The organism is Citreimonas salinaria, from assembly GCF_900107235.1.
GTDB lineage: Bacteria > Pseudomonadota > Alphaproteobacteria > Rhodobacterales > Rhodobacteraceae > Citreimonas > Citreimonas salinaria.
The window spans coordinates 1-56929 of sequence record NZ_FNPF01000013.1 but is presented as its reverse complement, the minus strand read 5'-3'; the positions used below and the strand labels follow the sequence as shown (position 1 = coordinate 56929).

Annotated in this window: 52 protein-coding genes and 2 pseudogenes (1 of these 54 cut by a window edge); 13 read left to right on the top strand and 41 right to left on the bottom strand. The window is 67.5% G+C overall.

What is annotated here, in order from left to right; all coding sequences use genetic code 11:
- From BLW27_RS14820 to BLW27_RS14775, 10 genes are all read right to left on the bottom strand, one after another.
- Positions 1 to 184, bottom strand: partial view of a TRAP transporter large permease gene (locus BLW27_RS14820; protein WP_089884313.1) — the 5' end (the start) only. The gene continues 1112 nt to the left of window position 1, outside the view; only the first 184 of its 1296 coding nucleotides appear in the window; the start codon lies at positions 182 to 184; its stop codon lies off the left edge, out of view.
- Between the two features lie 106 nt (positions 185 to 290).
- A complete protein-coding gene (locus BLW27_RS14815; protein WP_089884311.1) occupies positions 291 to 1481 on the bottom strand; it encodes a CaiB/BaiF CoA transferase family protein in 1191 nt (396 codons plus the stop codon).
- Between the two features lie 147 nt (positions 1482 to 1628).
- Positions 1629 to 2090, bottom strand: a complete 462-nt coding sequence (locus tag BLW27_RS14810; protein WP_089884309.1) for an SRPBCC family protein — start codon at positions 2088 to 2090, stop codon at positions 1629 to 1631.
- A gap of 102 nt (positions 2091 to 2192) precedes the next feature.
- On the bottom strand, positions 2193 to 3023 hold the full coding sequence (locus BLW27_RS14805; protein WP_245710893.1) for an XdhC family protein: 831 nt from the start codon (positions 3021 to 3023) through the stop codon (positions 2193 to 2195).
- A gap of 5 nt (positions 3024 to 3028) precedes the next feature.
- Positions 3029 to 4210 (bottom strand): vWA domain-containing protein, encoded by a 1182-nt coding sequence (locus BLW27_RS14800; RefSeq protein WP_089884307.1) that lies wholly within the window; start codon positions 4208 to 4210, stop codon positions 3029 to 3031.
- Positions 4207 to 5085, bottom strand: a complete 879-nt coding sequence (locus BLW27_RS14795; RefSeq protein WP_089884305.1) for an AAA family ATPase — start codon at positions 5083 to 5085, stop codon at positions 4207 to 4209. Before BLW27_RS14795 ends, BLW27_RS14800 begins: the two co-directional genes overlap by 4 nt.
- Positions 5086 to 5132: 47 nt before the next feature.
- Positions 5133 to 7547 carry an aerobic carbon-monoxide dehydrogenase large subunit gene (locus BLW27_RS14790; RefSeq protein WP_089884303.1) on the bottom strand — a complete coding sequence of 805 codons (2415 nt, stop codon included), beginning with the start codon at positions 7545 to 7547 and terminating at the stop codon, positions 5133 to 5135.
- Positions 7544 to 8035 carry a (2Fe-2S)-binding protein gene (locus BLW27_RS14785; RefSeq protein ID WP_089884301.1) on the bottom strand — a complete coding sequence of 164 codons (492 nt, stop codon included), beginning with the start codon at positions 8033 to 8035 and terminating at the stop codon, positions 7544 to 7546. The genes BLW27_RS14790 and BLW27_RS14785 overlap by 4 nt, the downstream gene beginning before the upstream one ends.
- A gap of 12 nt (positions 8036 to 8047) precedes the next feature.
- Positions 8048 to 8902, bottom strand: coding sequence for an FAD binding domain-containing protein (locus BLW27_RS14780; RefSeq protein ID WP_089884300.1), 855 nt, complete (start codon positions 8900 to 8902; stop codon positions 8048 to 8050).
- Positions 8903 to 9098: 196 nt separating this feature from the next.
- Positions 9099 to 10262: an MHYT domain-containing protein gene (locus tag BLW27_RS14775; RefSeq protein ID WP_089884298.1), complete on the bottom strand. Its 1164-nt coding sequence runs from the start codon at positions 10260 to 10262 to the stop codon at positions 9099 to 9101.
- A 262-nt stretch (positions 10263 to 10524) separates the two neighbouring features.
- Between BLW27_RS14775 and BLW27_RS14770 the strand changes: the two genes are divergently transcribed.
- From BLW27_RS14770 to BLW27_RS14745, 6 genes are all read left to right on the top strand, one after another.
- Positions 10525 to 11250, top strand: coding sequence for a DUF1428 domain-containing protein (locus BLW27_RS14770; RefSeq protein WP_089884296.1), 726 nt, complete (start codon positions 10525 to 10527; stop codon positions 11248 to 11250).
- Between the two features lie 371 nt (positions 11251 to 11621).
- Positions 11622 to 13109, top strand: a complete 1488-nt coding sequence (locus BLW27_RS14765; protein WP_089884293.1) for an aldehyde dehydrogenase family protein — start codon at positions 11622 to 11624, stop codon at positions 13107 to 13109.
- A complete protein-coding gene (locus BLW27_RS14760; RefSeq protein WP_483862383.1) occupies positions 13106 to 14035 on the top strand; it encodes an NAD(P)-dependent oxidoreductase in 930 nt (309 codons plus the stop codon). The genes BLW27_RS14765 and BLW27_RS14760 overlap by 4 nt, the downstream gene beginning before the upstream one ends.
- An 89-nt stretch (positions 14036 to 14124) precedes the next feature.
- On the top strand, positions 14125 to 15105 hold the full coding sequence (locus tag BLW27_RS14755; protein ID WP_089884289.1) for a TRAP transporter substrate-binding protein: 981 nt from the start codon (positions 14125 to 14127) through the stop codon (positions 15103 to 15105).
- A gap of 52 nt (positions 15106 to 15157) precedes the next feature.
- On the top strand, positions 15158 to 15685 hold the full coding sequence (locus BLW27_RS14750) for a TRAP transporter small permease (RefSeq protein ID WP_089884287.1): 528 nt from the start codon (positions 15158 to 15160) through the stop codon (positions 15683 to 15685).
- On the top strand, positions 15678 to 16961 hold the full coding sequence (locus BLW27_RS14745) for a TRAP transporter large permease (RefSeq protein ID WP_089884284.1): 1284 nt from the start codon (positions 15678 to 15680) through the stop codon (positions 16959 to 16961). The genes BLW27_RS14750 and BLW27_RS14745 overlap by 8 nt, the downstream gene beginning before the upstream one ends.
- A gap of 34 nt (positions 16962 to 16995) precedes the next feature.
- Here BLW27_RS14745 and BLW27_RS14740 read toward each other — a convergent pair whose 3' ends face one another.
- The gene (locus BLW27_RS14740) at positions 16996 to 18192 is read right to left on the bottom strand and encodes an MFS transporter (RefSeq protein ID WP_089884282.1); all 1197 of its coding nucleotides are present in this window, start codon (positions 18190 to 18192) and stop codon (positions 16996 to 16998) included.
- 206 nt (positions 18193 to 18398) lie between these two features.
- On the opposite strand from BLW27_RS14740, the gene BLW27_RS14735 reads away from it, so the two are divergent.
- Positions 18399 to 19154 (top strand): SDR family NAD(P)-dependent oxidoreductase, encoded by a 756-nt coding sequence (locus BLW27_RS14735; protein ID WP_089884280.1) that lies wholly within the window; start codon positions 18399 to 18401, stop codon positions 19152 to 19154.
- A gap of 116 nt (positions 19155 to 19270) precedes the next feature.
- Here the strand turns inward: BLW27_RS14735 and BLW27_RS14730 are convergent, their stop codons facing one another.
- From BLW27_RS14730 to BLW27_RS21245, 3 genes are all read right to left on the bottom strand, one after another.
- Positions 19271 to 21946: a cation-translocating P-type ATPase gene (locus BLW27_RS14730; RefSeq protein ID WP_089884278.1), complete on the bottom strand. Its 2676-nt coding sequence runs from the start codon at positions 21944 to 21946 to the stop codon at positions 19271 to 19273.
- Positions 21947 to 22292: 346 nt separating this feature from the next.
- Positions 22293 to 23501 carry a TonB family protein gene (locus tag BLW27_RS14725; protein WP_089884276.1) on the bottom strand — a complete coding sequence of 403 codons (1209 nt, stop codon included), beginning with the start codon at positions 23499 to 23501 and terminating at the stop codon, positions 22293 to 22295.
- Positions 23498 to 23668 carry a hypothetical protein gene (locus tag BLW27_RS21245; RefSeq protein ID WP_177177924.1) on the bottom strand — a complete coding sequence of 57 codons (171 nt, stop codon included), beginning with the start codon at positions 23666 to 23668 and terminating at the stop codon, positions 23498 to 23500. The genes BLW27_RS14725 and BLW27_RS21245 overlap by 4 nt, the downstream gene beginning before the upstream one ends.
- A 225-nt stretch (positions 23669 to 23893) precedes the next feature.
- On the opposite strand from BLW27_RS21245, the gene BLW27_RS14720 reads away from it, so the two are divergent.
- The 3 genes from BLW27_RS14720 to BLW27_RS14710 all read left to right on the top strand — a co-directional run bounded on the left by BLW27_RS14720 (position 23894) and on the right by BLW27_RS14710 (position 27042).
- Positions 23894 to 24082, top strand: a complete 189-nt coding sequence (locus tag BLW27_RS14720) for a hypothetical protein (RefSeq protein WP_089884275.1) — start codon at positions 23894 to 23896, stop codon at positions 24080 to 24082.
- Between the two features lie 41 nt (positions 24083 to 24123).
- Complete coding sequence (locus BLW27_RS14715) at positions 24124 to 24822, top strand: helix-turn-helix domain-containing protein (protein ID WP_143042282.1); 699 nt, start codon at positions 24124 to 24126, stop codon at positions 24820 to 24822.
- Between the two features lie 87 nt (positions 24823 to 24909).
- The gene (locus BLW27_RS14710) at positions 24910 to 27042 is read left to right on the top strand and encodes a TonB-dependent siderophore receptor (protein ID WP_177177923.1); all 2133 of its coding nucleotides are present in this window, start codon (positions 24910 to 24912) and stop codon (positions 27040 to 27042) included.
- 66 nt (positions 27043 to 27108) lie between these two features.
- On the opposite strand, the gene BLW27_RS14705 is transcribed toward BLW27_RS14710, so the two are convergent.
- From BLW27_RS14705 to BLW27_RS14645, 13 genes are all read right to left on the bottom strand, one after another.
- Positions 27109 to 27393 carry a hypothetical protein gene (locus BLW27_RS14705; protein ID WP_089884269.1) on the bottom strand — a complete coding sequence of 95 codons (285 nt, stop codon included), beginning with the start codon at positions 27391 to 27393 and terminating at the stop codon, positions 27109 to 27111.
- Positions 27394 to 27688: 295 nt separating this feature from the next.
- Entirely contained in the window at positions 27689 to 28642 is a 954-nt protein-coding gene (locus BLW27_RS14700) for an iron-siderophore ABC transporter substrate-binding protein (protein ID WP_089884267.1), read from the bottom strand.
- On the bottom strand, positions 28639 to 29685 hold the full coding sequence (locus BLW27_RS14695; RefSeq protein WP_089884266.1) for a FecCD family ABC transporter permease: 1047 nt from the start codon (positions 29683 to 29685) through the stop codon (positions 28639 to 28641). Before BLW27_RS14695 ends, BLW27_RS14700 begins: the two co-directional genes overlap by 4 nt.
- Positions 29682 to 30665, bottom strand: coding sequence for a FecCD family ABC transporter permease (locus BLW27_RS14690; protein WP_089884264.1), 984 nt, complete (start codon positions 30663 to 30665; stop codon positions 29682 to 29684). Before BLW27_RS14690 ends, BLW27_RS14695 begins: the two co-directional genes overlap by 4 nt.
- Complete coding sequence (locus BLW27_RS14685; RefSeq protein ID WP_089884262.1) at positions 30662 to 31465, bottom strand: ABC transporter ATP-binding protein; 804 nt, start codon at positions 31463 to 31465, stop codon at positions 30662 to 30664. The genes BLW27_RS14690 and BLW27_RS14685 overlap by 4 nt, the downstream gene beginning before the upstream one ends.
- Before the next feature lie 75 nt (positions 31466 to 31540).
- Positions 31541 to 33244 carry an ABC transporter ATP-binding protein gene (locus BLW27_RS14680; RefSeq protein ID WP_089884258.1) on the bottom strand — a complete coding sequence of 568 codons (1704 nt, stop codon included), beginning with the start codon at positions 33242 to 33244 and terminating at the stop codon, positions 31541 to 31543.
- Between the two features lie 145 nt (positions 33245 to 33389).
- Complete coding sequence (locus tag BLW27_RS14675) at positions 33390 to 34778, bottom strand: FGGY-family carbohydrate kinase (protein WP_089884257.1); 1389 nt, start codon at positions 34776 to 34778, stop codon at positions 33390 to 33392.
- Complete coding sequence (gene rhaM, locus BLW27_RS14670; RefSeq protein ID WP_089884255.1) at positions 34775 to 35089, bottom strand: L-rhamnose mutarotase; 315 nt, start codon at positions 35087 to 35089, stop codon at positions 34775 to 34777. Before rhaM ends, BLW27_RS14675 begins: the two co-directional genes overlap by 4 nt.
- A complete protein-coding gene (locus BLW27_RS14665; RefSeq protein WP_089884252.1) occupies positions 35089 to 36087 on the bottom strand; it encodes an ABC transporter permease in 999 nt (332 codons plus the stop codon). Before BLW27_RS14665 ends, rhaM begins: the two co-directional genes overlap by 1 nt.
- A complete protein-coding gene (locus BLW27_RS14660) occupies positions 36084 to 37067 on the bottom strand; it encodes an ABC transporter permease (protein ID WP_089884249.1) in 984 nt (327 codons plus the stop codon). Before BLW27_RS14660 ends, BLW27_RS14665 begins: the two co-directional genes overlap by 4 nt.
- Before the next feature lie 76 nt (positions 37068 to 37143).
- The gene (locus BLW27_RS14655) at positions 37144 to 38688 is read right to left on the bottom strand and encodes a sugar ABC transporter ATP-binding protein (RefSeq protein WP_089884248.1); all 1545 of its coding nucleotides are present in this window, start codon (positions 38686 to 38688) and stop codon (positions 37144 to 37146) included.
- A gap of 69 nt (positions 38689 to 38757) precedes the next feature.
- On the bottom strand, positions 38758 to 39753 hold the full coding sequence (gene rhaS, locus BLW27_RS14650) for a rhamnose ABC transporter substrate-binding protein (RefSeq protein WP_089884246.1): 996 nt from the start codon (positions 39751 to 39753) through the stop codon (positions 38758 to 38760).
- Positions 39754 to 39796: 43 nt separating this feature from the next.
- Entirely contained in the window at positions 39797 to 40600 is an 804-nt protein-coding gene (locus BLW27_RS14645; protein ID WP_089884244.1) for a DeoR/GlpR family DNA-binding transcription regulator, read from the bottom strand.
- A 191-nt stretch (positions 40601 to 40791) separates the two neighbouring features.
- On the opposite strand from BLW27_RS14645, the gene BLW27_RS14640 reads away from it, so the two are divergent.
- Together BLW27_RS14640 and rhaI are read left to right on the top strand one after the other, a co-directional pair.
- Entirely contained in the window at positions 40792 to 42894 is a 2103-nt protein-coding gene (locus BLW27_RS14640; RefSeq protein ID WP_089884397.1) for a bifunctional rhamnulose-1-phosphate aldolase/short-chain dehydrogenase, read from the top strand.
- 49 nt (positions 42895 to 42943) lie between these two features.
- Positions 42944 to 44218, top strand: coding sequence for an L-rhamnose catabolism isomerase (gene rhaI, locus BLW27_RS14635; protein WP_089884242.1), 1275 nt, complete (start codon positions 42944 to 42946; stop codon positions 44216 to 44218).
- A gap of 220 nt (positions 44219 to 44438) precedes the next feature.
- On the opposite strand, the gene BLW27_RS14630 is transcribed toward rhaI, so the two are convergent.
- The 13 genes and pseudogenes from BLW27_RS14630 to BLW27_RS14575 form a co-directional block, all read right to left on the bottom strand.
- Positions 44439 to 44660, bottom strand: a complete 222-nt coding sequence (locus tag BLW27_RS14630) for a DUF3072 domain-containing protein (RefSeq protein ID WP_089884241.1) — start codon at positions 44658 to 44660, stop codon at positions 44439 to 44441.
- A 262-nt stretch (positions 44661 to 44922) separates the two neighbouring features.
- Positions 44923 to 45081 carry a hypothetical protein gene (locus BLW27_RS21240; protein WP_177177922.1) on the bottom strand — a complete coding sequence of 53 codons (159 nt, stop codon included), beginning with the start codon at positions 45079 to 45081 and terminating at the stop codon, positions 44923 to 44925.
- Positions 45082 to 45136: 55 nt separating this feature from the next.
- Positions 45137 to 45345, bottom strand: a pseudogene (locus BLW27_RS14625) (IS256 family transposase); the annotation flags it as partial.
- 195 nt (positions 45346 to 45540) lie between these two features.
- Positions 45541 to 47004, bottom strand: coding sequence for an L-lactate permease (locus tag BLW27_RS14620; RefSeq protein WP_089884239.1), 1464 nt, complete (start codon positions 47002 to 47004; stop codon positions 45541 to 45543).
- Between the two features lie 3 nt (positions 47005 to 47007).
- Entirely contained in the window at positions 47008 to 48009 is a 1002-nt protein-coding gene (locus tag BLW27_RS14615) for a 2-hydroxyacid dehydrogenase (protein WP_089884237.1), read from the bottom strand.
- Between the two features lie 354 nt (positions 48010 to 48363).
- Positions 48364 to 48793: pseudogene (locus tag BLW27_RS14610) on the bottom strand (integrase core domain-containing protein); the annotation flags it as partial.
- 247 nt (positions 48794 to 49040) lie between these two features.
- On the bottom strand, positions 49041 to 49793 hold the full coding sequence (locus tag BLW27_RS14605) for an ABC transporter ATP-binding protein (protein WP_089884233.1): 753 nt from the start codon (positions 49791 to 49793) through the stop codon (positions 49041 to 49043).
- On the bottom strand, positions 49790 to 50656 hold the full coding sequence (locus BLW27_RS14600; RefSeq protein WP_089884231.1) for an ABC transporter ATP-binding protein: 867 nt from the start codon (positions 50654 to 50656) through the stop codon (positions 49790 to 49792). Before BLW27_RS14600 ends, BLW27_RS14605 begins: the two co-directional genes overlap by 4 nt.
- Positions 50653 to 51567: an ABC transporter permease gene (locus BLW27_RS14595; protein WP_089884229.1), complete on the bottom strand. Its 915-nt coding sequence runs from the start codon at positions 51565 to 51567 to the stop codon at positions 50653 to 50655. The genes BLW27_RS14600 and BLW27_RS14595 overlap by 4 nt, the downstream gene beginning before the upstream one ends.
- A complete protein-coding gene (locus BLW27_RS14590) occupies positions 51564 to 52625 on the bottom strand; it encodes an ABC transporter permease (RefSeq protein ID WP_089884227.1) in 1062 nt (353 codons plus the stop codon). Before BLW27_RS14590 ends, BLW27_RS14595 begins: the two co-directional genes overlap by 4 nt.
- Positions 52626 to 54221, bottom strand: a complete 1596-nt coding sequence (locus BLW27_RS14585) for an ABC transporter substrate-binding protein (protein ID WP_089884226.1) — start codon at positions 54219 to 54221, stop codon at positions 52626 to 52628.
- Positions 54222 to 54245: 24 nt separating this feature from the next.
- Positions 54246 to 55295 carry a dipeptidase gene (locus BLW27_RS14580; RefSeq protein WP_089884224.1) on the bottom strand — a complete coding sequence of 350 codons (1050 nt, stop codon included), beginning with the start codon at positions 55293 to 55295 and terminating at the stop codon, positions 54246 to 54248.
- Positions 55292 to 55777, bottom strand: coding sequence for a GNAT family N-acetyltransferase (locus tag BLW27_RS14575; RefSeq protein WP_245710892.1), 486 nt, complete (start codon positions 55775 to 55777; stop codon positions 55292 to 55294). The genes BLW27_RS14580 and BLW27_RS14575 overlap by 4 nt, the downstream gene beginning before the upstream one ends.
- A gap of 274 nt (positions 55778 to 56051) precedes the next feature.
- On the opposite strand from BLW27_RS14575, the gene BLW27_RS14570 reads away from it, so the two are divergent.
- Entirely contained in the window at positions 56052 to 56372 is a 321-nt protein-coding gene (locus BLW27_RS14570; RefSeq protein WP_218141126.1) for a DUF1330 domain-containing protein, read from the top strand.
- A gap of 169 nt (positions 56373 to 56541) precedes the next feature.
- On the opposite strand, the gene BLW27_RS14565 is transcribed toward BLW27_RS14570, so the two are convergent.
- Positions 56542 to 56929: transposase (locus tag BLW27_RS14565; RefSeq protein ID WP_143042250.1), on the bottom strand; the 388-nt coding region annotated here is incomplete at its 5' end.

The following is a 56929-nucleotide window of genomic DNA, read 5'->3' as shown; positions in this document are numbered from 1 at the left end:
GCAGCGCGATCAGCTCGAAGCTGTTGAGCTGCCCGAAGAACGATGTCGGCGCGAAGAAGAACGCCAGCGATCCCCGCGCCATGTAGAGGCCCAGCAGGCCGGACGCGCCCAGCGCCAGGAAGATCGGCGCCCCCGCGCCGATCAGTCCCAGCAGCACGACCACGACGAGTATGGGCTCGATCATCGCGTGCGGCCCTTCGCTGGAATACTCATGTCGTCTTCTCCCCCCTGCCCCGGCCTTTCCGGCCGGGCTGTCCCCGTGTCCGGCGCCTTGGCCGGATTGCCTGAATTCAGATCACGCCGCGCTCGCGCAGGCCGGCGATCCGGTCCGTGTCGTAACCCAGCCGCCGCGACAGCACGTCGTCGGTGTCGGCGCCCAGTTCCGGCCCAAGCGCTCGCACGGCCCCGGGACTGTCCGACAGGCGCGGAAACACGTTCTGCATCGCCAGCGTGCCGCGCTTGGGGTCAGGCACCCGCACCACGCTTTGCCGCGCCTCGAAATGCGCGTCCTCCAGCATGTCCGCCGCCGTGTAGGCCAGCCCCACGGGCACGCCCGCCTCGGCCAGCCGGTCGACGATCTCCTGAGCGGGCACCGTGCGCGTCCATTCGCCCACCAGCACGTCCAGCACCTGCTGGTTGCGGCCGCGCGCCTGGTGGTCGGCAAAGCGGTCGTCCCGCGCCAGCTCGGGCCGCCCCATCACCTCGCACAGGCGGGCGAAGACACCGTCCCCGTTGGCGCCGATGATCACCTCGCGCCCGTCGGCGGCGGCATAGGCGTTGGACGGCGCGATCCCCGGCAGGGCCGAGCCGAAGCGCTCGCGGATATGTCCGCCCGCGTCGTATTCCGCGACCATCGACTCCGTGTAGCCCAGCACCGCCTCGAAGATGGCGCTGTCCACCACCTGGCCCCGCCCGGTCGCGTGCCGGTGCTGCAGCGCCAGAAGGATGCCCATCGCGGCGTTGAAGCCCGCCATCGTGTCGCCCAGGCTCAGCCCAACGCGCACCGGCGGCCGGTCGGGATAGCCCGAGATGTAGCGCAGGCCCCCCGCCGCCTCGCAGACCGAGGCGAAGCCCGCCCGCTTCGAATACGGGCCGTCTTGGCCATAGCCCGACACCCGCGCCATGATCAGGCGCGGGTTGATCGCCGAGAGCGCGTCATAGCCCAGTCCCCAGCGCTCCATCGTGCCTGGGCGGAAATTCTCGATCAGCACGTCGGCGTCGCGCACCAGGTCGCGCAGCACCTGCTGGCCGTCGGGATCGCGCAGGTTCAGCGTCACCGACCGCTTGCCGCGCGCGATGACCGAGAACCAGACCGGGTCGCCGTCCCTGTCGGTCCGGCCCCACTGGCGCATCGGATCGCCCGCCCCCGGCGGCTCGATCTTGATCACCTCGGCGCCGAAATCGGCCATGACCTGGCCGCAATAGGGCCCCGCGATCAGCTGCCCCAGCTCGATGACCTTGATGCCGTCCAGCGGTCCCATCTGCGATCGCCCCCCGTAACCCAGCGTCAGGCAACACTATTGCGCGGAGCGGACGTTGCAACCCATCCATGAGGCGTAGGCGTGAAGAACATCGTCCAATGATTGCCTCGCCGTGAAGGGGGCGGGACGGTCCCGCCCCCGCCCCAGTCAGGCAGCGGGCGCTGCCTCTCCTTCGGATACCTTCTCGGCCAGACAGGCGAAAAACTTGGCCGACAGCTTCTTGGCCGTGCCCTGCACGAGGCGCGAACCCAGCTGCGCGAGCTTGCCGCCGATATCGGCCTTCGCCTCGTAGGTCAGCCGCGTACCGCCCTCGACCTCTTCCAGCACCACGTCCGCCCCGCCCTTGGCGAAGCCCGCAGCCCCGCCGTTGCCCTCGCCCGTCAGCGAGAAGGCGCGCGGCGGATCGTACGGGTTCAGCGTCACCTTGCCGGCGAAGCGCGCCTTCACGGGTCCCACCTTCAGCACGACCTTTGCCTCCAGTTCCGTGTCGGAATGGCGGATCAGCTCCTCGCAGCCGGGGATGCAGGCCTTCAGCATCTCGGTGTCGTTGAGCGCGGCGTAGACCGTTTCACGCGACGCGGGGATAAAGATTTCTTCCTTGAGTTCCATGCTTCCTCCTCTTTCAGCAACAGGGAAACTTGACATCGGACAAGATGCGCGTGGCCTCGTCCGAGGGGGTCAGCCGCTCCAGCGCGCGGCGCAGGCGGGCGATCATGCGGTGGCCCCGGCGCGGTCGGCGTCGCGGCGCGCGGCTATCACCTGCGCCAGGATCGACAGGGCGATCTCCTCGGGCGTGATCGCCTTGATATCGAGACCGGCGGGCGCGTGGACCCGGTCCAGCCAGTCGCGCCGCACGCCTTCCTCGGCCAGCTTTGCGGCCAGCGTGGCGAACTTGCGGCGCGACCCGACGAAGGCGACGTAAGCGGCCTGCGACCGCGCGGCGGCGCGCAGCGCGTCCATGTCGCCCTTGCCCTGCGTCGCGATCACCAGGAACCCGGCCTCGGGCGCATCGAAGGCGTCGCGGTGCAGGTCGACCTCGGGCATGACCTCGGGCGTGGTGTCGGGCGTGCACAGCGTCCGGTGGAAATCGAACCGGCCGGACAATTCCGCCAGCGCCTGCGCCACCGGGCTTGCGCCGCAGATCGCCAGCCGCGCGCGCGGCAGGACCGGCTCGACGAAGATGTCCATCGAGCCCTTGCTCGGGCAGCCGTTGCGCGCGAAGCGCACGCCCTGCCGTTCCTCGCCCGCCGCGACGCCACTGGCGGCCAGCAATTCTTCGGGTTGAAGCGAGATCAGGCGCGGCTGGCCGCTTTCGATCGCCTCGCGCACCGCGCGGGCCACGGCCGAACGCGCGCAGCCGCCACCGATCCATCCGGCGAGGATCGCACCGGATGCGTCCAGCAGCGCCCGCGCGCCGGGCTTGGCGGCGGTGGCGTCCAGCGTGCGGATCACGGTGGCCACGGCGAATGGCCTCTCGGCGCGCATCAGCCGGTCGATGGCCGATTGCACCTTGCGGTCGACGGGAAAGGGCATCGCGGACATCACGGTCATATCCTTGCAAGCTCAGGTTCGAGGGCGGCGAGGTCGGCCAGCGTGCCGGCCGGCGCGAAAAGGTCGAGATGCGGCAGGGCAGCGGCCATGCCGCGCGCCACCGGCGCGTAGCCGTCCCAGCCCTTCAGCGGGTTCAGCCAGACGATCCGGCAGCCGCGCTTGCGCAGCCGGGCCAGCGCCGCGCCGATCAACTCCGGGTCGGCGCTGTCGTAGCCGTCGGACAGGATCAGCACGACGGTGCGCCCGTCGACCGAGCGGCGCGCGTGGGTGCGGGCGAAAAGATCAAGCGCCTCGCCGATCTTCGAGCCGCCGCCGAACCCGTCCGACAGCAGCGTCAGGCGGTTGAGCGCGCGCAGCGGGTCGGGGTCGCGCAGCGCATCGGTGATGCGCACCAGCCGCGTGTGGAACAGGTAGGCGTCGGTGTCGCCGTCCGCGCGCATGAGGCCGGACAGGAACGCGAGGAAGGGCCGCGCATAGAGCGTCATCGACCCCGACACGTCCGCCAGCGCGGTGATCTTCACCGGCCGGTCCGGGCGCGTGCGCCGCGCCAGCGCCAAGGGCTCGCCGCCGGAGGCAAGGCTGCGGCGGATCGTGCGGCGAAAGTCGATGCCCGCGCCCTTGCGCGCGGCCCTGCGCCGGCGCGAGCGGCGGTCGCGCAGCGCCTGCCCAAGCTGGCGCGCGACGATTTCCGCCTGCGCCACGTCGGCGGGGGACACCACGTCGCGCAGGTCCTTCTTCATCAGGTTGCGCAACCCGGACGCAATCAGCTTGCCCGTGCCCTCGGCCGCGGTGTCGCCGGCGCCGTCTTCGCCCTCGGGGCTGTCGGCGCGTCCGGTGGCGGAACTGCGCGCCGTCGCGTCCTCGCGAGTGCTGCGCGTGGTCTTGTCGGCGCGCGCCGATGGCGTCACGCGTTCGCGCACACGGCCCGCGTTCAGCCAGAAGGCGTCGAACAGCGCGTCGAAGCGGCCGACATCCTCGGCCCGGCCGGCGCAGACCGCCCGCAGCGCCCGGCGCGTCATGTCGGGGTCGGCGACGCGGACGTGTTCGAGCGCGCGCAGCGCCGTCTCGGCCTCGCCGATCCCCAAGGCAAACCCGTGCCCGCGAAGATGCGCCAGGAACCCGGTCAGACGCGCCGCGATGCCGGGATCGCGCGCGGCAAAGCGGGTCACGCGGCTCATGCCGCCTTCCCCGCCAGCCGCGCGGCGACCTCGGGCGGCAGCGCCGCGCGGTCGCCTTGCGTCTTCAGCAGCGTCGCCAACGCCACGTGCAGCACCGCCGGATCGTCGGCCAGGTCCGCGACGCCCAGCCCCGCGATGGCGGCGGCGAAATCCAGCATCTCGGCCACGCCCGGGACCTTCTCGAGGTCTTCCTTCCGCACCGCCTGCACGAAGCCGACGATCTGTTCGCCCAGCCGCGCCTCGACCTGCGGCGCCCGGGCGCGCAGGATCGCCAGCTCGGTCTCGCGGTCGGGATAATCCACGTGCGCGTAAAGGCACCGCCGCCGCAGCGCATCCGACAGGTCGCGCGTGCCGTTCGACGTCAGGATCACGTGCGGACGGGTCACCGCCTCGATCGTCCCCAGCTCGGGAACGGTGATGGCGAAATCCGACAGCACTTCCAGCAGGTAGGCCTCGAATTCCTCGTCGGCGCGGTCGATCTCGTCGATCAGCAGCACCGGCGCCACCTTCTGCCGGATCGCCGCCAGCAGCGGCCGCTCCAGCAGGAACTCCTCCGAGAAGATGCGCGCCTCGGCCGCGCGCGCGCCCTCGCCGTCCTCGGCCGCGGCGCGGATCGACAGAAGCTGCTTCTGGTAGTTCCATTCATAGATCGCCTGCGCGGCGTCCAGCCCTTCGTAGCATTGCAGCCGGATCAGCCGCGTGTCGCGTGCTTGGGCCAGCGCACGGGCGATTTCCGTCTTGCCGACGCCCGCCGCGCCTTCCAGCAGCAGCGGGCGGCCCAGTGCAATGGCCAGATGCAGCGCCATCGCGAGGTCGGGAGAGGCGACGTAGCCCTCGCGGGCCAACTCGTCCTGAAGTGTCTTCCACTCGTCCATGTCGCCCCTCCCTGTGCCGCGCCCCGCTTGCGCCGGACGCCGACTCCTTACCCGTGCAGACCCAGATCGTGCGCGATCTTCCAGACGCGCCAGTGATCGTGCGGCATGTGCGACTGCCGCAGACCGAAGGCGCGGAAGGCGTCGTGCACCGCGTTCGAGAAGGCCGGCACCCCGCCCACGTTGGGGCTTTCGCCCACGCCCTTGGCGCCGATCGGGTGATGCGGGCTGGGCGTTTCGGTGTGGTCGGTGGTGTAGTGCGGCGTCTCGACGGCCGTGGGCAGGAAGAAGTCCATCAGCGTGCCGGTCTTGCAGTTGCCCAGATCGTCGTAGGCGATCTCCTGTCCCATCGCGATGGCCAGCGCCTCGGTCAGGCCGCCATGCACCTGCCCCTCGATCACCATCGGGTTGATCCGCGTGCCGCAATCGTCAAGCGCGTAGAACTGGCGGATCTTGTGTTCGCCGGTGTCCACGTCGATCTCCATCACGCAGATATAGGCGCCGAACGGGTAGGTCATGTTCGGCGGGTCGTAGTAGCTGACCGCCTCGAGCCCCGGCTCCAGGCCCGGGATGGCCTGGTTGTAGGCGGCGTAGGCGATCTCGGTCATGGTCTTGAACCGGTCGGGCGCGCCCTTGACGACGAACCGGTCGATGTCCCATTCCAGATCGCCGTCGTGGACCTCGAGCAGGTAGGCCGCGATCATCTGCGCCTTGGCGCGGATCTTGCGCCCCGCCATGGCCGCCGCCGCCCCCGCCACCGGGGTCGAGCGTGAGCCGTAGGTGCCAAGGCCATAAGGAGCGGTGTCGGTGTCGCCTTCCTCGATCGTGATGTTGTCCGACGAGATGCCGATTTCCGAGGCAAGGATCTGCCCGAAGGTCGTGGCGTGGCCCTGTCCCTGGCTGATCGTGCCCAGCCGCGCGGTGGCCGAGCCCGTCGGGTGGATGCGGATCTCGCAGCTGTCGAACATGCCCATGCCAAGGATGTCGCAGTTCTTCACCGGCCCGGCGCCGACGATCTCGGTGAAGTGCGTGAGGCCAATGCCCAGCAGCGTGCGCGTCTCGCCGCGCTTGAAGGCTTCGACCCGCTCGGCCTGTTCCTTGCGCAGGCCCTCGTAATCGACGGCGGCCAGCGCCTTGTCCCAGGCGGTGTGGTAGTCGCCGCTGTCGTATTCCCAGCCCAGCGCCGAGTGGTAGGGAAACTGGTCCGCGCGGATGAAGTTGATGCGCCGCAGCTCGGCCGCGTCCATGTTCAGCTCGATCGCCAGGACCTCGATCATCCGCTCGATGAAATAGGCGGCCTCGGTCACGCGGAACGAACAGCGATAGGCCACGCCGCCCGGCGCCTTGTTGGTATAGACCCCGTCGACGCCCACATAGGCAACCGGGATGTCATACGACCCCGTGCAGATGTGGAAGAAACCAGCCGGGAACTTGGTCGGGTCGGCGCAGGCGTCGAATGCGCCGTGGTCGGCGGTCACGTGGCAGTGCAGCCCGGTAATCTTGCCCTCTTTCGTGGCGCTGATCCGGCCCTTCATCCAGTAGTCGCGGGCGAAGGCGGTGGCCATCAGGTTGTCCATCCGGTCCTCGATCCACTTGACCGGCTTACCGGTGACGATCGACGCGACGATGGCGCAGACATAGCCCGGGTAGACCCCGACCTTGTTGCCGAAGCCGCCGCCGATGTCCGGGCTGATCACCCGGATGTCGTGTTCCGCGATGCCGGACAGAAGCGAGGCGACCGTGCGCACCACGTGCGGCGCCTGGAACGTGCCCCACAGGGTCAGCTTTCCGTTGACCTTGTCCATCGACGCGACGCAGCCGCAGGTCTCCAGCGGACAGGGATGGGTGCGGTGGTAGTACACCATCTCCTCGGCCACGACCTCGGATGACTCGATGGCCTGCTCGGTGGCGGTCTTGTCGCCTTCCTCCCACAGGAAGATGTGATTGTGATGCTTGCGGGGGCCGTGCGCGCCGGGCTCCGAGGTGTCGAGATCCTCGCGCAGGACCACGTCGGTGGTCAGCGCCTCGAACGGGTCGACGATCACCGGCAGGTCCTCGTAATCGACCTCGACCAGCTCGATCGCGTCGGCGGCGATGTAGCGGTCCTCGGCCACGACGAAGGCGACCTCCTGGCCCTGGAACAGCACCTTGCCGTCGGCCAGAACCATCTGCTTGTCGCCGGCCAGCGTGGGCATCCAGTGCAGGTTCAGCGGCTTGAGATCCTCGGCCGTCAGCACCGCGATCACGCCCGGCAGTTCAAGTGCGGCGGTCGCGTCGATCGACTTGATGCGCGCATGGGCGTAGGGCGAGCGGACGAAGTCGCCGAACAGCATGCCCGGCAGTTTCACGTCGTCGACGTAGTTGCCCTTGCCTTGCGTGAACCGCGCGTCCTCCACCCGCTTGCGCGCGCAGCCGAGGCCCTTCAGCTTGCCGACGCGCTCTTCGCGATCATCGAAATCCTTCATTGCGCTGCCTCCTTGGCCGAGTTCATTTCCGCCGCGGCGGCGAGGATGGCCTTCACGATGTTCTGGTAGCCGGTGCAGCGGCACAGGTTGCCCGCCATGCCGAAGCGCACCTCTTCCTCGGTCGGGTTCGGGTTCTCCTGCAGCAGCCGGTGCGCGCGGGTGATCATCCCCGGCGTGCAGAAGCCGCATTGCAGCCCGTGATGCTCCTTGAACATCTCCTGCAGCACGTGCAGCCCGTCCGGGTTGCCCAGCCCCTCGATGGTCGTGACCTCGGCGCCGTCGGCCTGTGCCGCGAAGACGGTGCAGGACTTCACCGACTTGCCGTTCATCTCGACCGTGCAGGCGCCGCAATGGGACGTCTCGCAGCCGATATGCGGACCGGTGAGGCCCAGCTCCTCGCGCAGCACGTGGATCAGCAGCTGGCGCGGCTCGGACAGAAGCTCCTTCTTCTGGCCGTTGACCGTCATCTTGATGTGCATCTTGCTCATGGGTTCCCTCCCTCAGGCGCGCTGGAACGCGCGGGCGATGGCGCGTTGCAGGATCACGCCAGCCAGGTGGCGCTTGAATTCGATCGGTCCGCGGTTGTCCTCCTGCGGGTCGATGTCGGCCAGCATGGCGTCGACCGCGGCCTGCAGCGCGGCATCGTCGCAGGTCGTGCCGGTGAGCGCGTCCGCGGCGGCCTCGGACCACACCGGCGTGTCGCTGACGTTGGTCATCGCGATCGAGGCGCGCGTCACCGTCCCGCCCTCGGCCTCGATCAGCACGGCGGCGGCGGCGGTGGCATAGTCGCCGATCTTGCGCTTCTGCTTTTCGTAGGCGTAGCCGCCCGTCGTCGCCGCGAACCGCACCTGCACCAGGATCTCGTCATCCGCGCGGTCGGTCATGTAGGCCGCCTCGTAGAAGTCGCGCGCCGCGACCTCGCGCCGGCCCTCGGGCCCCTCCAGCACGTAGGTCGCGCCTAGGCACTGCATCAGGCCGGGCATGTCGTTGCCCGGATCGCCGTTGGCGACGTTGCCGCCGATCGTGCCCATGTAGCGCACCTGCGGGTCGGCGATCTGCAGCGCGGTCTCGCGCAGGATGGGGGCTGCGCGGAACAGCTCCTCGCTGTCGATCAGGTCGTGCTGGGTGACCATCGCGCCAAGGCTGACGGTGCCGTCCTCGACCGAGATCGCCTTCAGCTCGGCCACGGCCTGCAGGTCCACCAGGTGCTCCAGCTCTGCCATGCGCAGCTTCATCATCGGGATCAGGCTGTGCCCCCCGGCCAGCACGCGCGCGTCGTCCCCGAGCTCGGCAAGCAGTTTGACCGCCGACGCGACATCCGCGGGCCGGTGGTATTCGAACGCTGACGGTATCATGTGTCCTCCCCTCGTGCCGTTGGTCCGGCACCGGGAGTGTTCAGCGGCGTCCGGCATGCCGCGATATGCCGTGCACTACCGGCGCGGGCCGCTGCACGAACGGCGAACGGGTCTTCACGAACGGCGTATGCAGGTGCAGCAACGGCGCATCACGGCCTCGCGGGCGGTGCGACTCGGGTCCTCCGGGCCCGCGCGGTCAAAGCCCCAGGTGGTCGCGCACCGCGTTCAGGCGCGCCCTGCTGACCGGCGCCTTGCCGATCGCGCCGACGCCCTCGAAGAACACCACGCCGGTGTCCTTCTTGCGCTCGAACCCGCTGACGTGGCGGCGGTTGACGATGTAGCTGCGATGCGTGCGGATCATGTCGCCCTCGGGCAGGCGCCGCGCGCTTTCCGAGATCGACCACGGGCACAGCACCTTGCTGTCGCCGAAATACAGCACCGTGTAATGCCCCTCGGCGCGGATCGCGGCGACCTCGTCGATGCCGACGAAGCGGATGCGGCCCTCGCGCTCGTAGGGGATGCGCTGCGCGGTGTCCGAAGGCGGGTCCGCCGGTCCGGCCTCGACCGCCGGCCCCGGCACCGCGGCGGGCGGCGCCGTTTCTACCGCGGGCGCAGGCGCGGGCGCGGGCGCGGGTGCCGGGACCGCCGACAACGCCACCTCGTTGAAGGTCACGCCGGTCATGATGAACGCGCCCGAGATCAGGAACGCCGCCAACGTCACCCCGAAGGCCAGCGTGGCGTTGTCCAGCGCCGGGCCCGCGCCCCGCGCGCCTGCGTCGGGCACGAAGGACGTGCCCGCCATCGCCACGAAATGCACCGCGAAGACCGCGATCCCGAAGCCCAGCGTGCCGGCCAGGATGTTGCGCATATCGCGCCCCGCATAGGCCAGCCAGAACGCGGCCACGCCCAGCGCGATCGAGATCGCCACCGCGATCGCCACCCCCGCCGGCGAATAGACCGGCGTGGCCATCCGCATGCCCCACATGCCGATGTAGTGCATGACCGGAATGCCCACGCCCACCAGCACGCCCGCCACCACGATGCGCCCCGTGCTGCGCGTGCCGAAATGCATCAGCAGCAGCGCCAGCCCGACGATCAGGATCGCGGTCAGCGCCGAGATCATCGTTGTCAGCGCGTCGTAGTAGAACGGCACCGGCAGGCGCAGTCCCAGCATGGCGACGAAATGCATCGACCAGATGCCTCCGCCCAGCACGATCGCCGACATCGCCACGATCGCCTTGCGGTGCGGCACGGGCAAGCCCGCCGCCCCCCGCGTCAGCGTCAGGCCGGTGAAGCCCGCCATCAGCGCAACGGCCAGCGAGGCGATCACCAGGATCGGATCGTGCGCGTGTTCATGCATCCCTCGGCCCCCTTCCCCAAGGACCTTCCGCTTCATACACCAAACCGGCCGCTTTTCCATCCGCCGCGTGGTCCCCCGAGGGGCGCGGGGCCTCTCCCCTCTTTCACGAGGTGGTGACGAAGGCGCGTCGCAGCGCGGGCGCGCCCGCCGCCCGCATCGCCGCGCCGCGCCGCGCCGCGCCGCAAGAAGAATTGTCTTTCGTCGGAACTGGGCGCACGATCCTGGCAACGGCCGGAATCGCGAACACGGAAGGAAGCGGAAGATGGCGTATTACACCGGAATGGTCGCGGCGGTCCCGACCGCGAACAGGCAGGCCTATATCGAGCACGCGACCGCCGCATGGCCGCTGTTCCGGGCGCACGGCGCGACCGCCATGACCGAGAGCTGGGGCGTCGACGTGCCGCGCGGCAAGGTCACCGATTTCTACGGCGCCGTCGATGCGCAAGAGGACGAGGCGATCGTCTTCTCGTGGATCACCTGGCCCGACCGGGCGACGGCGGATACCGCCTGGGAGAAGATGGAAGACGACCCCGCGATGCAGACCATGCCCGACATGCCCTTCGACGGCGGGCGCATGATCTTCGGCGGGTTCGCGCCGGTCTTCGATCAGGGCAAACACGCCGGCGCGGGCCACTACCAGGGGTTCCTGCTGGCGGTGCCCAAAGACAACAAGGCCCGCTACGCCGAGATGGCGGGCTGGGGCTGGGACCTGTTCCGGCCCCACGGCGCGCTGGGTATGGTCGAGGGCTGGGGCGAGGACGTGACGCGCGGCAAACGGACCGATTTCTACCGCGCCACGAAGGCAGAGGACGGCGAGGTTCCGGTGTTCAGCTGGGTCGCCTGGCCCGACCGTGCCACCTGCGACGCCGCCGCCCGCGCGATGGAGGCCGAGATGGACGGCGCCGGGATGCCCGAGATGCCCTTCGACGGCATGCGGATGATGTGGGCCGGCTTCGCGCCGATCTTCGATTCCGGACCCGAGGCATGACGCAGACCCGCCTCCGCCGCGCCTGACCGCCGCGTTCGGGAAGGCTCCCGCGCAGGCGGATGCCGGAGCATTCCGGGCCGGAATCCTAACGATTCCTGAATACGCCTCTGCAACCCATTGAAATTGCTTGGGCGCAGCGATGTCCCACCGTGGGACATCGCGACGGCCGCCGCGCCCCCGACCTCGCCGGCCCGCGTCAGCCCCGGAGAGCGCCCGCCACCGCACGGACTCGGTGGGCCGATCTTCCGCAGGCAGCCGTCTGTCCTTCCCGAACCGGCCGGTGTAGACACCCGCTGCGTCCGCCCCGCCGAAGCATGCGCGATCCGCCGGGCCGCCGACGCGCAGACAGGATCATGCGAGGTGAAGGCGCCATGAAGGATTGGAACGCGGCCGCGACGGCCCTCTACGATGGCGGATTCCGCCGGATGTTCATCGACGGCCAGTGGGTCGAGGCGCGCTCGGGCGAGGTCATCGAGGCCCGCAACCCCGCCGACGGCACCCTTCTGGCCACGGTCCCCAAGGGCGGCGCCGCCGACATCGACGCCGCCGTGGCCGCCGCCCGCAAGGCCTTCGAGGGTCCGTGGGCGAAGTGGACGCCGTTCGAGCGCCAGGCGCTTCTGCTGCGCATCGCGGATCGCTTCGAGGCCGAATGGGAAAGCCTTTGCCTGTCGGACACGCTCGACATGGGGATGCCGATCCAGCGGACGCTGGCCAACAGCCGCCGGGTGCTGGGGATGCTGCGCTTCTATGCCGGGCAGGCCGTCGCGATCCACGGCGCCACGATCCCGAACTCGTTCCCCGGCGAGATCTATTCCCAGACGGTGCGCGAACCCGTCGGCGTCGTCGGCGCCATCATCCCCTGGAACGCGCCCATCGCAGGCTCGATCTGGAAGATCGCGCCGGCCATCGCGACCGGCTGCACGGTGGTTCTGAAACCGTCCGAGGAAGCCTCGCTGACCGTCCTGATGATCGCCCGGATCATGCAGGAGGCCGGTCTGCCCGACGGCGTGCTGAACATCGTCACAGGCCTCGGGGCCGAGGCCGGCGCGGCGCTGGCCGAGCACCCCGGCGTGGACAAGATCGTCTTCACCGGCTCGACCGCGACCGGGCAGGCCATAGCCCGCGCGGCCACCGGAAACCTCAAGCGCGTCTCGCTGGAACTCGGGGGCAAGTCCCCCGTGATCGTCTGCCGCGACGCCGATATCGAGAAGGCCGTTCCTGTCGCGGCGATGGCGGTCTTCGCCAATTCCGGCCAGATCTGCATCGCCGGCTCGCGGCTGTTCGTGGCGCGCGAGATCCATGACGAGTTCGTCCGCCGGGTCGCCGAATACGCCGCCGGGCTGCGCATCGGGCACGGGATCAGCGGGGATTCCGACATCGGGCCGATCATCTCGGCCCGGCAGGCCGAGCGCATCGCGGGCTACCTCGAGGCGGGCCCGCAGGAGGGTGCGCAGGTGGTGACCGGCGGCGCGAGGGCAACGGGGCCGGGTCTGGATGGCGGCCACTTCTTCCAGCCAACGGTGCTGGGCGGCGTGACCGACCAGATGACCGTCGCGCGCGAGGAGATTTTCGGACCGGTGATCTCGGCCCTGCCCTTCGACGACCTCGACGAGGTGGTCGCGCGGGCGAACGAAACGCCCTACGGCCTCGCCGCCGGGGTGTTCTCGACTCATCTGGGCACCGCACACAAGCTGGCGCACCGGCTCAAGGCCGGGTCGGTCTGGGTCAACATGTACCACGCCATCGACCCGGCGGTGCCCTTCGGCGGCGTCAAGATGTCGGGCTACGGCCGCGAGGGCGGGACCGAGCACATGGAAGAATACCTCGACACCAAGGCGATCTGGATCAACGCGGACTGACACCTGCCCGGCACCGGGCCATGACCAACAGGGAGATCATCGAAATGCATGTCGGCATCATCGGCGTCGGGCTCATGGGCCACGGCATCACCCGCAACGTCCTGAAGCGCGGCGGCTTCGGCCTGAGCTTCCTCGACCACCCGGGCAACCAGCCCACGGACGAGATCATCGCGCTCGGTGGCCGGGCTTGCGCCACGCTGGCCGAGGTTGCCGCGCAAGCGGACGTGGTGATCCTGTGCGTCACCGGCTCGCCGCAGGTCGAGTCGATCGTCACCGGCGAAAGCGGGCTGGCCGCCGCGCTGCGACCCGGAACCGTGGTGGTCGATTGCTCGACCGCGCTGCCGGACTCGACCCTGCGAATGGGCGAGGTCGTCCGCCAGGCGGGCGGCGACTATGTCGACGCGCCGATGACGCGCACCGCGAAACACGCACACGAGGGCACGCTGAACCTGCTGGCCGGCGGCGCGCCCAAAGTGCTGGAGAAGGTGCGCCCGGTGCTGGGATCGTTCTCGGAAAAGATCGATCACGTCGGGCCGCTGGGCCACGGCCACCGGATGAAGCTGCTGCACAACTACGTGTCGGTCGGCTTCATGACCCTTCTGGCCGAGGCCGCGGCCCAGGCCGCCGATGCGGGCGTCGACAGCCACGCGTTCGTCGACGTTCTTGCGGCAGGCGGCGGTGCCAGCGCGGCGCTGGACCGGCTGGCACCCTATATCGTTGCGCAGGATCGAAACGCCCTGCCCTTCTTCGTCGCCAATGCGCAGAAGGACATCGACTACTACCGCGCGATGTCCGCCGCCGCCGGCGCGCGCAAGACGGTCGCCGACGGCGTGTCGGCGGCGCTGGCAGCACCCGTCGAGGCCGGTCACGGAGACGCCTACGTGCCCGAACTCGTCAGCCTCTTCAGGAAGAACCCGGGCGTCTGAACCGCCCGCCACTGCGGCCGGACGGGGACGGGGTTGCCAGCGAAAAGAGCACTGTGTAGCAACTTCCGGTGTTCAACGGGAGAGAATCCATGACGTTTGTTACCCGCGGGCTGGTCTCAGCCGGAATCTTCGTTGCGATGGGCCTTCCGGCCTTCGCGCAGACCGAGGTCAAGATCGGCTACGCCCTCGCCCCCGACAGCCATTACGGCGTCGCGGCCGCGAAGTTCGAGGAGGTCGTGAAGGCCGAAACCGGCGACGACTTCGAGTTCAAGCACTTCCCCTCTTCGGGTCTGGGCGGCGAGCGCGAGGTGATCGAGGGGCTGCAGCTCGGCACCATCGAGGCGACCATCGTATCGTCGGGCACGCTTGCGAACTTCGTCCCCGATACCGGCGTGTTCGACATCCCCTTCCTGTTCCGCGACCTCGACCACGCGCGCGCCGTGCTCGACGGCCCGATCGGCCAGGACATCCTGGCGAAGTTCGACGCTGTCGGCCTGAAGGGGCTGGCCTGGGGCGAGCAGGGCTTTCGCCACATCACCAACAACCGCAACCCGATCAACACCCCCGAGGACGTGGAAAGCCTGAAGATCCGCACGATGGAGAATCCGGTGCACCTGGCGGCGTTCAACGCCATGGGCGCGGCACCGACGCCGATGGCTTGGCCGGAAGTGATCTCGTCGCTGCAGCAGGGCGTGATCGACGGGCAGGAAAACCCGCTTTCGGTGATCGTGTCGGTGAAGCTCGACGAGGTGCAGAAATACCTGACCCTGTCGGGCCACGTCTATTCGCCGGCGATGCTGCTGGTGTCCAAGCCGTTCTGGGAAGGGCTGGACGACGAGCAGAAGGCTGCCTTCGAGAAGGCCGCCGAAGAGGCCGTCACCGCAATGCGCGCCTATGTCGACAACGTCGAGACCACCGGCGTCGAGACGCTTAAAGAGCGCGGCATGCAGGTCAACGAGCTGTCGGCCGAGCAGAAGGCCGCGTTCCAGGAGTCGATCGCGTCGGCCTACGAGGGCTACTACGAGACCTATGGCAAGGACCTGGTCGACTCGATCGTGAACTTCGAGTGACGATGTCGCGCCGGCGCCCGCGTGGCGCCGGCGCATTTGCCGGAGGCGCCTCTTGAAACGGCTCGAACAGATCTTCGTCACGCTGAACGGCTGGGCACTGGTCCTGATGCTGTCCGGTATGGCGCTTGTCGTCGGCGCCAACATCGCGCTGCGCTACCTGACGTCGCATTCGCTGCCCTGGGCGGACGAGGTGGCGCGCTACCTGATGATCTGGCTGACCTTCACCGGCGCGGGTCTGATCCTGCGCGTTGGCGGCCATGTCGCGATCACCAACCTTCAGGATGCCCTGCCGAGTGTCGGACAGAAGATGCTCAGGGCGGCCATCGTCCTGATCCTGCTAGCCTTCTTCGGCTTCATGGTGCAAGTCGGCTGGCAATACGCCCAGCGGATGCAGTTCCAGGTCACCCCCGCGCTGCGGCTGCCCTTCCTCTACGTCTATGCCGCGATGCCCGTGGGCTTTTCGCTGCTCATCGTGCACCTGCTGCTGATCGCGCGCCCCTTCATCCTTGCTGGCGACTACAAGGCGCTCGACGCCTCGGACGCCGATCACCACGCGCTTCCCGGCGGCGCCAATGGCTGAGATTCTCTTTCCCGCGCTGTTCATCCTTCTCGCCCTGGGATTGCCGGTCGCCTTCGCGATGGCGATCGCGGTCTTCGCCGCGATCAGCCTCGCCTCGAACTACCCGCATCTTGTCGTGGTGAAGGAGATGTTCTCGGGCCTCGACAGTTTTCCGCTGCTGGCCGTGCCGTTCTTCATCCTCGCATCGGAAATAATGACCGGCGGCGCCGTGACGCTGGCCATCCTGCGGCTGGCGCAGTCGCTGGTCGGGCACATGCGCGGCGGGCTGGGCCACGCGAACGTCGTCAGCTCGGCGATGTTCGCGGGCATTTCCGGCAGCGCATTGGCCGACGCGGCCGGGCCCGGCAGCATGATGATCCGGATGATGGAAAAGGGCGGCTACGACCGTCCCTACGCGGGCGCGCTGACCATCGCCAGCGCGGTCGTCGGGCCGATCATCCCGCCGTCGATCACCATGATCATCTACGCGATGCAGGACCAGAACGTCTCGGTCGGGTCGCTGTTCATGGCGGGAATACTGCCGGGGCTGCTGATCACGCTGATGGTGCTGCTGGCGAATGCGCAGGTCAGCAAGCGACGAAACTATGCCTCGGGCGCGCCGATGCCGCCGCTGGCCGAGATCGGCCGGATCGCCTTCTACGCGCTGCCGGCGCTGATCCTGATCGTCCTGATCGTGGGCGGCATCCGCTTCGGCATCTTCACCCCGACCGAGGCATCGGTCATTGCCGTTTTCTACGCGCTTCTGGTGGGCATGTTCGTCTATCGCTCGCTCCGCCTGCGCGACCTGCCGGGCATCGTGCTGCGCGCCGCGCTGACCTCGGGGGCGGTGCTGCTGATCCTGGGCGCGGCACGAGCCTTCGCCTGGGTCCTGATCATCGAGAGCGTTCCCCAGTTCCTGGCCGAGACCATCATCGCGTGGGACCTGTCGCCGATCGTCTTCCTTCTGGCGGTCAACCTGCTGCTGATCGCCTTCGGCCTGTTCATGGACCCGCTTCCGGGGGTGATGATCCTGGTGCCGATCCTCGCGCCCATCAGCTTCGCGCTGGGGATCGACCCCAATCACTTTGCCATCATCGTGATCGTCAACCTGACGCTGGGCCTGACCACGCCCCCGGTCGGAAGCCTGATCTTCGTCGTCTCGTCGACCGTGGGGCTGAAACCGACGACCCTGATCCGCGAGATGCCGCCGTTCTTCCTGGCGCTGGCCGTGGCACTGCTGCTGATCACCTTCGTGCCGCTGCTTTCGACGTGGCTGCCGGCCACCAGCGGCTTCTGAGGCGAATATGATCCACGGGTGTCGAAGCGCGCTGTCACGCCGATTTTCCGGCGCAATCGGCAGCGTCCGGTTGCTCCGTCACCCAGCGATCGCGAATGAACATTGCGACGAGCAAGGGCATCGCCGCCGTGCCAAGGAATGTTGCGGAGGCACCTGAGGTCGACGACGCGACCCCGGCCAAGGCCGGTCCGACGACATTGCCGGCCGCGGTGGCCAGCAAGGCCGCCGTGAACCCAAGCGAGGGGAAACGCGGGAACAACCTCTCGGACCAGAAGGCCAGAACGGCGCTCGTCATCATGACGTTGATCCCCTGCAGTCCCGCCGACGAGATCAGGCCAATCCAGCTGCTGGGCAGAAGCGCTGCCAAAGCGAGAGATGCCGCGCCTGTCGCCATCAGCACCCGAAGCAGCCACGACAGGCCGATCACGTCCCGTGCACGTCCCGTGACTAGTCCCGCTAGCCCGAACACGCCGTAGAAGATAAAGACAAGCGCCGGAGCCGCATCCTCGGACATGCCGGGGACGCCTCCCGCATCCGCGAAGCGCTCGGGCGCGAAGGAGATGAACACGGCGGACGTCACGCCGAAGACGAAGGCTATCGCGAAGAGCGGCAGCGACGCGATTCCAAGCAGATCGCGCCAGCCTTCGCGCGGCACGCTTTCCGGAGATTTCTCGACATGGCGCAGGGCGGCCCAGTTCGCCACGAGAGCGACGGCGCTTGCCACGGCGAAGACAGCCCAGCAGACGCGCCAATCGATACCCGCCAAGACCATCGCCAGCGCGACCATACCCGCGAGCGCGATGCCGAGGCTCGTGCCGGTGCTGACCTCGGACAGGGCGGCCGGTCGATCGGCGTCGCGGACCTTGCGGTGCACCGCATCGTTGAACGGCGTCCAGGCGAAGCCGGCACTCGAGGCCGCGAGGAACACGCCGGTCGCCAGCACCCCGACGTTCGGCGCCAGCGCAACGATCCCGAGGCCTATCGTGGCCGCCAGAAGCCCGGACAGGACGGGCGCCTCCGGCCCCTTCCGGTTCAGCAGAAACTGGGCGATCAGCAGGGCGACGAAGAATCCCGCAAACCCGAGGCTGGCGACCAGACCGACCTGCGAGGTCGACATCGAGAACGCCGACCTGAACTCGGGCACGAAAAGTCCGAAGCTCATGCGCGCCGGGCCGAAGCTGATGGCGGTGGCCGCGAATCCCGCCGCGGACAGGCTCTGGAAGTAGGTCATGGCGAGGCCCTCCGTCTTGCGGGAAATGCAGTGCTCGACATCGGGGTTCCTGCCCGGGGGCTCGCAAGGCGCCGGCAGGGGCGCGCGCGAGGGCGTTGAGCGCGGCAAGCGTCTGTCCCGAAGGTATTCCTGACAGCCTTGATCCGGATCAACGATCCGGGCGCACTTCGAGACTATCGGGGTGGTAGAAATCACGGAGGGATCCGATGGAAATGGACTTCGAAGGCAAGGCGGCCATCGTAACCGGCGCTGCATCCGGCATCGGGGCGGCCATCGCGCGCGAACTTGCGGAACGGGGTGCCGCCGTGCTGGTGGCCGATCTCGAAGACGCGCCGGCAAGTGCGCTGGTCGACGAGATCCGCGCGTCGGGCGGCACGGCCGAGCCTTGCGCCGTGGACGTGGCGCAGGCGGACCAGGTCGAGGCGATGGTCGCCCGTGCGGTCGACGCCTTCGGCGGGCTGCACCTGGCGGTCAACAACGCCGGGATCGGCGGCCCGTCTGCGCGGATCGGAGAGTATCCGCTGGATGGCTGGCAGAAGGTGATCGACGTCAACCTGACGGGCGTCTTCCACTGCCTTCGGTACCAGATCCCTGCGATGCAGGCATCCGGTGGCGGGGCCATCGTCAACATGTCCTCGATCCTGGGCAGCGTGGGCTTCGCCAGCGCGGGCGCCTACGTGGCGGCCAAACACGCGCTTCAGGGCCTGACCCGTACGGCGGCGCTGGAATACGCGCGCGAGGGGATCCGGGTCAACGCCGTCGGTCCCGCCTTCATCGACACGCCGCTTCTGTCGAAGAACCTGGACGCCGATACGCTGGCGGCGCTTGCCGGACTGCATCCGGTCGGCCGGATCGGCCGGCCCGAGGAGGTGTCGGCGCTGACCTGTTTCCTGCTTTCGGAGCGGGCAAGCTTCGTGACCGGCAGCTACCACCTAGTGGACGGCGCCTTCACCGCGCAGTGACCATCGAGAGCGGGACTGTCCGCGCCGTGCTGACGCGCATCGTTCATCGCTGGCTGCATCCGGGAACCGAACCAGGATCGTCCCGCGCACCACGGCGCGGGACCCGTCCTTGACGATCAGTTCCGGGCCAGCATGCGGCGCAGGCGTTTCTCGGCCTCAAGCACCAGCAGCAGAGCGAGGCCGAGCGCGACGATCACGCCCGCGTCGAACGGCGTGATCGGGCGCGTGTCGAACACCGACTGAAGCGGCGGCGCGTAGGTGAAAAGCCCTTGGGCCGCGGCAGCGAGGGCGATGCCCAGCCACACCGCGCGCGTTCCCAGTAGCCCCGTCAGCGTCACCGAGGTCATGTGCAGGTAGCGCACGGAGAAAAGGTAGAAGATCTCCATCACAACCAGCAGGTTCACCGACAGCGTCCGTGCATAGGCCGGCTCGGCGCCCCGCGCGCCGGCCCAGGCGGTCACGCCGAAGACCGCCAGCGCGAACAAAATCGAGACGAGAACCGCGCGCCAGACCATCTCGCGGTCGAGGAGCGCGGCGCCTGCCAAGCGCGGCGCCCGGCTCATCACGCCGGGCTCGGGCGGCTCGAAGGCCAGCGTCAGGCCAAGCGCCACGGCGGTGACCATGTTGATCCAGAGGATCTGCACCGGCGTGATCGGCAGGGCGAGGCCCAGCAGGATCGCGGTGACGATGACCAGAGTCTCGCCGCCATTGGTGGGGAGGGTCCAGGCGATGACCTTGCGGATATTGTCGTATATGGTCCGCCCCTCGCGCACCGCCGCGACGATCGAGGCGAAGTTGTCGTCGGCCAGCACGACGCGCGCCGCCTCCTTGGCGGCCTCGGTCCCCTTGATGCCCATGGCGACGCCCACATCCGCGCGCTTCAGCGCCGGCGCGTCGTTGACCCCGTCACCCGTCATCGCCACCACGTTGCCGCCATGCTGCAACGCCTCGACCAGCCGCAGCTTGTGCTCCGGCGAGGTGCGGGCGAACACCGTGACACCGGGCGCGCGGCGGCGCAGTTCGGCCGCGTCCATCGCGTCGATCTCCTGACCCGACAGGGCACCACCTTCCGCGTCCAGTCCAAGTTCCGCGGCGACGGCCAAGGCGGTCAGCGCATGATCGCCGGTGATCATCTTGACGTCGATCCCGGCGTGCCGGCAATCGGCGATGGCCGCGACCGCCTCGGGCCGGGCCGGGTCGATGAAGCCGGCGAACCCCAGCAGGGTCAGGTCCGTGATGTCGGAATGCGCCAGATCCGGCCGGCGCTCGGCGGGTTTCGCGGCGAAGGCCAATACCCTGTGGCCGCCGCGCGCCAGTGCCTCGAGCCGGGCGGCCCATGTCGGCGCGTCGATCGGTTCGGCCCCGTCCGGCCCGGCTTGCATCGTGCAGAGGCGCAGCAGCCGGTCCGGCGCGCCCTTGACGTGGATCGCGCGGCCGGAGGGGCCGTCGTCGAGCGTCGCCATGTACTTGTGCACGGCATCGAACGGGATTTCGTCCACCCGCGCATGGTCGGCGCGCTCGGCCTCCGGATCAAGGCCGACCTTGTGCGCCAAGGCGAGCAACGCGCCTTCCATCGGGTCACCGGCCACCTGCCAGCCTGCCGCATCGTCCACCAGGTGCGCGTCGTTGCACAGGATTCCCGCCCGCGCCAGCGGCACAACCGTCCCGGCGTCGCCATCGAGCGCCCCCTGCGGGGCATAGCCGGAGCCACCGACCGTCACGGGTTCGGCTGTGGCACGTGTTACCACCTGCCGCACGACCATCTCGTTGAGCGTGAGCGTGCCTGTCTTGTCGGTGCAGATCACCGAAACCGCGCCCAGCGTCTCGACCGCCGGCAGCCGGCGGATGATGGCCCGCCGCCCGGCCATGCGCTGCACCCCAAGCGCGAGGGTGATGGTGATGACCGCCGGCAGCCCCTCGGGGATCGCGGCCACCGCCATCCCCACCATCGCCAGGAACGCCTCGCCCGTCGGGTAATCGACCACCCCGACCGCATAGGCGAAGACACCCGCGCAGGTCGCGAGGATCACCAGGGTCAGGCGACGCGCGAAGCGGTCGATCTGGCGCAGAAGCGGCGTCGTGGTGTCCCCGATCTCGCCCAGCATGGCGCCGATCCGCCCGATCTCGGCCGCGGGCCCCGTGGCCACGACCACTCCGGCACCGCGGCCGGCGGTGACGAGCGTTCCGGAAAACGCCATCGAACTGCGGTCGCCCAACGCGGCATCCACCGCGACCGGCGCCAGCGTCTTGTCTGCGGCGACCGATTCACCGGTCAGCGCCGCTTCCTGCACACGCAGGCCGCGCGCCTCGGTCAGCCGGAGATCCGCCGGAACCCGGTCGCCCGCCTCCAGCAGCACGATGTCGCCCGGCACCAGGTCGAACGCCGGAACCCGCGCCCGCGCACCGCTCCGGCGCACCGATGCCTCGGCCGAGAGCATACCGCGCACCGCCGCCAACGCGTTCTCCGCCTTACCCTCCTGCCAGAAGCCGATCGCGGCGTTGATCGCCACGACCGCGAGGATCACCGCCGCATCCGTCCAGTGGCCCAGCAGCGCGGTCACGAGACCGGCGGCGATCAACACATGGATCAGCAGGTTGTCGAACTGACCACGCAGCCGCGCAAGGATGCCGGGCCTAGGCGGCTCCGGTAGGCGGTTTGGCCCGAACCGCGTCAACCTGTCCCGGACTTCGCTTGCGCTCAGCCCGACCTCGGTGGCACCGGTGGATTGCAGAGCTTCGGCCCGGGACATCGCGTACCAAGCCGTCGAGTGCTGATCGATTTCAGCCTCCATGATCTTGTCGTGACCTCTGCCACTTGTTCCGTCTCATGCCATTGCTTTTCTGCGACCCGTTCAGGACGAGCAATGCCCCGGACTGCACAACTTCGCGGATTCGAACCGTGTCTGGCGGTATGCTCCTTCCTTGTGCAGGTCAGGGGTATTGGAACGCAGCTAGCAGAACCAGCAGTTGACGGGAACCCAGCCGCCGACGCTCATTGGCCGCGTCCCGCAGCCGAAATCCCAACTCGGTTTCGGGCGCGCGCTGCGCCTGTGGGCGGATCATAGTGCGCGTCCGCCAACAACGCGGCACGCCCGCCGTTCCGCCCCCCAAGCTCGGCCTTTCCGCTCTCTGGCTCGATCAGCGGAACTCGATCCAGATCGCATAGGAACGCGTTGCTCCGGGCGGCGGTGGCGGGAACGGCGCCGCGCGTTGGATGATCTTAAGCGCAGCCCGGTCCAGCGCGCTGGTGCCTGAACTCCGCGCGATGCTCAAGCCGGCCAGCCCGCCCGCGCTCGAGATGGTGAAGCTCACACGACTTCGCCCGCGGTGGTTCATGCGCGGCCGCCCGACGCGGTTGATTTGCGCCATCACCTGTCCGGGATAGTTGCTTGCTGCCGCGTTGCCGGCTTGTTGCGCCGTGCCCTTGCGGGTGCCCTGCTGGCGCGCCTGTGCCTCGCTTCGGCCGGTGGCCGCGCCGGACCGGACGTTCTGGTCCGCGTTGCCACGTTGCGCCTCGCGTTCTGGCGCGGGCTGGCGCTGCGGCTGCGCAGTCTGCTGGCGCCGGGACTGCGGCGCCGCTTGCTGCCGTTCCTCGAATTCGGCGCTGCGGCGGGCCGGGCGCAGCGAGCGTGGCGGAGCGGCACTGTCCGGATCGGCGGCTTCGATGGTTTCGGGCGCCGCTTCGGCGACCTCTGCCGGTTCCGCGTCCTCAGGCACGACGGGGGCAAGGAGTTCGGGCGCCACCGGCTGCACCATCTCGGGCCTGTCGGTCTCGGGCGCCGGTGCCTGGACGGCCTCTGGCTCTTCCGGCGCGGCGGGTTCCGCAACCACGGCGACAAGGCCATCGGCCCGCTGCGGCAGCAAGGCGGCCAGCGCGTCGCGTCTCGGCGTCGTCTCCGGCGTCGGTTCGGGGGCTGGCGCCGAACGAGCTGGCGCCGCGGTCCTTTCGGGTTGCACGACGGCGGCCGGCCGGGCCGACATGCTGGGCTCCGTCGGCGCGGGGACCGTTTGCGGTACCGGCTCGGCCTCCGGGCGCTCGACCGCGTCGGGACGGCGTTGCGGCGTGTCGTCGGGAGAGTGTTCCGCCTCGACCGCTTGCGGAGCCACGGGATCGGCGACTTCTGCCGCGCTCTCGGCCGCTATCGTGCCCTGAACCAGATCGGCGAAGCTGCCCGTCCGCGCGGCCTGTCCGCCCTGCGCGCCGTAGATCTCGGGCTCCTCCGCGCCATAAAGCGCCCAGGCAATGCCGGCATGCACCGCGCCCGCGACCACCAGCGCGGCAAGCTTCGCCGCTTTGGAGGATGCCACCCCGCGTCGCCTCGTTCGAGCTTTCGGATGCGCCTTCATGAGCTTGCGTCGCCATCGTGGCCGTTGATGACGACCAAGGACATCTTGGTCGCCGCGCCCTCGGTGTCCGCCGCGTTCAGCGCCATCAAAAGGCGCGCGCCCGGTTCCTCCTGTGCGCGTGCGCCGCAAACCGCCGCCGCACGCGCGAGAGCACTCAATTTGGTCATGTCAGCTTCCCGTTCGATGCGGTCACGAAGTCGAGGATGCGTGGCTGACGGTAATTGGCTGGCGCATGTTACTCGGTCCCGACTCGCAACAGGTTTTTCGACGAAGGGCAATAGCCGATAAGATTCGTCGGGATACTGGCGCCTGATCGAACGTTCGGCATTGAGTCGGCTTCGGATGTCTGAGATATCCAAACTTGACTCAAACATTCAGGAATTCACGACTCGATGAGCTTCCGCCCCGCCGTGACCTCCTTCTTGTCCGAGATCCGGCCGGCGGCGCCGCTGGTCTATGCGTGCTGGCACGGTGTGGTGGCCGACCTGTGGCGGGTCGAGGCCGGGCGAGACGGACACGGCGCCTACACGGCCCGCGACCCGCGCTTCGTCGTCGTACTGGACGAGGGGAAAACACGCTGAGGCTCAGCGGCGCGGGCTTCGATTCCTCGGCACCGGTGCGCGTGGCCTATGTGCCTGCGGGCGTCGCGGTCCGGTCGCAGTTCTCGCGCGGCGGCAGGCTGACCCATCTCGACCTGCATTTCGACGCCACGTGCCTGCGCCACCGGCTTGAGGCGGGGGCGCTGGACGCAGCAGACTTGATGGCGCGCGCCGTGGCCCTGCCCGAGGCGCCCGACGTGGCCGCGGTCGCGCGCCTGCTGGCTCGCGAACTCGACCCCGAGGCCTCGGCGCTGGCGCGCGACGCGCTGGCGACGGCTTTGGCGGCGAAGGTTTTCGCCAGCGCCGGGCCCGCCGCGACGGCGCCGGTTCGCGGTGGGCTGACCAGCCGTCAGCTGGCCACGATCGACGCGCTCATGCGGGCCGAGATGCGCCGCCGCCTGGCAGTATCCGAGATGGCCGAAAGCGTCGGCCTGTCGGAAAGCCGCTTCGCCCATGCGTTCCGCGAAAGCCGCGGGCAGAGCCCTCACCGCGCGTTGCAGGCGATGCGCGTGAAGGCGGCCCAGCGCCTGCTTCAAGACCCCGAGCACAGCATCGCGGAAGTCGCGGCCGAGGTAGGCTTTGCCGACCAGGCACACCTGACCGGTGCGTTCGGCACCATGGTCGGCCAGACCCCCGGCGCCTGGCGCCGCGCGCGCATTGCGGAGCAGGATTCGACAATTCCTGACAGTTTCAGTCAAGACAACCCTGTTCTTCTTCCGTAGCTGACGGGACAAAGCCGCCGCGCCCCCGGGCCCGCGTGGCCCACGACCATGTCGAAGGGGACAGCGATGATACGACGAAGCACAGCCGTGAGAACAATTCTTGCCACCACGACCATTTTGGCCGGCGCCCCCGTGGCGTTCGCGCAGGAGGCGGCGATCAATCTGGGCCAGGTGACGTTCGAGGTGCAGGGTGCCGAACCCGTCGGGGACGACGTCAACCCGAACACGCTGTCGGGCATGAAGACAGCGACCGAGATCACCGAGGTGCCGCAATCTGTCAGCGTCGTCGGCCGCGAGACCTTCGAGCGCGAGAACCCGAGCAAGGTCGACGAGGTGCTTCGCGACGTGCCGGGCGTGCAGGCGCAGCTCTACGGCTACGACAGCGACACCAACTGGTTCTACATCCGCGGCTTCAACTCGTTCGACACGGGCGCCTTCATGGACGGGCTGTCGCTGTTCTCGTACGGGTTCGGCACGTTCTACGTCGATCCGTTCCTGCTGGAACGCGTCGAGGTGCTGAAGGGCCCGGCGTCAATGCTCTACGGCGCGTCCAGCCCCGGCGGCGTGGTCAACTACGTCTCGAAGCTGCCCGGCGGGTCCGAGGGGCGTACGCTGACCTTCGGCGCGGACAGCGAGGGCCGCGCCTGGGTGCAGGGCGAGGCGGCCGGCCTCATGGGCGAGGACCTGTCCTGGCGCGTCGGCGGCAAGCTGCAGCGCCAGGACGGCCACGGCATGTTCGATCCGGGCGTCGAGGGCGTGGTCTACGGCGGCGCCACCAAGGCGTTCGACGACGGCGGCAAGCTGACGCTGCATCTCAGCTACACCGACATGGACGAGGATCACGTGGGCGGCCAGTTCCTGCCCTATTTCGGGACCGAGCGGGAAGCGCCCTTCGGCTACTTCGACCATTACTACAACGGCGGCGACCCGGATTCCGACGAATACGACCGCGAGCAGCTGATCGCCACGGGCATCTACCGCCGCGACGTTGGCGGCTGGGAGATGACCGACACGATCCGGCTGGGCTATGCCGACATCGAGGAACTCTACGTCTATCCCTATGGCTTCACGAACGGCTCTACCACCGTGCAGGTGCCGGACGCGACGGCGGACGTGAACCGGTTCGTCTTCGCCCATGACAGCTATGCCACCGTCGCCCAGAACGACCTGCGCTTCACGCGCGAGGTCGCGACGAGTGGTGTCACGCACGACCTGCTCGTCGGGCTCGACATGCGCCGCTACCGGCTGGACGAGGAGCAGTCCTTTGCCGTCGGCACGCCGCTCGACCCCGAGGACCCGGATTACGACGACCAGCCGGCGCCAAGCTTCACCTACATCGACGGGGTGCGCGTGCAGGACCAGATCGGCCTCTACGCCCAGGACCAGGTCCGCTGGGGCGACGGGTGGATCGGAACCGTGAACGCGCGCTACGACACGGTCTGGTCGTCCTTCGACGACCAGCGCGGCGGTCCCGATCTCGACCGGCAGGACGACGCCTTCACCTGGCGCCTCGCGCTGGCGCGCGAGATCGGCAGCGTGACGCCTTACGCGACCGTCGGCACCTACTTCAATCCTCAGGCGCTGGATGCCGCGTCCGAAGATGGCGACCCGGAAACCGGCCGACAGGTCGAGGTCGGCGTGAAGTGGCAGCCGAACGAGGCGTCGCTTGTCACAGTCTCGGCCTTCGACATCCGGCGCGAAAACGTGTCGCAGTCGCTGGTCAACGCGGGCACCTTCGACAGCCGCACCCTGGGCGAGCTGCATTCGCGCGGGTTCGAGATCGAGGCCGACTGGCAGGTCAGCGACAGCGTGCGCTTGGGCCTCGCCTACACCAACCTCGACGTCGAGATCGTGGATTTCGACGACGACCCGTCCATCGAGGGCAAGACGCCGCAATCGGTGATCGAGGAATTCGGCACGCTGAGCGCGACCTACGCGCCGCTGGCGCTGCCGGAGCTCGAGTTGCGCGCCAGCGCGCGGTATCGCGGCGACAGCTACGCCGACAACGCCAACACGCTGGATGTCGACGGCGCTTGGCTGCTTGACGCCGGCGCGACGTGGGACTTTGCCGAGGACTGGACCGCCGACCTGAACGTCACGAACCTGACCGACGAACGCTATACCGCAAGCTGCCAGTCCTCGTCGGCCCCGGCGCCGATATCTTCGTGCTGGCAGGGCGAAGGGCGCGTGGTCAGCCTGGGCGTCACCAAGTCGTTCTGACGCCAGTTTGGCCGAAAGACAGACAGGGCGCTCCTTCGGGGGCGCCCTTTTCCGTCGCGATGGCGCCTAGGCAGCGTCCTTCCGCAGCGGACAGTTGGCGCAGACCTCGCCCGAGACGGACAAGTAGCGGCAGCACCCGCCGCGCCGGGCGATGTGGTCCGCCAACACGAGCAGTTGACGGTTGGCGAAGGGTGCGCCGTAGCGGCACAGGACCTCGCCCGCGCGGTCCGGCTGACCGGCCCGCATCCAGCCCCAGGCCAACCCGTCGCCCGCGATCCGCCACAACGCGCGCGGCGCCAGCGGCCCGGCATAGGCCAGCGCGTTGACCGACGGCGCGAACAGCCGCGCCACCGCGATGGTCGCCGCAGGCGCAGCGCCGTCACCGGCGGGGCCTCGGCGACGAGTTCGAAGACCAGACGATTCTCGGGGGAGATCCTTCCGATCAGGCCGCAGCCTTCGGCGCCGACTGTGACCAGCGAGCGACCCTCGCTGTCCCAGCGGGCGAAGGCCGTGCCGACGACGTGCGCAAGCACGTTCATCACCCAGGCCGCGTGGTCCCGGCGCGTCATTTCAGGCAGCACTTGCGCGTTCAGCGCCAGCAGATCGTCCACGACCGTGCCGGTGGACGCGAGCGAGAACGACAGGCTCACTCGGTCACCACCGGCCCGTTTCCGGCCATGGCCTCTTCCAGTGCCGGGACCAGCATGTCCAGGGCATAGGGCAGGCTCAGAAGCGATGCGTGGGACAGCGCGCCGGTCAGCAGCTCTCCGGCAAACACCTCGTGGCCGTCCCTCGTCGCCGGCAGGAACCGTCGCGTGACCAGCGCCTCGACCGGCGCGAAGTCTCCCTCGGTCGCGATCCAGAAGATCAGGTCCGCGTCGATGATCGACAGCGCCTCCTCGCTCAGGGCCACCGCGAAGGGGTTGCCGGAACCCGCGGCGGCGTCGATCGCCGGGGGCGTCTCGAATCCGAGCCGGGCAAGCAATTGCGACCGGATATCGCGCGACGTGTAGACGCCCGGCGTGCCGCTCATGGCGTAGGCGATGCTGGCGGTCTTGCCGTCCCAGGCAGGATGCGCTTCGGTGATCGCGGTCAGGCGCGCGTCGATCTCGGCGATCCGCTCTTCGGCCGCGTCCTCGCGCCCGACGGCGCGGCCGGCGATGCGCGCGCGTTCGTCCCACGGAAGTTCGTAGTCGCCCACGCCCTCGGGCACCGCCACGACCGGCGCGATGCGGCTCAACTGCTCGTAGTCGGCCTGGGTTATGCCGGACCACAGCGCCAGGATCACGTCCGGTTTAGACGCGGCGACCTTCTCGTAGTCGATCTCGCCGCGCAGCACGACCGGGTCCGACGTCAGCTCCGGCGCGGCCCACGGCCACAGCGGCACTTCGAAATCGCCGTACCAATGGCGCAGCGCCACCGGCTGGATGCCCAGCGCCAGCAGGTCGTCCGCGCCCGAAAAGTCCAGACTCGCCACCCGTTCGGGTGCTTCTTCGATAATCGCCTCTCCGAACTTGTGCGGGATGATCACCGGAAAGTCCTGCGCGAAGGCGGGTAAGGCCGCCAGCAGCAGGGCGGCGGCAAGGGATTGGCGGATCATGGCGTCTCCTTTCGGTGGGTCCGAAGCATGAGCAGGGCAAAGCACGGCGCCCCGACCAGCGCAGTCACGAGGCCCGCGGGAATCTGGACCGGCCCGAAGGCCGTGCGCCCGACGAGGTCGGCCGCGGCGGCAAGGCAGGCCCCAATCGCCCACGTCAGCGCCAAATGCAGCCCCGGACCGGCGTGGGCCAGCCGGCGCGCGGCGTGCGGCGCAAGCAGGCCGACGAAGGCGACGGGGCCCACAACCGAAACCGACGCGGCCGCAAACGCGACCGAGGCGAGCAGCAGCGCGATCCGTGCGCGGATCACGCGGTGGCCGAGGCTGGCCGCCAGGTCGTCGCCCAGCCGCAGCGCGGCAAGCGGGCGCGCTGCGAGCATGCAGATGGGGAACGCCGCGGCGGTGGCCAGCGCGCTGCGCCACACCTCATCCCACGACGCGGACCGCACCGAGCCGGCCAGCCAGCCAAGTGCCTCGTGCGCCTCCGAGATACGGCCATATGTCAGCAGAGCGGTGGTCATCGCGCTCAAGAACGCCGCGAGGCCGATGCCGGTCAGCAGGAAGCGCGTCTGCACGCCGCCGGACCGCATCCCGGTGAGGCTCAGGATCACCACCGCCGCCGACAGGCCGCCGAAGAACGCCGCGAGCGCGCGCCAAGCATCCGGCGCCGCGGGCATCAGGACCGCCAGCACGATCACCGCAAGACCGGCGCCCTGGCTGACGCCGACCAACGCGGGGTCGGCCAGCGGGTTCAGCGTGGTGCCCTGCAGCAGCGCGCCCGAGAGCGCAAGCAACCCGCCCGCCATCAGCGCCGTCAGCGCGCGCGGCAGGCGGAATTCGGTCGCGACCAGGTCCGCCCGATCCGAGGCTGCGCCGACAAGCGCCGCCAGCGCGTCGCCCAAGCCCACATCTGCGCTGCCCGACGCGAGGCTGGCCAGCAGCAGCGCGCCGATCAGCGAGGCCAGCCCCGCCAGCATGGCCGCACCGCGCGCGGGCACCTCGAACGCCACGCGGTGGCCCAGGCCCGAGGCGCGCAGCACGCTCATGCCCGCGCCCTCAGCAGCAGGACGAAGACCGGCGCGCCGACCAGCGCCGTCAGGATCCCGCTCGAGACCTCGGCGGGCGCGATCACCGTCCGGCCCAGCGCGTCCGCCGCCAGCAGAAAGATCGCGCCCAGCAGCACGCTCGCCGGCAGAAGCCGCGCGTAGCCCGTGCCGAAGATCAGCCGCGCCGCGTGCGGCACGGTCAGGCCGACGAAAGCAAGCGGACCCGCCAACGCCATGGCACTAGCGGTCAGCAACACCACCGCGGCCAGCGCCAGCGCGCGGATGCGCGCGACCGGCACGCCCAGCGCGTGCGCCGCCTCGTCCCCCAGCGAAAGCACGGTCAGTTTCGGCGCCACGACCAGCGCCGCCGCCAGCCCGGCAAGCGTCCAGGGCGCCACGATGGCCACGACGGGCATCCGCAGCCCCGCCAGCGAGCCAGAAAGCCAGATCCGCAGATCCTCGAATCCGCGTTCATCGAGCAGGTTCAGCAGCATCGTCAGCGCCGCGAGGAAGGCAGTCACCGCCGCCCCCGCCAGCACAGGCGTCAGCATCCCTGCCCCGCCGCCAGCAGCCGCGGTCAGCCCCCAGACCATCAGCGCGCCGCCAAGCGCACCGAGCGCGGCGAGCACCGGCAGCAGCACTGGCGCATCCAGCCCAAGCAGGCTCTGACCCGCCACCACGGCCAGCGCCGCCCCTGCCAGCAGGCCGAACAGCCCCGGCTCGGCCAGCGGGTTGCGCGTGGCGCCCTGCATCAGGGCACCGGCCGCCGACAGTGCTGCCCCGGCCAGCATCGCGCCCAGCGCGCGCGGCAGCCGGATTTCCGCGATCACGGCGGCTTCGTAGCTTTCCCCGCCCGCGAGAAGCGTCTGGAGCACGGACCGCATCGGCACCGAATGCGCGCCGGCGCCGAGATGCCAGGCCAGCGCGCCGAGCAGCAGCAGGCCCAGACCCGCCTGCCAGATCAGCGTGCGTGCGCTCATGCCGCCGTCCGGGGCAGGCAGACCGGCCGTCCGGTCTCGGGGTCCGCGATCACGCGCGCGTCCAGCCCGAAGACGCGCGACAGCACCGGCGCGGTCATCACCGCGTCTGGCGTCCCCTCGGCGTCGATCCGGCCGTCGCGCATCATCACGATCCGGTCGGCGAAGGCGGCGGCCAGGTTCAGCTCGTGCAGGACCACCAGGATCGTGCGGCCCTCGCGCGCCAGCCGCGCGAGCAGGCCCATGATCTCCAGCTGCACAGACAGGTCGAGATAGGTCGTCGGCTCGTCCAGCAGCAGGATCGGCGTGTCCTGCGCCAGCGTCATCGCGATCCAGCAGCGCTGCCGCTGCCCTCCCGACAGCGCCTCGAGCGGGCGGTCGGCGAATTGCGCCACGTCCGTCGCCTGCATCGCGGCGGCAATGGCCGCGTCGTCGGCGGGCGACCAGTGCCGCACCAGCCCGCGATGCGGATGCCGGCCCTGCGCGACCAGGTCGCGGACGCGCATCCCCTCGGGCAGGATCGGCGCCTGAGGCAACAGCGCCATCCGCTGTGCCGCCGCGCGGGGCGAGAGCCGATCAACCGGCGTGCCGTCGATCGCGATGGTCCCCGCGGCCGGCCTCAGGATGCGCGCGATGGTCTTGAGAAGGGTAGACTTGCCGCAGCCGTTGCGCCCCAGAAGCGCGGTCATGCCCCCCGGAGCCACGTCCAGGTCGACGCCCCGCAGGGCATGCACCGCCCCGCGTTGCACGCTCAGGCCGCGGACGACGACCCGGCCATTGGTCTTCGGGGCGGTCTGCGCCATGCGGGGTTAATCCCGATAAGTTCTATCGGGATTGGTTTCACAGACATTCGCGTCGCCCGCAAGGGCGCGCTGCCATCACGCCGCGGCGAGGCGCGCGTATCGCCCGTCCCGGGCGACAAGTTCGGCGTGGCTGCCGATCTCGGTGATCCGCCCGGCCTCCATCACCGCGATCCGGGTAGCGTCGCGCACGGTGGCCAGGCGGTGCGCGATCACAAGCGTCGTGCGCCCGCGCGACAGTTCGGCCAGCGAGACCTGGATCTTTCGCTCGGTCTCGGTGTCCAGGGCCGAGGTGGCCTCGTCCAGGATCAGGATCGGTGGGTTGCGCAGGAAGATGCGCGCGATCGCCACGCGCTGCTTCTGCCCGCCCGACAGTGTCACGCCGCGCTCGCCCACCACCGTGTCCAGGCCGGCCGGCAGGTCCGCGATCATCTCGGACAGCCGGGCCTTGGCCGCGGCGTCGAGGATCTCCGCCTTGGTTGCGTCCAGCCGGCCATAGGCGATGTTCTCGCGCAGGGTGCCGCCGAACAGGAACACGTCCTGGCTGACGATGCCCACCTGCCGGCGCAGCGACCGCAGCGTCATCCCGGCGATGTCCTGCCCGTCGATCAGGATGCGCCCCGATTGCGGCTCGTAGAAGCGCGGAACCAGAGACAGAAGCGACGTCTTGCCCGCCCCCGAAGGTCCGACGAAGGCCACCGTCTCGCCGGGAGCGATGTCCAGCGTCACCTCGCCCAGAACCGACCGCCCGGCGTCGTAGCCGAAGCCGACGTCGTCGAAGGTTACGCGGCCATCAAATGCGGGCGCCTCGATCGCGTCCGGGCGATCCTCGACGTCGGGGCGCAGCGCCATCAGCTCGAGATAGCGGCGGAACCCGGCGATGCCGCGCGGGTAAAGCTCGATCACGGCGGCGATCTTCTCGAGCGGGCGGAAGAACAGGGTGACCAGCAGCAGGAAGGCCACGTAGCCCCCGGTCGTCAGCGCGCCGTTCAGAACGAAGATCGCGCCCACCACCATCACCGCGACCTGCACGAAGCGCATGCCCATGTAGTTGAGCGTCGTCGACGCGGCCATGACCTTGTAGGCCGACAGCTTGGTGTCGCGGTAACGCGCGTTGTCGCGGGCGAACAGCGTTTTCTCGTGATCCTCGTTGGCGAAGGCCTGCACCACGCGGATGCCGCCGACGTTCTCCTCGAGCCGGACGTTGAAATCCGCGACGCGGGCGTAGATCGACCGCCAGGTGCGCGTCATCCGGCCGCCGAAGACCATCACGATGATCACGCAGACCGGCACGATCGCGGCGGTGATCAGCGCCAACTCGACGTTGATCGTCAGCATCATCACGAAGGCGCCGACGAAGGTCATCACCGCGACGAACAGGTCCTCGGGGCCGTGGTGGGCGACCTCACCGATCTCTTCGAGGTCGCGGGTCACGCGGGCCACCAGCTTGCCGGTGCGCACCTTGTCGAAATACGAGAACGACAGCCGCTGCAGCTGGTCGAAGGCGCGGCGGCGCATCTCGGTCTCGATGTTGATGCCCAGCATGTGACCCCAGTAGGTCACGACCGCCATGAGCCCGGCGTTGACCGCGTAGATCAACACCAGCCCGATCGCCGCCATCACTGTCAGCGTCAGGTTACCGCTCGGCAGCAGGACGTCGATGAAGAGCTTGATCGCCAGGGGAAAGGCGAGTTCCATGAGGCCCGACATCACGGCGCTTCCGAAGTCGAGCCAGAACAGGCCTTTCCAAGGGCGATAGTATTCGGCGAACTTTCGGATCATGCGCGACTGCCGGCTCGATGGGTTGCGACGCCACTATCACGCGGCCGCCCGCGTCGCCAGTCGCGCGCACCGGCTCGCGAGTCTGCACCGAAGGGGGGCTCGTCGGAAGCGCTTGCACAAGCCGGTGACGTGACCCGGGCCCCGGTCAGGGCCGGAAAACCGGCGCCCGTTCGACTCGAGCCGCCTGTTGCCACTCTGCAGTATAGCCGCGCAGCGCCGCTGTATCGGACGGCGTAACCAGCCGCCCGCCAAGCGCGACGCCCTTGCTTGAGAACAGAAGCGCCGCCCCAGCGCTGGTGCCGGTCTGCGAGGCCGTCGCGATCACACCGTCCGGGCGCACGGCCGCCAGCATGTCGAGATAATCGGCGTTCCTCGCGAACGGCCCCTCGATCACGACCGGGCCCGCGGCCCCTGAAAGGGCAAGGCATTCTTGGGTCATCAGCGCCAGGTAGAATGACAAGGCCAGCATCGCTTGGCCATCCGTATCTGGCCTGCGCGACCAACCGCCCGAACGGCCCTGAAACGGGCCCGAGCCGGGCTCGACCGACGGCAAAAGGTGCAGCCTGCCCGACAGCACGGCCCGGCGATCGTCGGCATCTGACGCCGCTGTCCGTCCGCTGCGGATCATCTCGTATTCTCGTCCACCCATGAAACGCGCGGAGGGTACGGGTTTTCCCTGCGCGTCGACGTTGACCAGCGTGTCGCGGGCGGGATCGAGCGAAACCGGCGTTTCTCCGACCGCCATCGCGACCACCCATGTCCCGGTCGAGACGACGGAGAACGGCGGCGTGCGCGACAGGATGTGCGGGTAGAGCGATGCATTGCTGTCGTGGATGCCCGTGGCCACCGGCGTCCGCGGCGACAGCCCCGTCTTCCGCGCCACCTCGGCCGTGATGGTGCCGAGGATATCGGCGGCGTGCCTGGCCGGCGCAAGGCGGCGAGCAAGCCCGAGCCGCTCGACCAGGGCCGAAGGCCGGCCGGTCCACGGCTCCCACAGATCGGTATGACAGCCGAGTGAGGTCGTGTCGGTTGCGAGCGCGCCGGTCAGGCGAAAGCCCCAGTATTGCGGATAAGTGACGACATGGGCGAGCCGCGCATCGAGACCGGGATCGGCGCCGAGCATCCAGTGCAGCTGCGCCCCGAGGTTGAGCCCCATCGGCAGCCGCGGCGATCCGGTCACGGCGAAGTCGGGCCGCAGCGAATCGTAAGCGGCGCGCACCGAGTCCGGCCCGTCATGTTCGTAGTCGAGCATCGGAGCGGCGAGATCGCCGTTCGCGTCGAGCAGCACCGCGGAGGCGCCGTGGGTCGTCACGGAAATGGCGTCCACCCCGTGCCCGGCGTGAAAACGGGCCAGCGCGTCGAGGAAAAAGCTCCAGTGCCCCTCAAGATCAAAGTGCGGCCAGGGCGGCCCCGGCAGCACGGTGTTGGGCCGTGTCTCGACCGCGATCTCGCGCAGGGTGCCAGCATCGACGAGGGCCAGCTTCGCGTTGGTCTTGCCCACGTCGATGACGGCGATGTGGCGCGGTTCCGTCATGGCAGGTGGAACATCGTCCGCAGGTCCACCACCGCGGGTGAATTGTCCGGGTTCGTTTCCATGATGTCGCCCATGTGGGCCCACCATTTCTGCATCAGCGGGTGGTTCGGCAGGTCGTCCATACGATGATCGCCGCGCCGCCACAGCACCGCGAACAGCGCGTTCGTCTCGGGGTCGAGGTGGATCGAATAATCCTGCACCCCGGCCTCGCGCAGGAGCGCTGCCAGGTCCGGCCAGATCGCATCGTGCCGGCGCCGGTATTCCGCTTCCATGCCGGGAAGAAGGGTCATGCGGAAGGCGATCTTCTCCATCACCGCCTCCGCAGCTTCGTCACCAGGCGCGGCAGGGCGATGACGCCGATCAGCAGCGCACCGATGAAGATCGACATGACGATGCCCGGCACGTTCAGCAGCCCCAGGCCGAAAGTCACCATGCCGATCACCAGCGCGGCAATGACCACACCCAGGATCGACCCCGCGCCGCCGAGGATCGACACGCCGCCGAGTACGACCATCGTGACGACCTCGAGTTCCCACGCATATGCGATCGAGGGCCGGGTCGAGCCGAGCCGCCCGGTCAGGCAGATCGCCGCGATGCCGGACATGAGGCCGGTGAGCAGGAACAGGATCATCTTCACGCGCTCGACGCGGATGCCGGAAAAGCGTGCGGCCACCGGGTTGTTGCCGATCGTGTAGACGTGCCGGCCGAAATTCGTCTTGTGCAGCACCACGCCGTAGATCAGCGCGAAAACCACGAACAGCGTCAGCTCGAACGTGATGACCCAGAAGACATAGCCGCGCCCGAGCCAGGCGAAACTGTCGGGGTAGCCGTTGAACGCCTGGTCGCCGAGCACGATGTAGCTGATCCCGCGGAACAGGCTCATCGTGCCGATGGTCACCACGATCGACGGCAGCCCAAGCCGCGTGACGAGCACCCCGTTGAAAGCGCCGCAGAGCAGCCCCACGGCGAGGCCGATGGCGACGAGGCCCGGCGTGCCGACCCCGAATTGCAGCGCCCAGCCCATCGCCGTCGAGGCCAGCGCGATGATCCCCGCGACCGAGAGGTCGATCTCGCCCGAGATGATGAGCAGCGCCATGGCGAAGGCGATCATCGACTTCTCGGTGAAGTTGAACGTCGCGTCCGACAGGTTCCAGGGGTCGAGGAAATACGGGCTCGCCTGCGTGTTGGCGATAAAGATCAGCACCGCGATCACGAACAGCAGAAGCTCCCAGCTCCTCAAGATGCGCTGGCCGCGCCCGGTCAGGCGATCCGGAAAATTGCGGGGGCGGGTTCCTTCGGCAAGGCTCATGTCGGGTGCTCCGCGGATTTCAGGATGATGCGGCCCTGCTTGCGGCTCGACTGCGCGTTGAAGGCCACGGCGATGATGATCGCGGCGCCCGAGATGGCGAGTTGCCAGAAGGGCGAGATCCCGGCGACCGGCAGCGCGTTCTTGATCGCGCCGAGGAAGAGCGCCCCCAGCACCGCGCCGGTGACCGTCCCCAGCCCGCCAGCGATCGAGATGCCGCCGATCACGCACGCCGCGACCACGTCCAACTCGAACCCGCCGGCGACGTCGACATAGGCGACCGCGTAGCGCGACACCCAGAGATAGCCGCACAGGCCGGCCAGTCCCCCGGCGATGGTGAAGGCTGCAAAGCGCGTGCGGCCGACGTCGATGCCGGTATAGACCGCGGCATGCGGATTGCCGCCCACGGCGTAGAAGGCCCGCCCGAGGCCCGAGCGGTTCACCAGGATCACGAAGCCCGCGATGACGGCGATGGCGATCCACGACAGGACCGGCAGGCCCAGGAAATCGAGCCGGGGCAGCGCCTTGTAGGCTTCGCCCATCTCGTGGCTGTTCACCCATTCGCCGCCCGAGATCAGGAAGACCAGCCCGCGATAGATCGTCAACGTGCCGAGCGTGACGACGATCGGCGGAATGTCGAGCTTCCACACCAGAATGCCGTTGAACATGCCCATCAGCGTGCCCAGCCCGATGGCAAGTGCGATCAGCGCGATCACCGGCAAGCCCGGTATCGCGGCGTTGATCATGGCCGTGACCATGCCGGTCAACGCGAGGTTCGAGGCCAGCGAAAGGTCGATGCAGCGGGTCAGGATCACCAGCATCTGCCCGAGCGCGAGGATGATCAGGATCGAGGTGTCGTTAAACACGCTGGCGAGGTTGCCGGGGCTCGCGAAGCCCGAGAACCGGATCTCCACCAGCAGGATCAGGGCGATGAGCGCTCCGACGAGGATCGCCTCGCGCGATTTGATGAAGTCGCGGATCATGCGGCGCTCCGGGTGAAAGGGGTGATCGAGCGGTCGTTGCGACGAGACGCAGGGGCGGGGCGCGGAGATAGCGGTGTCATGCCGCCGCCTCCCCGCCATAGCCGGCCGCGGCGCGCACCAGCGTTTCCGGCGTCAGGCCCTCGCGGTCGAACTCGGCAGCGATCCGTCCCTCGCGCATGACGATCACGCGGTCCGACATGCCCAGTATCTCGGGGATCTCGGAACTGACCATGATGACCGAAAGGCCCTCGGCGGCCAGTTCGGCCATGAAATCATGCACCGCCGCCTTCGAGCCCACGTCGATGCCCTTCGTGGGTTCGTCTAGGATGATGACCTTGGGCTGCGTCGCCAGCCACTTGGCGATGACGACCTTCTGCTGGTTGCCGCCCGACAGCTCGCCCACGTTCTGGTCGAGCGAAGCGGCGCGCAGATCCAGCCGCTCGGTGTACTTGCGCGCAAGCGCGAATTCCTCGGCCATGCGCACGAAGCCCTTGTGCGAGGTCGCCTTGAGCGAGGGCAGCGTGACGTTCTGGAAGATCGGCATGGCGGTCACCGCGCCCTGCGCCCCGCGATCCTCGGGGACATAGACGATGCCCTTCCTGATGGCCTCGGCGGGCGAGCGGATGACGGCGATCTTTCCGTCGATCCGGCAGGCCCCCTTCGACGGCTTCGTCACGCCGAACAGCGCCTGCATGAACTCGGACCGCCCCCCGCCGACGAGGCCGTAGAAGCCGAGGATCTCGCCCCGGCGCAGGGTGAATCCGATATCCGCGAACTCGGTCGGATGGGAATAACCCGCCACGGTCAGCACGTCCTCGCCCGGGTTGCTGTTCCGCTGGGGGAAGATGGTGTCGACTGCGCGGCCGACCATCTTCTCGACCAGCTGGTTCTCGGTCACGTCGGCGATCATCCCCGCGTCGACCATCTCGCCGTCGCGGAAGACGGTGTAGCGGTCGGCGATGCGGAAGATCTCGTCGAACTTGTGCGAGATGAAGAGGATCGCCTTGCCCTCGCCCTTCAGGCGTTCGACCAGCTCGTAAAGCTCCTCGATCTCGGCCGAGGACAGCGCGGCGGTCGGCTCGTCCATGATGACGACGCGCGCGTCCACCGACAGCGCGCGGGCGATGGCGACCAGATGCTTCGACGCGATGCCAAGCTCGCGCAGGGGCGTCTTCGGGCTGATCTGCGCGCCGATGCGGGTCAGGATCTCCTGCGCGCGGGCGTTCATGGCCGTCCAGTCGATCAGGCCGAACCGCCCGCGCGGCGCGTGCCCAAGAAAGATGTTCTCGGCGACCGTCAGTTCGTCGAACAGCACGGTCTCCTGGTGGATCGCGGTCACGCCCGCCGCCGACGCGGCGGTCGCGGTGGGAAACTTGCTCGCCTGCCCGTCCACCTCGATCACGCCACCGTCGGGCTGGTAGATGCCGGTCAGGATCTTCACGAGCGTCGACTTGCCCGCGCCGTTTTCACCGACGAGCGCCGTCACCTGCCCGGGGTAGAGCGCGAGTTCGACGTCGCTTAGCGCGCGCACGCCCGGAAAGGTCTTGGTGATGCCCGAGAGGCGGAGCACCGGATCGGCCAGGACCGGCACGCCGCGGCCTGTTTCGCTGGAATAGTTCATCGATCCTCCGGAGGCCGGTGGTGAAGGAAGCGGGTGGCGCGGGGCCCATGAGCCCCGCGCGGGACGGGTTCAGAAGATGCTCTTGAACTCGTCGATATTGCTTTCGTCGTAGGTGAACGGCTCGGACATCGCGGCTTGGTTGTCCTCGTCCAGCGTCACGCTGCCCATGCGGCCCGTGTCGATCTCGGCGCCCGGCTCTGCCGTCGCCTCGTCGGTGGCCAGCGCGTGCGCGATCATGGCCGTGGTGTAGCCCAGGTCGACCGGGTTCCATATGGCGAAGGACTTCGACGCGCCGCTCTCGATCGCGCCCGCCATCTCGGACGGCAGGCCGAGACCGGTCACGTTGACCTGGCCCACCTTGCTCGCGTCCTGCACCGCCTGTGCGGCTGCGACGATGCCCACGGACGTCGGCGCGATGATGGCGTCGAGGTCCGGATAAGTCTGCATCAGGCCCTGCGCCTCGCGATAGGACTTGTCGGCCAGGTCGTCGCCGTAGACCGTCGCCACGACCTCGATGTCGGGATACTGGTCCATGACCTTCTCCATCTCGGCGATCCAGGTGTTCTGGTTCGTCGAGGTCGAGGTCGCCGACAGCACCGCGACCTCGCCGCCTTCCGGCAGGTGGTCGGCGGCAAGCTTGATGATCGTCCGGCCGATCAGCTCGTCCGAGGACGGCGCGAGGTGCATCTCGCGGCCCTCGGGGGCGACGCCGGAATCCCAAGAGATGACGGTGATGCCGCGCTGCATCGCCTTCTGCAGTGCCGGCACGACCGCGTCAGGATCGTTGGCCGAGATCGCGATCGCGTCGACGCGCTGCGCGATCAGGCTGTTGATCACCTCGATCTGCCCCTCGGCGGTGGTCGAGGTGGGGCCGGTATAGATGATCTCGGTGTTGCCGAGTTCCTCGGCCGCTTCCTCGGCGCCGCGGGCGGCCGCCTCGAAGAAGCCGTTGCCCAGCGACTTGGCCACGAGCGCGATGCGCACCGAGTCCTGCGCCATGGCGGTGGTGCCCATCAGCGACGCGGCAAGCCCGAGTCCGATGGCGAAACGTCTGGTCAGTGTCATTTGCTTTCCTCCCTTGAAATGACTGGCGAACACGGCCGGGCGTTTATCCCGCCTCGGCCTTCTCCTCCGCGGCGCTTACGGGCGCCACGATCAGCTTCACGCCCGCGCTTTCCAGCATGGCGGCGTGGGCATCCTTCACGCGATCGTCGGTGATGACCGTGTGCACGCGGTCGAGCGGGCACAGGATAAGGCTCGACCGCATCTCGAACTTCGAACTGTCCGCGAGGATCACCACCTCTTCGGCCTGTCCGATCAGCTTCTGCTCCGACTGGATCACCAGCGGGTCGGGCTCCATGATACCCAGCGGCGCGATGCCCTGGCAGCCCATGAACATCCGCCGCGCGTAGAAATTTCGCGTCACGTCGTTGTCGAAGGGCGACAGGATGATGTTCTGTTCGCGGTAGATCGTACCGCCCGGCAGCACGACTGTGTTCTTGGTCTGCTTCAGCAGGTGCTCGGCGATCGGGAACGAGTTGGTGAAGACCTGGCAGCGCCGGGTCGCCAGCGGGTGCACCATCTGGAACGTGGTCGTGCCGCCGTTGATGATCACCGACTCGCCATCTTCGAGCAGGTCGACCGCCGCGCGCCCGATGGCGCGCTTCTGGGCCGCGTACTTGGACTGGTTCACCGAGAACGGCCGCCCCAGCAGCCCCGTCACCGCAGTCGGCGCGACCGATTCCGCCCCGCCCCGCACGCGGCGCAGCTTCTTTTGCATGTGCAGGGTGGCGATGTCGCGCCGGATCGTCGCCTCGGACGACTCGGTCATCTCGACCATCTGGGCCACCGACACGAACGGCTTGGCCTCGACGGCGGACAGGATGACGCGATGGCGCTCGTTCTCGTGCATGGATGCCTCCCTTGAGCCGGCAGCATGGCGCGGCGATCCAATCATTGTCAATCATTAATGATCGAAAGCGCGCTTTCTGCGCCTGCATAATGATTGCTTATGATCGTTTGTGATTGACAATGGCCGGCCCGCTGCCGATGCTGCTTGCGATTTACGACCGGCCCAAGGCGGGCCCGATGGGAGGATACGCCATGCTCAAGACCGCGTCCGCGACGGGGCTCGACAACCTGTGGGACGACGCGAAAGCGTCCGGGATGAGCGAGTCGGACAAGCTGCTTTACCGTTCGAACCTGCTCGGCTCGGACAAGCGCGTCACGAATTACGGCGGCGGGAACACGTCCGCCAAGGTGATGGAGACCGAGCCCCTGACGGGCGACCCGGTCGAGGTGCTGTGGGTCAAGGGCTCGGGCGGCGACATCGGGACGATCGACAAGTCCGGCTTCTCCACGCTCTACATGGACAAGCTCAAGGCGCTGAAGGGGCTCTATCGGGGGCCCGCCCACGAGGACGAGATGGTGGGCTACCTGCCCCACTGCACCTTCGCGCTGAACCCGCGCGCCGCCTCGATCGACACGCCGCTGCACGCATACGTTCCGAAGAAGCATGTCGATCACGTCCACCCCGACGCGATCATCGCCATCGCGGCGTCGAAGAACTCTCGCGAGCTGACGCAGAGGATCTTCGGCGACGAGATCGGCTGGCTGCCCTGGAAGAAGCCCGGCTACGAGCTTGGCCTCTGGCTTGAAGACTTCTGCCGCAAGAATCCGGAGGCCAAGGGCGTCGTGCTGGAAAGCCACGGCCTCTTCACCTGGGCGGACGACGCAAAGGAGTGCTACGAGTTGACGCTCGACACGATCAACCGTGCCATCGCGTGGTTCGAGCAGGAGACCGCAGGCATGCCGGCCTTCGGCGGTGAAGCGCACCCCACCCTGCCCAAGGCCGAGCGGCGCCGCGTCGCCGCCGCGCTGATGCCGGCGATCCGCGGCATGATTTCGGAGGGCAGCCACAAGGTCGGTCACTTCGACGACCAGGATGCGGTCCTGGACTTTGTCGGCTCGCGCGACATGCCGCGTCTCGCCGCGCTTGGCACCTCGTGCCCCGATCATTTCCTGCGCACCAAGATCCGGCCGCTCGTCGTAGACTTCGATCCGTCGAACCCGGACGTTGACGGCACGCTCGACCGCCTGCGCGGCATGATCGAGGATTACCGCGCCGACTACGCCGACTATTACGAGCGCTGCAAGCACGACGACAGCCCGGCGATGCGCGACCCCAACGCGGTCGTCTACCTCGTCCCCGGCGTCGGCATGATCACCTTCGCCAAGGACAAGGCGACGGCGCGGATCTCGGGCGAATTCTACGTCAACGCCATCAACGTGATGCGCGGCTCGGACGCGGTCAGCGAATATCAGGGCCTGCCCGAGCAGGAGGCCTTCGACATCGAGTACTGGCTGCTCGAGGAGGCCAAGCTTCAGCGCATGCCCCGGCCCAAGAGCCTTGCGGGACGCATCGCCATCGTCACCGGCGGCGCGGGCGGCATCGGCACCGCGACGGCCGAGCGCTACCTGTCGGAGGGCGCCTGCGTGGTGCTTGCCGACATCGACGCCGAAACGCTCGGCGCGACGCGGGAGGCGCTGACGGCGCGCTTTGGCAAAGACGCGGTGCGCAGCGTCGAGATGAACGTCACCTCGGAAGACGCCGTGGCCGCCGCCTATGCCGACATGGCGGTCGAGTTCGGCGGCGTCGACATCGTCGTATCGAACGCCGGCATCGCCTCCTCGGCCAAGGTCGAGGACACCACGCTCGAACTCTGGAACCGGAACATGTCGATTCTCTCGACGGGCTATTTCCTGGTCGCGCGCGAGGCGTTCCGGGTTCTGAAGGCGCAGGGCATCGGCGGCGCGATCGTCTTCGTCGCCTCGAAGAACGGTCTTGCCGCCTCGCCGGGCGCGTCGGCCTACTGCACGGCGAAGGCGTCCGAGATCCACCTGGCCCGGTGCCTGGCGCTGGAAGGCGCGCCCGTGGGGATCCGCGTGAACGTGGTGAACCCCGACGCGGTGCTGCGCGGCTCGAAGATCTGGTCCGGCGAATGGCTCGACCAGCGCGCCGCGACCTACGGCACCGACAAGGAAGGGCTCGAGGAGATGTACCGCGAGCGCTCGCTGCTCAAGCGTTCCGTGCTGCCCGAGGACATCGCCGAGGCGTGCTACTTCTTCGCCGCGGACACCAGTTCGAAATCGACGGGCAACATCCTGAACGTCGACGCCGGTAACGTGCAGGCATTCACGCGCTGAGGACCGGATCGCCGCCCGGGCTCCGGGCGGCAGCCGGCTGGGAGGGACCATGATCGACAAAAGCACCATCACCGCGGCCAACGAGGCGGCGGAAGCCGCCCTGCGCGCCGACTACGACGCGCTCGGCGAACACCTGTCGCGCCGCGGCATCGACATCGCAGCGGTGAAGGACAAGGTCGCGGCCTACGGCATCGCGATCCCGTCGTGGGGCGTCGGCACCGGCGGCACCCGCTTCGCGCGCTTCCCCGGTACGGGCGAGCCGGCAACGATCTTCGACAAGCTCGACGATTGCGGCGTGATCCACCAGCTGACCGGGGCGACCCCGCGCGTGTCGCTGCACATACCGTGGGACGATGCCGATCCCGCCGACCTTTTCGCCAAGGCCGAGGAGACGGGCCTCGCGTTCGACGCGATGAACTCCAACACCTTTCAGGACCAGCCGGGACAGGCGCACAGCTACAAGTTCGGCTCGCTCTCGCACACCGACGCCGCGACGCGCGCGCAGGCGGTCGAGCACAACCTCTACTGCATCGAGCTGGGGCGGAAGATCGGTTCGAAGGCGCTGACGATCTGGGTCGGCGACGGCTCGAACTTCCCCGGCCAGACCAGTTTCACCCGGCAGTTCGACCGCTACCTCGACAGCGCCCGCCAGATCTACGCGGGGCTACCCGATGACTGGCGCCTCTTCACCGAGCACAAGATGTTCGAACCCGCCTTCTACTCGACCGTGGTGCAGGACTGGGGCACCAACTACATGATCGCGCAGGCGCTGGGTGAGCGCGCCTTCTGCCTCGTCGACCTCGGCCACCACGCGCCGAACGTGAACATCGAGATGATCGTCGCGCGGCTCATCCACGCGGGCAAGCTCGGCGGCTTCCATTTCAACGACAGCAAGTACGGGGACGACGACCTCGACACCGGCGCCATCGATCCGTACCGGCTGTTCCTCGTCTTCAATGAGTTGGTGGATGCCGAGGGCACGCCGGGCTTCGACCCCGCGCACATGCTCGACCAGAGCCACAACGTCACCGACCCGATCGAGAGCCTGATGAACTCCGCCATGGAAGTGCAGCGTGCATACGCGCAGGCGCTGCTGGTCGATCGCGGGGCTCTCGGGGGCTATCAGGACGACAACGACGCACTGATGGCGTCCGAGACGCTGAAGGCCGCCTTCCGCACAGACGTGACGCCGATCCTGCGCATGGCCCGGCTGGACAAGGGCGCCGCGATCGATCCCGTGCCCGCCTATCGCCGATCGTGCTATCGCGCGACGGTCGCCGAGGCACGCCCAAAAGCCGACGGCAGCGGCGGCGGGATCGTATAGCCGCTTCTCAGCTCACGCCACACCAACGCGCTTCAGTCCTGCGTCCAGGCGCTTTGTAGGCGTCGAGCCGGGCTCTTGACTTCGATCGAGAGCTTGCAATGCCACGGATGATCTGGAGGCCGTACGGCACGCCTTGAAGCGAGCCTTTATGGGAGGAAACGTGGCTGCAGATGAGCCACGAAAGCTGCTGGTGGTTATTTCTGATCGGCCACGGTAGCCGTCACCCACGGCCGGTCTTTTCCTGAAGTGCATCAATACGCTTCGAAGCCTCGGCCTTCGACAAGTCCGGTTGGAATTCGATACCGGCCTCTTCGCAAAGCGTCTTCAGATAGCTCGCCTGCGCTCCGGTCATCGGCTCGTCGCCGGTGATCCAGTTATCGACCGGCTTTTCCGTGTTGCCGGGCGTCTCTTTCTTGGGCGTGTCGGTGAGTTTCTCAGTCATGTTTTCTCCCTTTGCGTTCGCTCAATGTTCCCGCAATCAAAAGGTTCCGTTGTGGCGATGCTTTCCTGCAGGAGAAATACAGCCGCCTCATGGCTGCACGGCGCCGGACACACGGGCGCACCGAACCGCAGTCAGGCATTCGGTGCGACTTGGGTGCAGCATCGTGAAGGAGCGTTGCCAAGCGGAATCAATCCGTATGATCGGCCTCGTCAGGACCCGACGCTGTGGCGCGCCGCTGTCTGGCGAGGGCTTGACGGCTGAATCACGCCCCTCCAATCGGAGCGATGATCTTTCCCGTGCCGTTGCAGGCCGGGCAGTCGTTCCCGTCGATCTTGCCGGATCCGTTGCACTTGCGGCAGATGTCTTCTCCGGATCCGGGCGTACCAGGCGGTACTCTGTCCGGGTTCTCTTTCTTGGCCATGTCGCCTCCATTCCTGTTTCCCAATCAACGCCGTCCGCGGCCTCGTGTTCCGGACAGGGTGGGCGAACGCCGTGGCGATGAAGGCCGGGACGGCGCGCCGGCTGTTCTGTCCGGCATGGCCAAGGCATTGTGTCGGAAGCGGACGCGACAGCGCAGCCGGGTCGTCGACAGCACCCGAGTCGTGGCGGCCTTTTTGCCTTCGGGCGCATCCGGGATCACCGGCTTCACGCCCGACAGACCTAGCCTAACGAGATCCCGAAGGATCAGCCGCTCGACAGCGAAGCCGATCATCTCGCGGAGCAGGTCGCGGGAGTAGTTCCCGGTTCAGGTTGGCGGTCAGAACCCGACCTTCCGAGAAAACCCGATGGCACCGCAAGCTACACCACGTCCGGGGAAATCGTCTGAATCCCGGAAGGTTCCCCACGCATGCTCCTCGGTTCAACTGAATGAAGGAAGCAGTTAGAGCCACCCAAAGGCCGAAAGGCCTCCGATGGCAGCGTAGATCAGGCACAATCTCGCAGTGCGGGCCAGAACCACACCCTCGCGGCCCATCAGGCCGACGGTGGCACTGCCGGCGATTATATTGTGCGGCGCCACGATATTCCCGATGGCCGACCCGAAGCCGTGCGCGGCCACGAGGTTCGTCGGCGGCAGGCCCAGCCTGTCGGCGGTCGATACCTGGAACTCGGTGAACAGGATGTTTGACGACGTCGCCGACCCGGTGATGAAACTGCCCAGCACGCCAACGAACGGTGCAAGAAATGGCCATACGGGCCCGACGCCGGCCGCGGCCGCCGCGAGGCTGCGGATCATGCCCGCGTGAACCATCAGCCGCGATAGCGTCAGCATGACCAGCAGGGCGATGGCAACCGGCAGGAGGCGCCGCAGCGCGACCGACAAGGCGCCGGGCAGCAATCCCGACCGGCCGGTGCCGAGCGCGCCCAGAAGCAACCCGAGAAACAGCAGCGTGCCCGGATGATAGAGCGGCTGGAAAGAGCCCTTGTATCCGCCGTTCATGCTCCATGACAGCGTCAGACCGGCGAAGGTTTCCTGCACCGGCGCGATCAACCGCGTCGCCAGGACCAGCAGAAGGATCAGGCCATAGGGCGCAAGGTCCGAGAAATGGAAAAGGGGCTTGGCCGCGTTGCGCGGCTGGCTGTGACGCAGCACCGCGACGAAGACAGCCGCGCCGATCAGGGCGCCGCCGAGCGTCGGCAACTCGGGTCCGACCAGCGCCGCCAGAATGACCGAAGGCAAAAGAAAGCTGGCCGCGGCGAACGCGGTCCAGCCCAGAAGCCTTCCGGTCAGCGGCGCCTCGTCCGCCAGCCGGACCATCGCGACCAGCAGGACCGGCGCGGCGATCGCGTGCAGCGCCGCGGTCTGCAGGGCGATGTCCTGCGCGGTAAGTCCCGACACGGCGACCTGCGCCAGAACCGGCGTTCCCAGCGCGCCGAAGGAAACGCCCGCCGCATGGCCCAGCAGGGCCAGCACGACGGCCCGGACGGGCGCATAGCCCAATCCCACCAGAAGCGGCGCGGCTAGCGCGACCGGCGTGCCAAACCCGGCCGCCCCCTCCATGAATAGCCCGAAAAACCACGCGATCAGGATCGCCTGCAAACGACGCTCCCCTGTCAGCGAGGCCAGCATGTCGCGGATGCGGAGGATCGCGCCGGACGCCTTCTGGAACTCGAACAGCGCCAGCGCGGGCAGGATTATCCACAGGATCGTCGCCACCGTGTGCAGCGCCTCGGCCGCGACGCCGGTCATCAGTGGCGCGATCCCGTCCGAGGGCCGGAACGCCGTCAGCGCCAGGATCACGGCCAGGGCCAGGCCCGCCGCTCCCGACAGTACGGCCGAGCGGCGCAGGATCGCCATGCCGATCAGGATGACCGCAAGCGGTGTCGCCGCCAGTGCCGCGCCCATGGCCTACCCTCCCGCGGGCATCGGCACCGGGTGGACAGGCGCGCCGTCGCGCTCGAAGGCCGAGATGTTGTCCACGGTGGTCCGGGCGATGGCCGTCAGCGCCTCGTGGGTGAAGAACCCCTGGTGGCCGGTGACCAGGACGTTGGGAAAGGTCAGCAGCCGCGCGAAGACGTCGTCGCGGATGAAGGTCTGCGACTGGTCCTCGAAGAACAGATCCGCCTCCTCCTCGTAGACGTCCAGGCCGACGCTGCCGATCGTCCCGTCCTTGAGGCCGGCGATCAGCGCCGTGGTGTCGATGACCGCGCCGCGGCTGGTGTTGATCAGCATCACGCCCGGCTTCATCCGCGCGATCGCCTCGGCGTCGATCAGGTGATGGGTCTGCGGCGTGAGCGGACATTGCAGCGTGACGATGTCGCTTTGGCCCAGCAGCTCGTCCAGCGTCACGTAGCGCACGCCCAGGTCAAGGCACGCCGGGTTCTCGTTCGGGTCGTAGGCCAGCAACTCGCAGCCGAAGCCCTTGAGGATGCGCGCGACGATCCCGCCGATCTGTCCGGTGCCGATGATCCCGACGGTCTTGCCGTGCAGGTCGAACCCGAGCAGCCCGTCGAGCGCGAAGTTGCCCTCGCGGACGCGGTTGTAGGCCCTGTGCAGCTTGCGGTCGAGCGTCAGGATCAGGGCGAGCGTGTGTTCGGCGACGGCATGCGGGGAATACGCCGGCACCCGACCGATCGCGATGCCGGCCGAGGCCGCGGCCGCGAGGTCGACGTGGTTGAAGCCCGCCGAGCGCAGCGCGACGAAACGGATGCCCGAACGTGCCAGTTCCCCGACGACATCGGGTCCGAGATCGTCGTTGACGAAGGCACAGACCGCGTCGCCGCCATTGGCGAGGGGCGCCGTCTTGGGCGACAAGCGCATGTCGAGGAATATGAGGTCGTGGGCGCCGCCATTCGCCGTCTTCAGATAGCGTTCATCGTAGGGTTTGGTGCTGAATACCGTTACGCGCATGGGATCTCCGTCGCTGAGGTCGCCGGTTTTCGGTGCTACAGGGGCCGTCATTGCCTTCGCCCGTTGCGTGCCGGGATACTTCCTTTGACGCCCCGGATACAGGATCTCGTGCGCCGGCGCGGCATGTGGCAGAGCGAATACAATTTAAGCGGCCGGCACCCGGCATCACCCGACGGACCCGCGGACGTTGCCGCGCGATGGTGCGGGCAGGTCCACGGCAACGGTGTCTGATACGGAAATTCTATCCTTGGCCTTTGGCTCGATCTACCTGGCACCTTCTGGTTCGGCATCCGCGGCGGCTTGCTTGCGGTCCGGCGCGGTCTAGACGTGTTCGGGATCGCTGTTGTTTCGGTTTCAAGATTGGTAGTTGGACTGTTCGTTTCGGGGAAGCGCGCCGGGCGCGGAATCCTCAAAACGCTCGAGCGCCCGGCGCTTTTCGAGCGGCGGCCGGTTTCAGAGCGATGAATGCAGCCTGCCGTCGTTGTAGTCGTGGCGCCAGAGAGCCAGCTTTCGCCGGGCATCGTCCCGGGTGTCGAATATTTCATCCTTCAACAGCTGGCCCCGGAAGCTGCCGTTGAATAGCTCGATGAAGGCATTCTGCTGCGGCTTTTCCGGGCCGATGTTGTGCCAAGGGACCACTTTCTCGTCGGCCCACTTCAGGGAAGCCCGGCTGATGAACTCCGTGCCGTCGCCATTGTCGCTCGGACCAATCGCGCTCCAATGGCAACTCGCTGACAATGCGGGCGGGCTTTCCGTAGATCCGCACCAGCGCATCGAGTTCGCGAGGAAGTGTCGGGGAGGTCATTCGTCCCGTGACGCATCAGCGGCCGGTGTGCGGATCAAGCGGACGGCCCATCAGTTTGTGCCGCGCCAGATCTGAGCAATGTACTGGCGTAGGCAGGAAAAGCGGCACCGCTTCGCTGGTGCGATGCAAGCCTAAGTTCTTTTCGGACATTCAGATGACTTCGCGGGAGGCGGCGGATACGAAGCGACTGCGACCTGCGGTTTTCCGTCGAAGATCGTGACGCTGCTCAGCGGATCGAGTTGATCGAGCTTTCCAGAAGATGCCGAGTGTAGGGCTCGCGTGCTTCGAGGCGGCGCATCTCATCCACCGCCAATACCTCGACAAAACGGCCCTCCTTCATGACACCGATGCGTTCGCAGAGATGCCCGACGACGCCAAGATCGTGCGAAACCATGACGTAGGTCAGCTTATGTTCCTGGCGCAGGTCGGTCAGCAGGTTCAGGATCTCACCCTGCACCGAAACGTCCAATGCCGAAGTCGGTTCATCCAGCAACAGGATACTCGGCTCGCAGGCCAGGCCGCGCGCGATGGCGACGCGCTGGCGCTGGCCCCCGGACAGCTGATGCGGGTACCGAAATCGGAAGCCGGGGCCGAGACCGACGTCGTCCAGAAGACGCCCGATGCGCTTGTCGATGTCCGTGACCCCGTGCAGTCCCATCGTCTCGGAAAGCACACGATCAACCGATTGCCTCGGATGCAGCGAGGCGTAGGGATCCTGGAACACCATCTGGACCTTGCGATAGAACGCCTTGCTTCGCCGCACGCCCAAGGTTTCACCGGCAACGGTCATCTCTCCCGACCAGGTCGGCACCAGCCCCGCGATCGCGCGCAGGATAGTGGACTTGCCCGAGCCGCTTTCACCGACCAGGCCGAAACTTTCGCCGTCAGCCACTTTGAAGGACACGTCGCGCACGGCGTCAGCCCGGTCGGCACCGGACCCGAACCAGACGTCAAGATTGCTGATGTCGATAGCGTTCATTGACGGGCACTTACGGAGGGAGCCTCGCGCCAGGCGGGATCGCGTTTCAGGACCTCCAGCCTTTCACGGGGGTGTTCAAGATCAGGGACGGAATTGAGCAGACCCAGCGTGTAGGGGTGACGCGCATTGCGCAGCTCGCTGGCTTTGCAGGTCTCGACGATGCGACCGGCATACATGATGGCGATCCGGTCGCAGAACTTGGCCACGAGGTTCAGGTCGTGGCTGATGAACATCAGGCCCATGCCGCGGTCACGCACCAGCTTGTCCATGATGTCGAGCACCTGAAGCTGGACCGACACATCCAGCGCCGAGGTCGGTTCGTCCGCGATCAGGATCTCCGGGTTTGGAAGCAGCATCATGGCGATCATTATGCGCTGTCCCATGCCGCCCGACACCTCGTGCGGATAAAGGTTCAAAACGCGCTCGGGATCGCGGATCGCGACCTCGTCCAGCGTGGCCAGGGCCCGCTTTCGTGCATCCCGTTTCGAAACCCGTTCATGCGCACGCAGAGCCTCGACCAGCTGCTGACCGACGGTCATCACCGGGTTCAGAGAAAACTTGGGGTCTTGCATGATCATCGACACGCGCCCGCCGCGAAGGCGGCGCATGCGCTTTTCCGATGCGCCCAGCACGTCCTCGCCATGAATCTCCAGGCGGTCCGCCTCGATCATGCCGGGCGGGCGGATCAGTCGCAGCACGGCCCGCCCCGTCATCGACTTGCCCGAGCCGCTTTCCCCGACGATGCCCAGCCGCTCGCGCCCCAGCGTAAAGGAGATCCCGCGCACCGCCTCGGACACGCCGGTGCGGCTGCTGAACCGCACCCAGAGATTTTCGACATTCAGGAGGGGGGCGTCGTTGGTCAAGAGTTGTCGTCCTTGGGGTCCAAAACGTCACGCAGTCCGTCCCCCAGCAGGTTGAAGGCGAGGCTGATGGTGAAGATCGCAATGCCGGGGATCGTTGCGACCCACCAGGAATCAAGGATGTATTGCCGTCCGTCCGAGATCATCGCGCCCCATTCCGGGCTGGGCGGCTGCGCACCGAGACCGAGGAAGCCGAGGGCCGCCGCGGTCAGGATGATGCCCGCCATATCCAGCGTGACCCGGATGACCAGCGACGAGATGCACAGCGGCCATATGTGCCGCGTGACGACGCGCAGTGGTCCTGCACCCTGAAGGCGGATCGCGTGTATGTAATCGGCATGCCGGATTGTCAGCGTCTCGGCTCGGGCGATCCTTGCATAGGGCGGCCATGCCGTGAGCGAAATTGCCAGCACCGCGTTCTCGATTCCCGCCCCGAGCGCGGCCACGAAGGCCAGCGCGAGGATAAGGCGCGGGAAGGCGAGGAAGATGTCCGTGACCCGCATTAGCACGATGTCGATCCAGCCGCCGGCATAGCCGGCGACCGTGCCCACGATCAAGCCGACCACCGGAGCCACCATTACCACCAGCAAAACGATATAGAGCGAGATGCGCGCGCCGTAGAGCAGGCGCGAGTAGATGTCCCGCCCAAGGTTGTCGGTGCCGAAGAGATGCCCGCCTTCCCCCGGCGCCAGCAGGCGCTGGCCGAGATCCTGCGCGAAGGGGTCGTGGGTGGCCAGAAGGGGCGCGAAGATCGCGACAAGAATCAGGAATGCCAGCACGATCAGCCCAAGCATCGCCAGGGTGTTTGAACGGAGGGTCAGCCAACCCTTGTACCACGCGGCGAGTCGCGCATGACGGCGGGAGGTGGGCTCTTCAGTCAGGAGCCACGCACGCATTCCGGTGTCGGCGGTCATTTGGCCCTCGGATCGAAAAAGCGGTACAGCAGGTCGGAAAAGATGTTGATCGCCACGAAGATGGTTCCGATGACGATGGTGCCGCCCAGGACGGCGTTCATGTCGTTGGCCAGAAGCGAGGTGGTGATGTATTGTCCGAGCCCTGGCCAGGCGAAGATGATTTCCGTCAGCACCGAACCTTCGAGCAGGTTGGCGTAGGCCAGCGCGATCACAGTCACCAGCTGGATGCGGATGTTGCGGAAGGCATGACCCCAAACCACCTGCCACTCGCTCAGGCCCTTGACCCTGGCGGTGGTGACGTATTCGGAATTCAGCTGTTCCAGCATGAAGGATCGCGTCATCCGGCTGATATAGGCGAGGCTGTAGTACCCCAGCAGCGAGGCGGGCAGGATGATGTGTGAAAAGGCGTTGCGGAAAACCGTCCATTCGCCCCGCAACGCGCTGTCGACCAGAAGCATACCGGTGATCGGCTCGACTATGCCCTGATAGAAGATGCCCAGTCGACCAGGACCCGCGACCCACCCGAGAATGCCGTAGAAGATCAGCAGTCCAACCAGGCCCAGCCAGAAGATGGGCATCGAATATCCGATCAGCCCCACGAAACGCGCCAGCTGATCAATCCAGCTGCCCCGCCGGACTGCAGCCAAGACCCCCAGCGGCACGCCGAGGAAGACGCCAAACAAAGTGCCCAGCGTGGCCAGTTCCAGCGTCGCGGGAAAGACGCGCGCAATGTCTGTCGTGACTTGTTCGCCGGTGCGGATCGACTCGCCGAGATCGCCTTGCAGGACGTCTTTGACGTAGATCCCGAACTGCACAAGCAGCGGCTGGTCGAGCCCGAGCTCGCGGAAGGTCTGGTCGTATTGCGCCTGCGTCGCCCGTTCGCCGATCACCGCCAGAACCGGGTCGATCGGCATGACACGGCCGATCATGAAGGTCACGAAAAGCAGTCCGAGGATCGTCGCGGCCACGGTCGCAACCGTTGCCAGGGATTTCCTGACCCAGATGGGGACGGGCGGCCCAAGCCGCCCGCCCGTTTGATTGACGTTCTGATCCGCCATCTACTTGGTGATGATCCAGTAGGAAACCGCTGTGGTCGCGCCGCCGGCGACGAAGTTCTCTACGTTCTCGCCCATCCCGTTCTGCTCGATCTGCTGGAACATGATTCCGAAGGGGCTGACCTGCTGATGCTCGCGCTGCAGTTCGCGATACATCTCGCGGCGCTTGTCGGTGTCGTTCTCGACGGCCGCGGCCTGGGTCTTTTCGCTCATTTCAGGAATGGCCCAGGCGTTGCGCCACGCAAGCAGGCCCGTGGCGCCCGCCTCGTCCGAATTGTCGGGGTTGTAGGCGAAGGTGCCGGCATTGGTGTTCGGGTCCGGATAGTCTGGCCCCCAGGCGCCAAGATAGATGTCGTGCTCGCGCGCGCGGTAGCGGTCCAGCGTCTGCGCACCGGTGCCCACCGTCAGTTCGACGTCGCAGCCGAGCTGACCCCAGGTGTTCTGCAGCGACTGGGCGATGTCCATCCGCTCCTGCGCATCCCGGACCGAGATCTTGATCGGCCCGCATTCAGGGAAACCGGACTCCGCCAGCGCGGCTTTGGCGGCCTCCATGTCATAGCTGTAAGGTGTTTCTTCCAGCGCGCCCATGAAGGTCCTGGGCAGGAATGCCTGATGGACCGTGTATTGACCCTTGAGGAACGAATCCGACATGCCCTTATAGTCGGTCGCCAGCTTGAGCGCCTCGACCACCTTGGGGTCGGCCAGCATCTCCTTCTTCTGGTTGGCCGAGAAATACATCAGCCGCCCGCGCAACTCGTCTACGATCTTGACGCCTTCGACGCCTTCGAGACCCGCCACATCCTCGGGTGAGAGGTTGCGCGCCACGTCGATGTCGCCGCGCTCCAGCTGCAGACGCTGAGTGGCGCTTTCCTGGATATGCTGGACGATCACCCGCTCCATGGCCGGTGTCTCGCCGTGGTATTCCGGATTCAGGTCCATAAGGACGCTTTCGTTGGGCTTCCAGTCGACCACCTTGTACGGACCTGAGCCGACGGTGTTCGTGCGCAGCCATTCGTTGCCCATGTCGCCGTCGACGGCATTGGCCATCGCAGCCTCGCTGTCGACGATGCCGCCGATGGTGGCGGTCAGGCTGTTCAGGACGAAGGACAGCGCGTAGGGCTTGTCCAACATCAGGACCAGCGTGTCCTCGTCCGGTGCGACGATGGTCTCTTCCACGTTTTCGGGTGTGAAACCGAACTGCGTGAGAATGAACGACGGTGTCTTGTCGAGAAGAACCGCCCGGCGCAACGAGAATTCGGCATCCTTGGCCGTCACCTCGCGACCGGTCGAGAACATGTGTCCGTCAGCCATGGTGAAGGTGATGGTCTTGCCGTCCTCGGAAATCTCCCAGCTTTCGGCCAGCTGCGGCTGATATCCGGCTTCGAGGTCGAGCGGGTCGAAGTTGACCAGCTTTTCATAGACGTTTCGGCTGACATCGGCGCCGGCAAATTCAAAGCTTTCGGCGGGATCGAATGTCTTGATGTCATCGATCCTGTTGGCGATCACCAGCATGTTGGGCGGTGTCTCGGCAAAGACCGGCACGGCGGCGCCCATGGCGAGCGTGGCGGCGACCGCAGCCGCAACGAAGGTCTGTTTCATGGTCTTGCTCCCTGTTTTGTTTTCTTATTGGCCCCACGTGCGATGCAGGACCCGCAACCAGTTTCCATGAGTGAACTTGGCCATCAGGCCATCGTCTACCCCATGAGACTGCAGTGCTTCGATCAGGTTAGGCAGGCCGGCGCAGTCGGTGATTCCCTCCGGGATAAGCGCCCCGTCGAAATCCGATCCCAAGCCAACACGATCTTCACCCAGTTTTTCAACCAGATGGTCAAAATGTCGGAGCGGTATGTCAAGCGCAAACTCCGCGTCCATCCGTCCGTCCGGTCGCAGAAAGGCGCTGGCAAAATTGATACCCACCATTCCATCGCTATCGCGGATCATGTCCAGTTGCCGGTCGGTCAGATTGCGGGCGTGCGGGCAAATCGCCCAGGCGTTGGAATGCGTGGCGACAAGGGGCGCATCTGTAATGCGGGCGACGTCCTCGACGCCCTTGGCGTTCAGGTGCGACAGGTCCACCAGGATTTTCAGGCGGTTGCATTCTCGCACCAGCGCCTTTCCCGCCTCGGTCAGCCCCGGGCCGATGTCGGGATCGGAGGGGTAACGGAAGGGCACACCGTGGCCCCAGACTGTGTCACGGCTCCAGACCGGCCCCAGTGAGCGCAGGCCGCGCGCGTGCCATAGGTGCAAACGCTCGAGATCGCGGTCGATGGCCTCAGCGCCTTCGATATGAGTCACGGCAGCCATTTCCTCAGCCCTCAGGCCGGCCTCGACTGCGCTCGCGGTCAGGCAGCGGCGGATAGCCCCAGCCCTTTCCAGGTCGTCCAAAGCCGCGAAGCCGCGCTCTGTCCATTCGCAGGCCTCGGCCTCGAAGACCGGGGCGGGCAGCGGGATATCGTACGGCGGATGGCGCATTTCCTCATGGCGCACGTCCTTGTCGCCGGGGCTGGGAACGAAGATCGCGAACATGCCGCCGCCCAAGCCGCCTCGGTGCGCCCGGGGCTTGTCGATATGGCCGTCCACGAGACCCGACGCCACGCCCTCGGCGGTCACGTCGCCGCGCAGAAGGCGCAGCACCAGGTCATTGTGACCGTCGAAGACAGGGAATTCAGTCATTGGATATCCAGTGTCGTTTTGAAGCCGTGATGGGTCGCCTCGAACCCGACGTCCTCGTAGAACCGGTGCGCCGCCGAACGGCGCCGGTCCGAAGTCAGCTGGACCAGTTCGCAGCCACGCCGTCGTGCCTTGGTGATGGCCCAACCGCGCCGCTGTTTGCCCCAACCGCGGCCGCGCAGAGGCGCACTTACGCGCTTGCCCTCGATCTGTGCGCGCCAGGCGCCGCTTCGCGACGGACCGGGGAGAAAGGACAGCAGCAGAGTCGCAACGATTTCGACATCCACCTTGCCCACGATCGGCAAGTGGTTCGCATCAGCCGCGATAGCGTGGAACGCACGCTCGTAGTCTGCGCCCGACGTGGCCGCCTCTCGCGTTCTTCCGAAGCCATCGTCGGCATACAGAGCGAGCAGCGCGCGCAGGTCGTCCCGCCGGGCAGCTCGTATCTTCATCGGACTTGCGTTCATCAGGGAAGCTTTGGCCACTTTGGGCCAATCCGCAATCGGGTTTCGCCGCAACCTGTCTGCTGGAGTCGCATTGTACGCCGTATCCACGTAACAATCGGCGGCAATTGGCATTGTTGCGCAACGCGCGCCTGCGGCGCGACTGCCCCTTCCCCCACTGCCCGTGATGCCACGCGGATGGTCTCGGCGGTGCCGTGGGGCCGCGCAGTGTAGACCGCGGCGGCGCCGCCGACCCTCGCAGGCAGCAGACTTGCGACCGAAGTCGTGGTATCATCCCTGCCTTACACGAACCTCGATGAAGAACGCATATACGGAGGGGATGCCGACGATGCCCAAGGGTTACCTGATTGCGCACATCCGCGTGCACGACGAGGACGCCTTCGAGGAGTTCAAGAAACTCTCGGGTGCCGCTATAGCAGAGCATAAAGGCAAGATACTTGTTAGGAACCCCTCGCCTGACCACCGCGAGGGAGGCGCCAAGGGTCTGGCAATTGTGATCGAATTCGCAAGCTACGATTCCGCGCGGGCTTTTTACGAGTCCGATGCCTACACCGAGGCGCGGGCCGTGAGAGAGAAGATTTCCGATACCGATCTCATTCTGGTTGAAGGACTGTAGCCACTCAGCGGGCAAAGGAGCTGCCGGCGGCCGCCGTCATTTTCAGGCTGGAAGATGTCACCGACCACCTGCGGGCCCGAAGCGACACCTGCTGTTGATATTGTCGATGATGATCGGCGTTGTTGCACAAATTTCGCCTGAGGCGTGGCTGCCCCTTACCCCACTGACGTCATGCCGCGCGGACGATATCGGCGGTGCCGAGGGCGGTGAAGCGGTTCATAAGGGCGATGCGGATGTGGGTTTCGGCAGTCTGTCGGTCGGGGTCCCTGGCCATGATGCGATCGCCGAAGGATTTCAGGCATCGCATCTTCGCCTCGATCCGGCTGCGGGCGTGGTATCCCGTCCAGCCTTTCCAGAATGCCCGTCCGTAATATCGGGTGGCGCGCAGGGTGTCGTTTCTGGCGCGTGCAGCCGGGCAGTCTTCTTTCCAAAGACGTCCGTTCCTGCGGATGGGGATGGGGATGATCGCGGTGCCCTGCCGGTCGGTGATGGCTTTGTGGCACCGGCGCGTGTCGTAGGCGCCGTCGGCGGTGACCGTTCCGATCTGCTCGTCTTCC

Excerpts from the sequence above, each read along its gene's own strand:
- BLW27_RS14815 (WP_089884311.1), bottom strand. The coding sequence starts at position 1,481 with ATGGGACCGCTGGACGGCATCAAGGTCATCGAGCTGGGGCAGCTGATC.
- BLW27_RS14765 (WP_089884293.1), top strand. The coding sequence starts at position 11,622 with ATGAAGGATTGGAACGCGGCCGCGACGGCCCTCTACGATGGCGGATTC.
- BLW27_RS14645 (WP_089884244.1), bottom strand. The coding sequence starts at position 40,600 with ATGCACGAGAACGAGCGCCATCGCGTCATCCTGTCCGCCGTCGAGGCC.
- BLW27_RS14770 (WP_089884296.1), top strand. The coding sequence starts at position 10,525 with ATGGCGTATTACACCGGAATGGTCGCGGCGGTCCCGACCGCGAACAGG.
- BLW27_RS14630 (WP_089884241.1), bottom strand. The coding sequence starts at position 44,660 with ATGACTGAGAAACTCACCGACACGCCCAAGAAAGAGACGCCCGGCAAC.
- BLW27_RS14570 (WP_218141126.1), top strand. The coding sequence starts at position 56,052 with ATGAAGAACGCATATACGGAGGGGATGCCGACGATGCCCAAGGGTTAC.
- BLW27_RS21245 (WP_177177924.1), bottom strand. The coding sequence starts at position 23,668 with ATGACCAAATTGAGTGCTCTCGCGCGTGCGGCGGCGGTTTGCGGCGCA.
- BLW27_RS14805 (WP_245710893.1), bottom strand. The coding sequence starts at position 3,023 with ATGTCCGCGATGCCCTTTCCCGTCGACCGCAAGGTGCAATCGGCCATC.
- BLW27_RS14660 (WP_089884249.1), bottom strand. The coding sequence starts at position 37,067 with ATGATCCGCGACTTCATCAAATCGCGCGAGGCGATCCTCGTCGGAGCG.
- BLW27_RS14700 (WP_089884267.1), bottom strand. The coding sequence starts at position 28,642 with ATGATCCGCCAATCCCTTGCCGCCGCCCTGCTGCTGGCGGCCTTACCC.
- BLW27_RS14800 (WP_089884307.1), bottom strand. The coding sequence starts at position 4,210 with ATGAGCCGCGTGACCCGCTTTGCCGCGCGCGATCCCGGCATCGCGGCG.
- BLW27_RS14695 (WP_089884266.1), bottom strand. The coding sequence starts at position 29,685 with ATGAGCGTGCTGCGCGCCTCGGGCCTGGGCCACCGCGTGGCGTTCGAG.
- BLW27_RS14775 (WP_089884298.1), bottom strand. The coding sequence starts at position 10,262 with ATGCATGAACACGCGCACGATCCGATCCTGGTGATCGCCTCGCTGGCC.
- BLW27_RS14790 (WP_089884303.1), bottom strand. The coding sequence starts at position 7,547 with ATGAAGGATTTCGATGATCGCGAAGAGCGCGTCGGCAAGCTGAAGGGC.
- BLW27_RS14720 (WP_089884275.1), top strand. The coding sequence starts at position 23,894 with ATGAGCTTCCGCCCCGCCGTGACCTCCTTCTTGTCCGAGATCCGGCCG.
- BLW27_RS14725 (WP_089884276.1), bottom strand. The coding sequence starts at position 23,501 with ATGAAGGCGCATCCGAAAGCTCGAACGAGGCGACGCGGGGTGGCATCC.
- BLW27_RS14690 (WP_089884264.1), bottom strand. The coding sequence starts at position 30,665 with ATGAGCGCACGCACGCTGATCTGGCAGGCGGGTCTGGGCCTGCTGCTG.
- BLW27_RS21240 (WP_177177922.1), bottom strand. The coding sequence starts at position 45,081 with ATGGCCAAGAAAGAGAACCCGGACAGAGTACCGCCTGGTACGCCCGGA.
- BLW27_RS14675 (WP_089884257.1), bottom strand. The coding sequence starts at position 34,778 with ATGACGGAACCGCGCCACATCGCCGTCATCGACGTGGGCAAGACCAAC.
- BLW27_RS14680 (WP_089884258.1), bottom strand. The coding sequence starts at position 33,244 with ATGATCCGAAAGTTCGCCGAATACTATCGCCCTTGGAAAGGCCTGTTC.
- BLW27_RS14810 (WP_089884309.1), bottom strand. The coding sequence starts at position 2,090 with ATGGAACTCAAGGAAGAAATCTTTATCCCCGCGTCGCGTGAAACGGTC.
- BLW27_RS14665 (WP_089884252.1), bottom strand. The coding sequence starts at position 36,087 with ATGAGCCTTGCCGAAGGAACCCGCCCCCGCAATTTTCCGGATCGCCTG.
- BLW27_RS14595 (WP_089884229.1), bottom strand. The coding sequence starts at position 51,567 with ATGACCGCCGACACCGGAATGCGTGCGTGGCTCCTGACTGAAGAGCCC.
- BLW27_RS14780 (WP_089884300.1), bottom strand. The coding sequence starts at position 8,902 with ATGATACCGTCAGCGTTCGAATACCACCGGCCCGCGGATGTCGCGTCG.
- BLW27_RS14740 (WP_089884282.1), bottom strand. The coding sequence starts at position 18,192 with ATGACCTACTTCCAGAGCCTGTCCGCGGCGGGATTCGCGGCCACCGCC.
- BLW27_RS14730 (WP_089884278.1), bottom strand. The coding sequence starts at position 21,946 with ATGGAGGCTGAAATCGATCAGCACTCGACGGCTTGGTACGCGATGTCC.
- BLW27_RS14785 (WP_089884301.1), bottom strand. The coding sequence starts at position 8,035 with ATGAGCAAGATGCACATCAAGATGACGGTCAACGGCCAGAAGAAGGAG.
- rhaM (WP_089884255.1), bottom strand. The coding sequence starts at position 35,089 with ATGGAGAAGATCGCCTTCCGCATGACCCTTCTTCCCGGCATGGAAGCG.
- BLW27_RS14580 (WP_089884224.1), bottom strand. The coding sequence starts at position 55,295 with ATGACTGAATTCCCTGTCTTCGACGGTCACAATGACCTGGTGCTGCGC.
- BLW27_RS14745 (WP_089884284.1), top strand. The coding sequence starts at position 15,678 with ATGGCTGAGATTCTCTTTCCCGCGCTGTTCATCCTTCTCGCCCTGGGA.
- BLW27_RS14795 (WP_089884305.1), bottom strand. The coding sequence starts at position 5,085 with ATGGACGAGTGGAAGACACTTCAGGACGAGTTGGCCCGCGAGGGCTAC.
- BLW27_RS14590 (WP_089884227.1), bottom strand. The coding sequence starts at position 52,625 with ATGGCGGATCAGAACGTCAATCAAACGGGCGGGCGGCTTGGGCCGCCC.
- BLW27_RS14615 (WP_089884237.1), bottom strand. The coding sequence starts at position 48,009 with ATGCGCGTAACGGTATTCAGCACCAAACCCTACGATGAACGCTATCTG.
- BLW27_RS14685 (WP_089884262.1), bottom strand. The coding sequence starts at position 31,465 with ATGGCGCAGACCGCCCCGAAGACCAATGGCCGGGTCGTCGTCCGCGGC.
- BLW27_RS14640 (WP_089884397.1), top strand. The coding sequence starts at position 40,792 with ATGCTCAAGACCGCGTCCGCGACGGGGCTCGACAACCTGTGGGACGAC.
- rhaI (WP_089884242.1), top strand. The coding sequence starts at position 42,944 with ATGATCGACAAAAGCACCATCACCGCGGCCAACGAGGCGGCGGAAGCC.
- BLW27_RS14585 (WP_089884226.1), bottom strand. The coding sequence starts at position 54,221 with ATGAAACAGACCTTCGTTGCGGCTGCGGTCGCCGCCACGCTCGCCATG.
- BLW27_RS14755 (WP_089884289.1), top strand. The coding sequence starts at position 14,125 with ATGACGTTTGTTACCCGCGGGCTGGTCTCAGCCGGAATCTTCGTTGCG.
- BLW27_RS14605 (WP_089884233.1), bottom strand. The coding sequence starts at position 49,793 with ATGAACGCTATCGACATCAGCAATCTTGACGTCTGGTTCGGGTCCGGT.
- BLW27_RS14655 (WP_089884248.1), bottom strand. The coding sequence starts at position 38,688 with ATGAACTATTCCAGCGAAACAGGCCGCGGCGTGCCGGTCCTGGCCGAT.
- rhaS (WP_089884246.1), bottom strand. The coding sequence starts at position 39,753 with ATGACACTGACCAGACGTTTCGCCATCGGACTCGGGCTTGCCGCGTCG.
- BLW27_RS14620 (WP_089884239.1), bottom strand. The coding sequence starts at position 47,004 with ATGGGCGCGGCACTGGCGGCGACACCGCTTGCGGTCATCCTGATCGGC.
- BLW27_RS14735 (WP_089884280.1), top strand. The coding sequence starts at position 18,399 with ATGGAAATGGACTTCGAAGGCAAGGCGGCCATCGTAACCGGCGCTGCA.